The sequence below is a fragment of the Paenibacillus pinistramenti genome (genome assembly GCF_005869875.1).
GTDB lineage: Bacteria > Bacillota > Bacilli > Paenibacillales > Paenibacillaceae > Fontibacillus > Fontibacillus pinistramenti.
In genome coordinates this window covers 57,672-110,011 of the sequence record NZ_VAWG01000012.1, presented here as the reverse complement: position 1 = coordinate 110,011, position 52,340 = coordinate 57,672, and the positions used below count along the sequence as shown (strand labels likewise).

General features: G+C 53.7%; 45 protein-coding genes and 1 pseudogene (1 of these 46 only partly in view). 26 read left to right on the top strand and 20 right to left on the bottom strand.

Annotation, left to right across the window (positions count from 1 at the left end; translation table 11 throughout):
* Together FCN15_RS14270 and FCN15_RS14265 are read right to left on the bottom strand one after the other, a co-directional pair.
* Window positions 1-316 (bottom strand): annotated as a pseudogene (locus FCN15_RS14270) (hypothetical protein); the annotation flags it as partial.
* A 294-nt stretch (window positions 317-610) separates the two neighbouring features.
* Window positions 611-1,627 (bottom strand): SDR family oxidoreductase, encoded by a 1,017-nt coding sequence (locus FCN15_RS14265; protein WP_138495665.1) that lies wholly within the window; start codon window positions 1,625-1,627, stop codon window positions 611-613.
* 224 nt (window positions 1,628-1,851) lie between these two features.
* Between FCN15_RS14265 and FCN15_RS14260 the strand changes: the two genes are divergently transcribed.
* The 3 genes from FCN15_RS14260 to FCN15_RS14250 are packed head-to-tail and all read left to right on the top strand — an operon-like array spanning window position 1,852 to window position 4,921.
* Entirely contained in the window at window positions 1,852-2,484 is a 633-nt protein-coding gene (locus FCN15_RS14260; RefSeq protein WP_138495664.1) for a type IV pilus modification PilV family protein, read from the top strand.
* On the top strand, window positions 2,468-3,043 hold the full coding sequence (locus FCN15_RS14255; protein ID WP_138495663.1) for a PulJ/GspJ family protein: 576 nt from the start codon (window positions 2,468-2,470) through the stop codon (window positions 3,041-3,043). The genes FCN15_RS14260 and FCN15_RS14255 overlap by 17 nt, the downstream gene beginning before the upstream one ends.
* Before the next feature lie 60 nt (window positions 3,044-3,103).
* Window positions 3,104-4,921 carry a hypothetical protein gene (locus FCN15_RS14250; protein WP_162515367.1) on the top strand — a complete coding sequence of 606 codons (1,818 nt, stop codon included), beginning with the start codon at window positions 3,104-3,106 and terminating at the stop codon, window positions 4,919-4,921.
* 121 nt (window positions 4,922-5,042) lie between these two features.
* Here FCN15_RS14250 and FCN15_RS14245 read toward each other — a convergent pair whose 3' ends face one another.
* Window positions 5,043-7,394 carry a collagen-binding domain-containing protein gene (locus FCN15_RS14245; protein ID WP_138495661.1) on the bottom strand — a complete coding sequence of 784 codons (2,352 nt, stop codon included), beginning with the start codon at window positions 7,392-7,394 and terminating at the stop codon, window positions 5,043-5,045.
* A gap of 222 nt (window positions 7,395-7,616) precedes the next feature.
* Here FCN15_RS14245 and gspE point away from each other — a divergent pair, with 222 nt between their 5' ends.
* The 11 genes from gspE to lepB all read left to right on the top strand — a co-directional run bounded on the left by gspE (window position 7,617) and on the right by lepB (window position 18,636).
* Complete coding sequence (gspE, locus tag FCN15_RS14240; RefSeq protein ID WP_138495660.1) at window positions 7,617-9,281, top strand: type II secretion system ATPase GspE; 1,665 nt, start codon at window positions 7,617-7,619, stop codon at window positions 9,279-9,281.
* A 23-nt stretch (window positions 9,282-9,304) separates the two neighbouring features.
* Window positions 9,305-10,354 carry a type IV pilus twitching motility protein PilT gene (locus FCN15_RS14235; protein ID WP_138495659.1) on the top strand — a complete coding sequence of 350 codons (1,050 nt, stop codon included), beginning with the start codon at window positions 9,305-9,307 and terminating at the stop codon, window positions 10,352-10,354.
* Complete coding sequence (locus FCN15_RS14230; RefSeq protein WP_138495658.1) at window positions 10,354-11,559, top strand: type II secretion system F family protein; 1,206 nt, start codon at window positions 10,354-10,356, stop codon at window positions 11,557-11,559. The genes FCN15_RS14235 and FCN15_RS14230 overlap by 1 nt, the downstream gene beginning before the upstream one ends.
* Before the next feature lie 189 nt (window positions 11,560-11,748).
* A complete protein-coding gene (locus tag FCN15_RS14225) occupies window positions 11,749-12,240 on the top strand; it encodes a type II secretion system protein (protein WP_138495657.1) in 492 nt (163 codons plus the stop codon).
* A 72-nt stretch (window positions 12,241-12,312) separates the two neighbouring features.
* Complete coding sequence (locus FCN15_RS14220; RefSeq protein WP_138495656.1) at window positions 12,313-13,062, top strand: prepilin peptidase; 750 nt, start codon at window positions 12,313-12,315, stop codon at window positions 13,060-13,062.
* 15 nt (window positions 13,063-13,077) lie between these two features.
* Window positions 13,078-14,697, top strand: a complete 1,620-nt coding sequence (pilM, locus tag FCN15_RS14215) for a pilus assembly protein PilM (RefSeq protein WP_138495655.1) — start codon at window positions 13,078-13,080, stop codon at window positions 14,695-14,697.
* Window positions 14,681-15,292: a type II secretion system protein GspM gene (gene gspM / locus FCN15_RS14210; protein WP_162515366.1), complete on the top strand. Its 612-nt coding sequence runs from the start codon at window positions 14,681-14,683 to the stop codon at window positions 15,290-15,292. The genes pilM and gspM overlap by 17 nt, the downstream gene beginning before the upstream one ends.
* Before the next feature lie 434 nt (window positions 15,293-15,726).
* Window positions 15,727-16,236 carry a hypothetical protein gene (locus FCN15_RS14205; protein WP_138495653.1) on the top strand — a complete coding sequence of 170 codons (510 nt, stop codon included), beginning with the start codon at window positions 15,727-15,729 and terminating at the stop codon, window positions 16,234-16,236.
* Between the two features lie 17 nt (window positions 16,237-16,253).
* Window positions 16,254-17,024, top strand: coding sequence for a hypothetical protein (locus FCN15_RS14200; protein ID WP_138495652.1), 771 nt, complete (start codon window positions 16,254-16,256; stop codon window positions 17,022-17,024).
* Window positions 17,025-17,135: 111 nt separating this feature from the next.
* Window positions 17,136-18,008 (top strand): hypothetical protein, encoded by an 873-nt coding sequence (locus FCN15_RS19620; RefSeq protein WP_138495651.1) that lies wholly within the window; start codon window positions 17,136-17,138, stop codon window positions 18,006-18,008.
* 49 nt (window positions 18,009-18,057) lie between these two features.
* Complete coding sequence (gene lepB, locus FCN15_RS14190) at window positions 18,058-18,636, top strand: signal peptidase I (protein ID WP_138495650.1); 579 nt, start codon at window positions 18,058-18,060, stop codon at window positions 18,634-18,636.
* A gap of 114 nt (window positions 18,637-18,750) precedes the next feature.
* Here lepB and FCN15_RS14185 read toward each other — a convergent pair whose 3' ends face one another.
* A complete protein-coding gene (locus FCN15_RS14185; RefSeq protein ID WP_138495649.1) occupies window positions 18,751-19,386 on the bottom strand; it encodes a response regulator transcription factor in 636 nt (211 codons plus the stop codon).
* Window positions 19,387-19,612: 226 nt separating this feature from the next.
* Entirely contained in the window at window positions 19,613-20,053 is a 441-nt protein-coding gene (locus FCN15_RS14180) for an Rrf2 family transcriptional regulator (protein WP_138495648.1), read from the bottom strand.
* Between the two features lie 189 nt (window positions 20,054-20,242).
* On the opposite strand from FCN15_RS14180, the gene FCN15_RS14175 reads away from it, so the two are divergent.
* Window positions 20,243-20,761: an NAD(P)H-dependent oxidoreductase gene (locus FCN15_RS14175; RefSeq protein WP_138495647.1), complete on the top strand. Its 519-nt coding sequence runs from the start codon at window positions 20,243-20,245 to the stop codon at window positions 20,759-20,761.
* Between the two features lie 81 nt (window positions 20,762-20,842).
* Here FCN15_RS14175 and FCN15_RS14170 read toward each other — a convergent pair whose 3' ends face one another.
* Both FCN15_RS14170 and FCN15_RS14165 read right to left on the bottom strand, forming a co-directional pair.
* Window positions 20,843-22,783, bottom strand: a complete 1,941-nt coding sequence (locus tag FCN15_RS14170) for an ATP-binding cassette domain-containing protein (RefSeq protein WP_238996694.1) — start codon at window positions 22,781-22,783, stop codon at window positions 20,843-20,845.
* On the bottom strand, window positions 22,780-24,564 hold the full coding sequence (locus tag FCN15_RS14165) for an ABC transporter ATP-binding protein (RefSeq protein WP_138495646.1): 1,785 nt from the start codon (window positions 24,562-24,564) through the stop codon (window positions 22,780-22,782). The genes FCN15_RS14170 and FCN15_RS14165 overlap by 4 nt, the downstream gene beginning before the upstream one ends.
* 236 nt (window positions 24,565-24,800) lie before the next feature.
* Between FCN15_RS14165 and FCN15_RS14160 the strand changes: the two genes are divergently transcribed.
* The gene (locus tag FCN15_RS14160; RefSeq protein WP_162515365.1) at window positions 24,801-25,991 is read left to right on the top strand and encodes a GGDEF domain-containing protein; all 1,191 of its coding nucleotides are present in this window, start codon (window positions 24,801-24,803) and stop codon (window positions 25,989-25,991) included.
* A 205-nt stretch (window positions 25,992-26,196) separates the two neighbouring features.
* On the opposite strand, the gene FCN15_RS14155 is transcribed toward FCN15_RS14160, so the two are convergent.
* The 7 genes from FCN15_RS14155 to pepT all read right to left on the bottom strand — a co-directional run bounded on the left by FCN15_RS14155 (window position 26,197) and on the right by pepT (window position 35,056).
* Complete coding sequence (locus tag FCN15_RS14155) at window positions 26,197-26,484, bottom strand: CopG family antitoxin (protein ID WP_162515364.1); 288 nt, start codon at window positions 26,482-26,484, stop codon at window positions 26,197-26,199.
* A gap of 520 nt (window positions 26,485-27,004) precedes the next feature.
* Entirely contained in the window at window positions 27,005-28,363 is a 1,359-nt protein-coding gene (locus FCN15_RS14145; protein WP_138495671.1) for an MATE family efflux transporter, read from the bottom strand.
* A 341-nt stretch (window positions 28,364-28,704) separates the two neighbouring features.
* Window positions 28,705-29,751, bottom strand: a complete 1,047-nt coding sequence (locus FCN15_RS14140) for an ABC transporter substrate-binding protein (protein ID WP_138495643.1) — start codon at window positions 29,749-29,751, stop codon at window positions 28,705-28,707.
* Window positions 29,752-29,794: 43 nt separating this feature from the next.
* Window positions 29,795-30,775 carry a FecCD family ABC transporter permease gene (locus FCN15_RS14135; RefSeq protein WP_238996695.1) on the bottom strand — a complete coding sequence of 327 codons (981 nt, stop codon included), beginning with the start codon at window positions 30,773-30,775 and terminating at the stop codon, window positions 29,795-29,797.
* Window positions 30,776-30,816: 41 nt separating this feature from the next.
* A complete protein-coding gene (locus FCN15_RS14130; RefSeq protein ID WP_138495669.1) occupies window positions 30,817-31,779 on the bottom strand; it encodes a FecCD family ABC transporter permease in 963 nt (320 codons plus the stop codon).
* Window positions 31,780-31,979: 200 nt separating this feature from the next.
* Window positions 31,980-33,617, bottom strand: coding sequence for a helix-turn-helix domain-containing protein (locus FCN15_RS14125; protein WP_138495642.1), 1,638 nt, complete (start codon window positions 33,615-33,617; stop codon window positions 31,980-31,982).
* Between the two features lie 212 nt (window positions 33,618-33,829).
* The gene (pepT, locus tag FCN15_RS14120; protein WP_420819579.1) at window positions 33,830-35,056 is read right to left on the bottom strand and encodes a peptidase T; all 1,227 of its coding nucleotides are present in this window, start codon (window positions 35,054-35,056) and stop codon (window positions 33,830-33,832) included.
* Window positions 35,057-35,244: 188 nt separating this feature from the next.
* On the opposite strand from pepT, the gene FCN15_RS14115 reads away from it, so the two are divergent.
* From FCN15_RS14115 to hmpA, 8 genes are all read left to right on the top strand, one after another.
* A complete protein-coding gene (locus FCN15_RS14115) occupies window positions 35,245-36,351 on the top strand; it encodes an ABC transporter ATP-binding protein (protein ID WP_138495640.1) in 1,107 nt (368 codons plus the stop codon).
* On the top strand, window positions 36,341-37,144 hold the full coding sequence (locus tag FCN15_RS14110) for an ABC transporter permease (protein ID WP_138495639.1): 804 nt from the start codon (window positions 36,341-36,343) through the stop codon (window positions 37,142-37,144). The genes FCN15_RS14115 and FCN15_RS14110 overlap by 11 nt, the downstream gene beginning before the upstream one ends.
* Window positions 37,141-37,962 carry an ABC transporter permease gene (locus FCN15_RS14105; protein WP_138495638.1) on the top strand — a complete coding sequence of 274 codons (822 nt, stop codon included), beginning with the start codon at window positions 37,141-37,143 and terminating at the stop codon, window positions 37,960-37,962. Before FCN15_RS14110 ends, FCN15_RS14105 begins: the two co-directional genes overlap by 4 nt.
* Window positions 37,959-39,032, top strand: a complete 1,074-nt coding sequence (locus FCN15_RS14100; protein ID WP_138495637.1) for an ABC transporter substrate-binding protein — start codon at window positions 37,959-37,961, stop codon at window positions 39,030-39,032. The genes FCN15_RS14105 and FCN15_RS14100 overlap by 4 nt, the downstream gene beginning before the upstream one ends.
* 17 nt (window positions 39,033-39,049) lie before the next feature.
* Window positions 39,050-41,695 (top strand): bifunctional lysylphosphatidylglycerol flippase/synthetase MprF, encoded by a 2,646-nt coding sequence (mprF, locus tag FCN15_RS14095; RefSeq protein WP_138495636.1) that lies wholly within the window; start codon window positions 39,050-39,052, stop codon window positions 41,693-41,695.
* A 127-nt stretch (window positions 41,696-41,822) separates the two neighbouring features.
* Window positions 41,823-42,536 (top strand): 2,3,4,5-tetrahydropyridine-2,6-dicarboxylate N-acetyltransferase, encoded by a 714-nt coding sequence (dapD, locus tag FCN15_RS14090; RefSeq protein ID WP_138495635.1) that lies wholly within the window; start codon window positions 41,823-41,825, stop codon window positions 42,534-42,536.
* Window positions 42,537-42,679: 143 nt separating this feature from the next.
* On the top strand, window positions 42,680-43,843 hold the full coding sequence (locus FCN15_RS14085; protein ID WP_138495634.1) for an N-acetyldiaminopimelate deacetylase: 1,164 nt from the start codon (window positions 42,680-42,682) through the stop codon (window positions 43,841-43,843).
* Between the two features lie 117 nt (window positions 43,844-43,960).
* Window positions 43,961-45,169 carry an NO-inducible flavohemoprotein gene (gene hmpA / locus FCN15_RS14080; protein WP_138495633.1) on the top strand — a complete coding sequence of 403 codons (1,209 nt, stop codon included), beginning with the start codon at window positions 43,961-43,963 and terminating at the stop codon, window positions 45,167-45,169.
* Between the two features lie 281 nt (window positions 45,170-45,450).
* Here hmpA and FCN15_RS14075 read toward each other — a convergent pair whose 3' ends face one another.
* Both FCN15_RS14075 and FCN15_RS14070 read right to left on the bottom strand, forming a co-directional pair.
* Window positions 45,451-46,623: an aminotransferase A gene (locus tag FCN15_RS14075; protein WP_138495632.1), complete on the bottom strand. Its 1,173-nt coding sequence runs from the start codon at window positions 46,621-46,623 to the stop codon at window positions 45,451-45,453.
* A gap of 219 nt (window positions 46,624-46,842) precedes the next feature.
* The gene (locus FCN15_RS14070; protein ID WP_138495631.1) at window positions 46,843-48,363 is read right to left on the bottom strand and encodes an alpha-amylase; all 1,521 of its coding nucleotides are present in this window, start codon (window positions 48,361-48,363) and stop codon (window positions 46,843-46,845) included.
* A gap of 230 nt (window positions 48,364-48,593) precedes the next feature.
* Here FCN15_RS14070 and FCN15_RS14065 point away from each other — a divergent pair, with 230 nt between their 5' ends.
* Window positions 48,594-49,361, top strand: a complete 768-nt coding sequence (locus FCN15_RS14065; RefSeq protein ID WP_138495630.1) for an HNH endonuclease — start codon at window positions 48,594-48,596, stop codon at window positions 49,359-49,361.
* A 139-nt stretch (window positions 49,362-49,500) separates the two neighbouring features.
* Here the strand turns inward: FCN15_RS14065 and FCN15_RS14060 are convergent, their stop codons facing one another.
* A complete protein-coding gene (locus FCN15_RS14060) occupies window positions 49,501-50,019 on the bottom strand; it encodes a cupin domain-containing protein (RefSeq protein ID WP_138495629.1) in 519 nt (172 codons plus the stop codon).
* Window positions 50,020-50,246: 227 nt separating this feature from the next.
* Between FCN15_RS14060 and FCN15_RS14055 the strand changes: the two genes are divergently transcribed.
* Window positions 50,247-50,792 (top strand): hypothetical protein, encoded by a 546-nt coding sequence (locus tag FCN15_RS14055; protein WP_138495628.1) that lies wholly within the window; start codon window positions 50,247-50,249, stop codon window positions 50,790-50,792.
* Window positions 50,793-50,932: 140 nt separating this feature from the next.
* Here FCN15_RS14055 and FCN15_RS19350 read toward each other — a convergent pair whose 3' ends face one another.
* The 3 genes from FCN15_RS19350 to FCN15_RS14045 all read right to left on the bottom strand — a co-directional run.
* A complete protein-coding gene (locus tag FCN15_RS19350) occupies window positions 50,933-51,100 on the bottom strand; it encodes a hypothetical protein (protein ID WP_203232151.1) in 168 nt (55 codons plus the stop codon).
* A gap of 176 nt (window positions 51,101-51,276) precedes the next feature.
* Window positions 51,277-52,263: a glycoside hydrolase family 43 protein gene (locus tag FCN15_RS14050; RefSeq protein ID WP_138495627.1), complete on the bottom strand. Its 987-nt coding sequence runs from the start codon at window positions 52,261-52,263 to the stop codon at window positions 51,277-51,279.
* A gap of 26 nt (window positions 52,264-52,289) precedes the next feature.
* Window positions 52,290-52,340, bottom strand: the 3' portion of a protein-coding gene (locus tag FCN15_RS14045) for a DUF6171 family protein (RefSeq protein ID WP_238996693.1). Its footprint extends 201 nt past the window's final position; only the last 51 of its 252 coding nucleotides appear in the window; its start codon lies beyond the right edge, outside the window — the gene reads right to left on this strand; its stop codon occupies window positions 52,290-52,292.

Below are 52,340 nucleotides of genomic sequence, written 5' to 3'. Positions count from 1 at the left end.
CGCCTGCGCCCGGCTGGAAGGCCCCGCCGGCCTGGCCGTCTGTGCCGCCGCCCGCGCCGCCGCGGTTCCAGCCGCCCGCCGAGCCCGGCGGCAGGCCGCCAATGCCCTGCCCCTGGCGGCCCGGCGCCGCGTTCATGAAGCCGCTCCCGCTCTGCGGAGCGCGCATGGCGCTCTGCGGCCAGCCGGAGCTGCTGCCGGCCGCCGAATCATGGGTGCTGTGGTATCTCCACAGCGAAACAATGCACAGCACTAACGATGCTGCAAATATAACGATCAGCGTTGTTTGAAATTTTGATGTTGGTCGTACATCTGTCACATGCTGCGCCTCTTTTCCATAAATGATCACTGACTCTCTGCATTATAGCCGTATATCCTTAAAGAGACCTGAAAATGCGGCCTGAAACCGGCTTAAATCCGCCTGATACCGGCCAGGCATAAAGAGGATGGCCGCCGCCTCTCTCATTTCCGTCTTTGTACTTCCCCTTATCTAAACAAAGGAGCTCCCCGCACAACTCCGCGGAAAGCTCCTTTACGATTTGCACAGAATATACCTCTTGTATAACCTCGGTTTATCTCAGTCTAACCTGGGCTGTCTCGGCCTTGCCGGGTTTTAATTGTTTATCTTCGCCAGCGCTTCGTCCAGCGCGCCGATTACCTTGTCACACCAGCTGTCGAACGCTTCGTCTTCCACCTGGAACTCCGGATGGGCGAGAATATAGTCGACCGTTTGCTTGATGCCCTGGTCCACCCTCGTTGTCGCCACGAACTCGGGTACCAGCCGTTTGAGTTTCGAATTATCAAATACAACGGTATTCGCTTTGTCGCCGATCAACCCGCCGAGGTAATCTTCCGTACTGCACGCGGCAAGAAATTCGGAAGATACATGGACGGCCTTCAGCTCGACGCCCAAAGCATCCGCGATCGTTTGATAGATTTGATTCCAGGTCACGGATTCATCCGAAGTAATATGTACGGATTCGCCGATGGCATGGAGGTTGCCCATCAGCCCGATAAACCCTTTGGCAAAATCCCGGTTATGCGTCAACGTCCAGAGCGAGGTCCCGTCCCCGTGAATGATGACCGGTTTATGCTCCAGCATCCGTTTCGCAACCTGCCAGGAGCCTTTGCTGCCGTGAACGCCAAGCGGAATGGAGCGTTCATCATACGTGTGGCTCGGCCGGACAATAGTAACCGGGAACCCTTCTTCCCGGTACAGCTTCATCAGGTAATCCTCGCAGGCAATTTTATTGCGGGAATACTGCCAGTAAGGATTGGAGAGCGGTGTTCCCTCCGTAATCCGGTAGTCGCTGAGCGGTTTTTGATAGGCGGATGCCGAGCTGATGAAGATAAACTGCTTTGTTTTTCCCTTAAACAAACGGTAATCCCGCTCCAAATGCGGGGTTTCAAAAGCAATAAAGTCCGCAACGACATCAAACTGCAAGTCCTGAACCAGCTCGGCGACATGCTGCTCATCATTAATGTCTGCCTGCAGGATATGGGCCCCCTCCGGTAATTCCCCGTTCCGGCTGCCTCTATTGAGCAAATATAGCTCACAGCCCTGCTCCAGCAGCTGTCTCGTGATTGCCGAACTGATAATCCCTGTTCCCCCGATAAAAAGCGCTTTCAAATCGACCACCTCCGGCTGATATAAAAAGAAACCCTTTCCACGTTTACGATAGCATGCGGGGCGGACAAAGACAATTTCTGCGGAGAGGATTGCTGGAAAAGGAGCTGACAGAATATAATGATTTTAGGCATAAAGGTTTAAATACTGACTTTCTATGACGGGACGATATACCCAAGTACAGAGAGCGGCTGCAAAGATTACGGCGCGTTAGGGGAGCGAAGCAGATGCCTTGGAAGAAACACACGGACAAGCCGGCTTTCCGGCGCAGCGGACAACCTTTGGAGCAGGGATTTACTTTGATAGAGGTGCTGGCCTCCATCGTGATTTTAGCTATCGTGTCACTGGTGCTCACTTCTTTCTTCACCCATGCCCTCTCTTATTCAAAGGCCAACCAGAACAAGACGATTATGGTGAACCTGGCCCGAAACGCGTTATTTTACGCCGAGAAGCAGGATTTTGATAAATGGGAGACCTACTTTAAAGCAGCTGAAGCTGAGGACAAGTCAAATGATCACAGCGAAATTGCCTGCAAGCCTTCTGCTGACGGGAATGAAGCCGCCCTTTGCTCCGAATATGCAAATTTGGTGGACGACACGAGTGTACTCAAAGCCGTGCTTTTTCCAACCATTAACCAGATTCACTATGAGATCAGCATTCAGTTCCAGAGAGATACCTATAATAGAATGTTAAATGGCACAGCCAATTCTGAACAGGATCAAGCCGGTCAGTCGGCCATTGATAAAGATATTGCTCCTTATTTATTGCCGGTCCAGGTCGTTGTCCGCGATACAAGCGATACGTCCGGAGCCAAACAGACGGTTGTGGAGGGATATATAACCGATGAGAAAATTCGCTGACCTCCTGCGCCGGGAACAGGGGCTGACTTTAGTGGAAATGATTGCGGCAATCACACTTCTGGCGCTTGTCTCCGGGCTCGTCTATGCGGTGATGATGTTTGGCCTCCGCAGCTACCATGCGGTCTCTACGGAGAACACACTGCGCGATGAAGGCGACCTGCTGATGTCAGCAGTCATTACGGAGCTGTATACCTTTGCACCTGAAACGGTTACCCAGACGGCGGACGGCATTTTACTCCAGCGCAGCGGCAGTACATCCGGCGTCAATGAGGAAGAAATCCGCATCACAAATGGAAAAATGTCGATCGGCGCGCCTTCCGGCTCGTCCGGCTCATCAGGATCTTCAGATTCATCCGGCTCGTCCGGAAATTCATCTGCTGCGGCCGCCGACTTAAGAACGGATATCACGGCAAGCCTTACCGCAGATTCCGGCATCACCTTGCAATGCAGCAACACCGGAGCCTGTGACAGCGGGCTGATTCATATTAAGTTAAACCTGCTGAAAGAGACCGGCGGCAAGGATTTCACCTTATCTTTAGAAAGCAGATTCGGTTTCTAGGAGGGCTGTCTTGTGAACAAAAGGCGGGCAAGCGTTCATCGGCACAAGCAACAAGTCAACTTGAACAAGGCATTACGCAGCGAACAGGGCTCAGCGCTTGTCCTCGTAATGTTTGTGGCGCTGCTGCTCACCATTTTGGGCCTCGCCATCTTGGGCGCAACCCTCAGCGGGGCGCAGCGTACGGAAACCCGTGAAAGTGATGTCCAAAGCCTTCATCTGGCGCAAAAAGGGCTGGATGAAGCTACGGCTTACATTGAATCCAAGCTGGCCGGAATGACGGATATCAATCCCGACAGGCTGGAGGAGCTCCTTAGCACAATCAACCTGAACAATCTGAACGTAACGACTGAACTCGGGACAATCGGCAACAACGCCAACGGAGAAATTCAGGAGATCAAATACTCCGGCAAAGAAGCGGTTACGAGCGTCAGCCAGCCGTCCCGCAAATATTATATTGACGTGACTACATCCGCCGTCGTAAACGGCGTGAGCCGCAAGCTGAAGCAGCGGATTACGCTGGACACCTATCCGGACTTTTTGAAATATGCGTTTGGCTCGGAACAGCAGCTCCGGTTAAACGGAGCGCCCCTGCTTAAGGGAAATATTTATGCGGGAGACCGGCTTGTCGTGACCAATCAGGCGGAATACAGCTATAAAGGTACTTCTTTTCATACCGGAACCTTATTTCCGACTGTACAGCCGTTTGGCATTTCGGCCGGCGAGGTGCATGTGCAGTCCTGGGGCGGCATTCAATACGCAAACGGGCTTGCCGCTCCGTCCGGCTCGTCGCCTTTAATTCCTTTGCAGCAGGGTGACGCCAAGACCGATGAAATCCTGGGCGTTACGCCCGATAAGGTTAAAATCAAGGAAGAGAAGAAATTTGTGCAGATTAACGTGGAAGAATCGTTTTGGGACAAGCTCGTAGAAGCGGTGAATCCTTCAACCACCATTCAGGCAGAGAATATCCGGGAGGAGCTGCGGGACCAATATGCGGCCAATTCCCTGAACGATTGGCTCGTCAAGAACTCCTCCATCCGCCATCTGAAAAAGCCGGCCCTGCCGGTTAAAGAATCCATCAGCGCAGATGATGACGCGATTACGATCGCCGCTAAAGAACAACGTTATCAGGACGCGGTGAAAGTTTACAAGGACACGTTGGACACCCAGCTGGGCAGTTCAGCGGTTCCTTTTTCAAACTCGGCAGTATTTGATGAGGATCTGACGATCGACAACATGGACTATCAAAGGATTATGTTCTCGGATCAAGCCAAGACGGGAACCGCCTCTGCTGGCGGCTCTTCGGGCTCCTCTCCAGCGTGGCTGGTGGTGGCCGGTAATTTGACCATTGATAACTACAACACTGATGATTTCTTGTCTATCAAAGGGAATCTGCTCGTTACCGGCAATTTGACGATCAGAGGCAGCGTCGCTTTTGATTCCACCGTGTTTGTATTGGGCAAAACAACGGCAGAAGATGCAGCCATTCAGGGGTTAAACGGCAAGGAACTGATTGTCATTTCCAAACAAGAGATTCTGCTGACCCGCATTGAGTCCTTTTCCAACACGGCGCAGGAGATGAAGGCCTTTTTCTATACGGATTCCAGCGGGGAGCTGTATGGGGTAGGTTCCATATTCAAGCTGAACGGCGGTTTCTTTGCCAAAGGGGATTTGACCGTCAATGCGGTAGTCGGTAATGTACAGCCGCCTGCAGCTGCAGGGAGCGGTTTCGTTTTTCAGCAGCCGCAGGCGACGGGGATGGATCCGAGGTTCATCGTGGAATATAATAACGCCATCTATACCGACCAGCAGGCCAGTCTGCCAAGAGTCAAAACCGTCAGCATGAGCGTAAGCCCGGTGGAGCTGGTGGGTAATCAATAACCTCGGCGCGGTTCAAGCGCGCGATTCAGACCAAAGGGTTCATCCAAAATAGAAAGGGCTGCCTCTCATCTTATGGATGAAAGGGCAGCCCTGTTTGCTGTGCCGGTCTGAATCTCAGATTCTAGTAAAGGTCGCCGTTCTTCGGGGCCAGCACCTTCACTTTAATTTGTGCCGTAATCGAAGTTGTTTTGCCGGAAGGGGTGTAGGTCACGGTTACGATCGTCTCCCCTTTTTGCAGACCCGTAATGACCCCTCTTCTTGCCGGGTCCGTCAGAGGTTTGTCGAAATCGGCTATCCCCGGTGTACCGCTGACCCAGGAAAGATCGTTGATGAAGTCCTTACGGTCCATCTCGTTCGGAATCGGGTACAACAGATCATTCAGGTTGTAGGCTTGTCCTACGTTAATCTCAATTTCGCTGACAGCCTGCAGCCCGGTCAGACTGTATGGAACGATGCTTATCATCTTGGTTGCGGTAATGCCCCCGGCCGTTACCGATATGACAACACTATGAGGCTGGCTGCCCGCTGTTAAAGTGTAATGCGTATAGTTCGTATCACCGCTCGCGCGGATTAGCGTGTCCGTTTGTCCGCTGTTACCAGTCAGAGACCAGGTTACCGCTGAACCGGAAGGAATATTGCCCATCGTCAGCTGGTAGTCCTTTGTTTTTCCAATAAAAATCGTATCCGGGCCGCTGATCTCCAGCTTCCGGACTGAAATTATTTTGGTGGCTGTAGTGACCAGGTTGTTTGCATTCTTAGCTGCCGCTTTAACCGTAAAATCTCCCGCGTAGGAAGCCGAGAACGTATTGGTAGATGTGCCGGAGGAAGCAGCCAGTACGCTGGAAGTAACATCCTTGCTTGTCCCGTTATCCGTAACCGTCCACGTGTAGATAATTCCCGTGTCTGTCTTCGGGCTATAATCAGTCGTCAGCGCCACTTTCTCGCTGACAGCAGCCACGTCGTTACCGCCAATCGACAGGGTGCGCGGGGTGGTGTCGACATCCGTTAAAGTGATGCTGACAGCACCAAAATTTTTAGTTCCCGGAATAGTCCCGGTAAAAGGTTTGGAAGTGAGCGACATGGAATAACTCCCCGAAAGCCATGAGTTTACGAGAAGCGAACCGACATAGTCTCCATTTGTAATACTTACATTTGCTTTAGGAGCAATAATGGTGCCGATCATCCCTTGAGTAAACTTAATATTCTGGGCTTGCGGAAAATTATAAATAATTTTGGTTGCTTGGGCAGATTGAACGCTGCTATTGTTTAATACCACCCATTTGTTCATAGTTAATGGAGAGCTGGCGCTACTAAATTCCCCCAGGATATTCATGATGATCGTGGCATTCACTGGTGCCGTAATTAAAATACCATTGGTTGCTTTGATCTGTGCTTCCGTGATGGTAAAGATATAAGTTGAGAGGTTTGAACTTGAAGCCGTTAAAGCCAGTTGATCCGCGTTGTACTGCATGGGTATAGAAGTACCATTTGGTGTCAATGCAGCCAGCGCCGCGGACTTATTTGTCCAGTAATTGCTGACCGCAGAGAAATCGACAGGTTTAGCTTGAGTTACTGTTCCGCTTATTGCAGAACGGCTTTGCTGATCATAAACAAAGCTGTCTCCATAAATGACATTCCCTCCGATTTGGATACTTCCCTGACTCAAATAGGTGAAATTTTTACCTATCAATATATTTCCCGGAATATACAAACCGCCTGATTTATTTGTTAATGACAGATTGCCCCCAAAAGCCATATTTCCATAAATAGAGGAACCGCCCGTGATACTCCCGTCATTTAAAATAACCAGCGAGTAATCACCAATAAGTCCATTCGGGGAACCGGTTCCATTTAAAGGCTGCACATCACTGTAATTAAGTGTTGCTTTATCAAAGGTATAAGTAGCTTTAGTCTGCGATGTAACCAGAATCGAAAAAGTATACTTGCCACTTGCAAATTTACTGTTGGAGGCCAAATCAGCCGTATACTTACTTTTTGAGGAATCGAGTTTAAATCGGATCGTTCCCAAATTTGCAGTAATGAAGTTGTTACCCTGATTAGTGAATCCGCTAGGCAGCGTTACGACCGACACACCGGAAGGAATCTGTTCATTGAAGACGATATCAGAAATGCTCACCTGCTGCGTATCTGCAATTAAACTAAAATCTTGCGGGGTAATGGAATAATTCAAATAAAATTGTTGTCCCTTGCTTATGGATTTGCCTGAAATGTCGGTCCCGGAAAGATCCGCAATGCTCCGTGTTAATACCAGAGCATCAGGTGGGTTTGTGCTTTGGTCGGCTAATGCATTCGTTATCATTTTTAAGAGAGGAATAACCAGCAGCAACACAAGAGCAAAGCCTGAAATGAACAAAACCCGTTTATTACGTCCCAAGGCGATCTCCCTCTTTTCAGTCGGATGGCAGTCAGCCATCTTTGTCAAATCTGGCAACTTATTGTAAAAAAACCGCATAATACGCGAGTTTTCGTTGTGTAAACTTTCCTCATATGCTATATATCATTCTAGGACATATATACTAGATAGGCAATGAAAAGATACGCGGAATTTCTCGATTCAAAGGACTACTAACCTACCAATAATTCTATTTTTTTACACTCATTATTTGTAGAATCCCCCGTCGGTTTGATTGCTGTTAAGGACCCACAAAATAATGACGCCGGAGTGAATCGCAACATGGCTATCGTGAAGAAAAGACTCGGAGATCTGCTCGTTGAAAATGGAATTATATCGCAGGACCAGCTGGAAGAAGCGCTCACCGAACAGCGCAAAACCAAACGCAAGCTGGGCGACCTGCTTATTTCGCAAGGTTACGTCACCGAGCAGCAGCTTATTGAAGTGCTCGAATTCCAGCTCGGAATTCCCCATGTCAGCCTTTTTAAATACCAGATTGATCCGGCAATCACCCAAATTATTCCTGAAAGTATGGCGAAACGTTACCAGGTGCTTCCGTTTATGAAGGAAGGCGGCAAGCTGATGGTCGCAATGGCCGACCCGCTTGATTATTTCGCCATTGAAGATTTGCGTATGACCACCGGCTTCCGCATTGAACCCGCTATTTCCAGCCGTGATGAACTGACCCGGGCGATCGCCCGCCATTACGGGATGCGTGACTCCGTGAGTCAGATGCTTGTGGAGCTGCCTTCCGTCGAAGAAATCGAAGAAACGGAAATTACGGACGAAGACTCGCCGATCGTACGGCTGGTTAATCAAATGATCCAGCAGGCGGTTTCGCTGCGGGCCTCCGATATTCACGTTGACCCGGGTGAGAATCAGTTATCCATCCGCTACCGGATCGATGGTACACTCCGGACGGAGCGTATTATACCGAAACAAATGCAGGGCTTCATAACGGCACGGCTAAAAATCATGGCCAAGCTCAACATCGCCGAACGCCGGCTCCCCCAGGATGGACGGATCAAGATGCAGTTCGACTACAAAATGGTCGATATCCGCGTCTCTTCCTTGCCTACCATGCACGGGGAAAAAATCGTACTCCGGCTGCTTGACCTCAGCACCGGCGTGAAATCGGTTGATTCGCTTGGCTTCAGCGACAATAACGCGGAGGCTTTCCGCGAAATGATCAATAAACCGTACGGCATCATTCTGATTACCGGACCGACAGGCAGCGGGAAGACTACCACGCTGTATGCCGCTTTAAGCCAGCTGAATACAGAAAGCGCCAATATCATCACTATTGAAGACCCGGTGGAATATCAGCTGGAGGGTATCAACCAGGTGCATGTTAATGCGGCGGTAGGTCTGACGTTTGCAGCAGGGCTCCGCTCCATTCTCCGTCAGGACCCTAACATCGTCATGGTCGGGGAGATCCGCGATACAGAAACCGCAGAAATTGCGGTCCGGGCTTCGCTGACCGGCCATTTGGTGCTTTCCACCCTGCATACCAACGATGCGGTCAGCTCTCTTTCCCGTCTGCGGGATATGGGCGTCGAACCTTACCTGATCGCTTCCTCCCTGCTTGGTGTAGTGGCCCAGCGGCTGGTACGCAAAATCTGCCCGGACTGCCGGGAAGAACACAAACCCACCGAACAGGAAGCGATTATGCTGCGCAGGCATGGCCTGCCAAGCAATGTCGTGTACCGCGGACGGGGCTGCGGCAGCTGCAGCAATACCGGCTACCGGGGGCGGATCGCCATTCACGAGGTGCTCACCATTGATGACTCGATGCGCAGGCTGATTACGGAAACCGCCTCGATCGACGAGCTGCGCGAAGCAGCAAAAGCGCAGGGCATGCTGCAGCTGATGGAAGACGGATTTATTAAGGTATCCAAGGGGATTACCACCCTGCAGGAAGTCATGCGGGAAACCGTGCTGCATTAAGAATTTGAGAGGAGCTTAACAAGATGCCAGAAATTCATCGTGACATCGTACAACTGCTGCAAACAGCCATCTCTTCCGGCGCCTCCGATCTGCACATCTCGACAGGTTCTCCGCCGGTGCTGCGGGTTGACGGCAAACTCCTTGCCCTCGATGGTGCTCCTGTCAATTCCGAAGAAGCCGCAGCGATGGCGGACAAGCTGCTCAGCCAGGAAGGAAAAGCGAAATTCAGCAGTGCCGGTGAATACGACTTCTCCTACCCTATGAGCGGCGGCGGACGCTTCCGCGTCAACGTTTACCGGCAGCGCGGAGAAATCAGCATCGCAGCGCGGTCCATACCGCTGCAGGTGCCGACGCTGGAGCAGCTGTCCCTGCCGCCTGTGCTTAGCAGCCTGTCGATGAAGCCGCAGGGGCTTATCCTCGTTACCGGCCCGACGGGCAGCGGCAAGTCTTCCACCTTGGCCGCGATGCTGCAATATATTAACCGGACGGAAAGCAAGCATATCGTCACCCTGGAGGACCCGATCGAATTTCTGCATCCGCACGGCACCTGCCTGATCGACCAGCGGGAGGTCGGCAGCGATACCGGCAGCTTTGCCAGCGGCCTGCGCGCCGCCTTGCGCCAGGACCCGGACGTCATTCTGGTCGGCGAAATGCGCGACCTGGAGACCATTTCCGCCGCAGTTACGGCAGCGGAAACCGGCCACCTTGTGATGGCGACGCTGCATACCACCGATGCGCCGCAGACGATTGACCGGATTATCGATACGTTTCCGGGCCATCAGCAGGGCCAAATCCGCTCGCAGCTTGCCTCCGTGCTGCTGGCCGTCCTGTCGCAGCGCCTGATGCCGCGCGCCGGCGGAAAAGGCCGCGTCTGCATCACCGAGCTGCTGATCAATACGCCGGCAGTTGCCAATCTGATCCGCACCGAGAAGACGCATCAGATCAAGAATGTCATGCAGACCGGACGCGCCCTGGGCATGCACACGCTGGAAATGAACCTCCGCGAACAAATGCAGCGCGGCCAGATTCATCCCGAAGCGGCTAAAGCTTATCTGACGGAGGTGGGCGGCTGATGCCACTGTACGAATACCAGGTGCGCACCGCCGCCGGCAAACCGCTGAAAGGCAAGCTGACCGCAACCGATAAATCAACGGCGATGGAGGAGCTCCGCAAAAGAGGGCTGACCGTCTTCTCGCTCTCGGAACGAAAAACTTCCTTTCTGGCGACGGAAATTTATATCGGCAACCCGGTCAAGACCCTGCATTTCATCATTTATTGCCGCCAGTTCGCCACGCTGATGCGTGCCGGGGTGTCCATCGTGGACGCGACCCGGATTCTGGCCGAACAAACGGAGAGCAAGCCGCTGAGCAAAGCGCTCCAGGAGGTAAATGCAAGCCTGCTGCGCGGGATTTCGTTGTCGCAGGCGATTCAGGATCACCGCAAAATTTTTCCGCCGCTGTTTATCAGCATGGTCCGGGCGGGTGAGGAATCCGGCGACCTGGAAGGGACGCTGGAGCGGCTGGCTGTCTTTTTCGAGAAACGGCATACGACGACTGAGAAGATTAAGTCCGCTTTAACTTATCCGATTACCGTGGCCCTTCTGGCCATCGTGTCGGTTGTGTACCTGCTATACGCGATTGTGCCGCAGTTTATCAGCATGTTTGCCTCCATGAACGCCCAGCTGCCGGCCATTACCCGGATGGTGCTGGGACTCAGCAACAGTATTAAACATCAATGGTACATCTGGCTTCTTGTGCTGGTTGTGCTCATAGCCGCTTACCAGATTACGAAACGGACCGAACGCGGCGCTTACGCACTGGATTACGCCAAGCTCAAAGTGCCGATCTTCGGCAAACTGAATCAGAAGGGCTCGATCGCGCAGTTTACGCGTACATTCTCGTCTCTTTATGCCAGCTCCGTGCCGATTCTGCAAGCGTTGACGATTGTAGAGGAGGTAGCGGGCAACCGGGTAATCGGACAGGCCATCAGGAGCGCGGGCGATTCGCTGAGACAGGGCAAACCCCTTTCCGAGCCGCTGAAGAAGGCCTGGGTATTCCCGCCTCTTGTCACGCAGATGATCTCCATCGGCGAGGAGACGGGCGCACTGGACCAGATGCTCTCCAAAGTCGCCGATTTCTACGAAATGGACGTGGAGAACACCGTCGACCGGTTGAAATCGCTGCTGGAGCCATTGCTGATCGCTTTTTTGGCCGGTATTGTCGGAGTGATTGTAGCCGCGATTATGCTGCCGATGTTCAGCCTTTATAACCAGATGTAAATACAGCAATTGTTAATCTTTGAAAGGGGTGACGCCAGGCAGGCTGGCCGTGGGAAATTTACGGGCCGGTTGACCGGAGAACGGAACGATAAATGAATACGTCTTACATGCCGGAAAGTTTTATGCAGTGCAACTCGTAACCAAAGATGGTTTCGTTCTGTTCCATATCATTCCTAAGGGGGAAACAAGATGTTTGAGAAGTTAGCACAGAAGTTGAGAGAAGTAATGGGCAAGAAAGAGAATAATGAAAAAGGCTTTACGCTGATCGAGTTATTGGCGGTTATCGTCATTATCGGGATCATCGCGGTTATTGCGATTCCGATGATTTCGAATATTCTTGATAAGTCTAAAAAGGATGCTGACGTTTCGACTGCTAAACAAATTTATGATGCTGCGCGGATCTATATCGTTAATGAAGCAAATGGAACGACACCTACCGAAAACATTAAGCTTTCCGTTTTGCAAGATGGCGGATATTTGGATAATGACCTGTATCTTCCTAGCAACAAACATGAGTTGAGTCCCGATAATACAGTAGTTAAGTTTGATGCCGATGGATTCGATGGTGTAACGTTGGTTACAACTACTACGGGTGATGCAGAAAAAGACTATACCAGCAAACAAGTCCTGGGAGCTACGGCACCAACTGCATCTGCTTCTGTTGCTCCCTCTGGTTCATAAGTTTTATTTATCCCAAAAGGAATCGGATTTCCGATTCCTTTTTTAAAATTTAACGACTGGAACCGATGACCTATGACGATTGTGATTGCCGTTTATATCACGCTGATCGGCCTGGTGCTCGGCTCGTTCTACAATGTGGTGGGCTTGCGGGTGCCGGTGAAGGAGTCGCTGGTGTCGCCTCCCTCGCATTGCCCTTCCTGCGGAACAAGGCTGGCCGGGCGCGATCTGATTCCGGTGCTCAGCCTGCTGCTGGCCCGGGGCAAATGCCGGCACTGCGGGAGCAAGGTCTCCCTGCTGTACCCGCTTGGCGAGCTGGCGACGGGCCTGTTGTTTCTGTGGATCTACCTCGAGTTTGGCATTAGCTTTAAAGGACTGACCGGCCTGCTGCTGGTCAGCTTGTCGGTTATCATCACGGTGTCCGATCTCAAATACATGCGCATTCCCAACCAGGTGCTGCTGTTCTTTCTGCCGCCGCTTGTGCTGCTGGTGCTGCTTGCACCGAACGGGCCGCTGTGGAGCCACCTGCTGGGCGCCATCTGCGGAGGCGTTGTCATCTTCGTGCTGGCTTTGTTTGGCGGCATGGGAATGGGCGACGCCAAGCTGTTTGCTCTTCTCGGCTGGGTGATCGGGTTTAAGGACACCGTGCTTGCTTTTCTGCTGGCCTGCGCTTTGGGCAGCTGTGTTTACGGCCTTCTGCTGCTGCTGGGCAAGGTCAAACGCGGGCAGCCGGTACCGTTCGGGCCATGGCTTGCGGCCGGGGCTTTGCTTGCTTTTTCATACGGCTCCCATCTTATCGGCGGTTATCTCGCGCTCATCCGTTAGGAGGAACATCAATTTATGTTAGGATTTGGGCATAAACATGCGGGCGTCTCCATTGAACAGACGGGCGTCCACTACATTTACTTCAAGAATAAGAACCCGAAACAGGTCCCTGGGAAGAAATTCCTGCCCCTCCCGGCCGGTTTGATTGTGGAGAATCAGGTTGCAGATAAGGAAGCCCTGACTGCCGAACTCAAGAGTTGGGTGAAAAGAGAAGGCTTACGCGGAGGTACCGTGGATTTGTCGATCCCGCCTTCGCAAATGATTATCCGCAAAATGACCATCCCTGCCATAGTGGATAAACAAATCGACCAGCTTGTGAAGCTCGAGGTGGAGACCAGCCTTCATCTGCCGTTTGAGAACCCGGTTTATGACTATGTCATCACAGGGCAAACCGAAGAAGAAAGCCAGATCATTCTGCTTGCCGCACCGCGCAAGGTGGTACAGGATTACGTCGACGTTCTGGAGGAGGCCGGATTTAAGATCCGCAGCGTCGAGGTAACCGCAACTGCACTGGCACGCAGTATTATGACCAGTTATAACCATTCCTTCGATGAAACGATGCTGATCCATCTGGAGCAGTCTTTGGTTGATATTGATATGTTCCGCAGCGGGCACCTCGTGTTTATGCGGACGCTTGACTTGATTGAACTCGATCACGGGAAACCGCAGCTTGCGGAAGCCTCCCTGCCTTTGCTGTCCGAATCCCAGGCGGCGGCTACTTCTGAAGATCATCTGACTCCGGAACAAATCGTCGAAATCACGGCGGAAATTTCACGGATGCTCAGCTTCTACCAGTACAGCTTGCACGACGGCTCTACACGGATCACCGAGGTGCTCATTACCGGTACACCGGAGCTGCGGCACCAGCTGCAGGAGGAACTGCTTACGGCTTTGCCGGAGCTGGCAATTACCTCGCTTAACATCGACCAGCTTGCCGGAGGCGTAAAGGTCAGTTATAACCTGAACGATTACCGGGTTGCGGCGGGGGCAGCGCTCAAAGGCAAAGGGCGGGGCCCGGATACGATGGATCTGCTGCCGCGTGAGGACCGGGAGACGGTTATTTTTCCTTATATTGCAGGAGCATTGGCTGTCGTTTGGGTACTCGGCTTCATTGGATCCGGTTTCTTGAATTCGTCTCTGCACGGAGAGATTCGCGACCAGGCGGACAAAATCGGTACGCTGCAGGACCACAATACCGAATTGCAGCTGCAGCTGGCCGAGCTGAATAAACAGCAGTCCGGTATGGCAAATCTGGACCGGCAGGGAATTATCACGATCTTGTCCGGGCAGCGTGCTGATGCAGCCGCAGTGCTGGATGAGCTGAAGTCCAGGCTTCCCGCCGGCGCGGTTATCCGGGACATCAACTATACTTTTCATGGCGACCTGATGTTGACCGTCGATTTTACGGCTATGGAAGACAGTGCAAGTTACCTGACAGCACTCCGGGGGATGTCCTTTGCGGTGTCAGCTGCAATTACCAAATTAACAGAAGGGTCCGCGCAGACCTCTGCTGCTCTGATCACCAATGTCAGCAGTTATTCCGCTGTTTATCAGGTTTCTATGAATGCACCTGCTGTGGCCCAGAATCAGCAAACCGCAGACGGGGAGGGGGAAAGTAATGGAACAGGTCAATAAATACCGCTCAAGCATCGTTCTCGGCCTGCTCGTGATGTTCCTGGTTCTGTTTGGCTTCTACCTGTTTGCCATCCGGCCGGCGAGTCACAAGGTGACGGATCAGGACAACCAGATCGCTCAGCTGCAGGAGGAGCGTACCCTGTATGAGAATAAAATAGCCGAACTGCAGCAAGCGGCAGCTTCGCCAGACCCGGCGGAAGAAGCGGCTCTTCAGGCCATTCCCAAAGGCGATGACAGCGAAAGTCTGATTAACGAGCTCCAAAGAATCGGCGATGATTCCCACGCCAGGCTGAAGGATATCAGCTTCACGCTTGCGGATCCGGCGGATACCGCCACCTGGACCGGACTGTCCGGGACATCCATCACCGGCCTTAAGGAGATCAAAATGTCGGGCATCATTGAAGGCGGCTATACGGAAATCCATGACTGGCTGAAACAGCTGAACACGCTGCCCCGGCTGGTTAGCGTAGATTCGTTTGCTTTTCAGCAGCCGTATGAAATCGTGACCGCCCAGCAGCCGGGCAGTATCCTGACGGCGAATGTTTCTTTTACGGCTTATTACGAAGCAGAAACGGCGAATACGCCGGCACCATAAGCAGCTCGAATATAATGTGTAATCCCTAATAAAAAAGAATACCGCCGCCTTCCCAGCCTCAGGCTTCGGGTGAATCATCTTCACCCTGCCTTCATGGAGCTGCAGCGAAGGTAGTAGAACTTCAATCAAGCGCCGACATGCCCGTCGGCGCTTGTTTTTTTGGCGAATAGGCTGAAATTTACCTGATTTGGGAGGTGGTACTTTGGGATTAGGGGAGGTGGTTCCTTGAAGAAACAGGCCTACCCCCGGCGGTAGAACAGCAGCGTCCAGGCGGGTTCCCTGCTGCCACCCTGGCGGCATCCAAGTTGGTTCTAGGAAGAACCATGCAAATTAAACCAAATGGTGAAGTATCACCCAGTCCTTTCCAGCTATACTTGGTTTACAAGCAAGGGCTGCCCACGATAAACCGGGCAAGAGAGGAGGCTGGCGGACTGATGTTGACCAAGCTGCAGTGTGCAGGCGCGGCGCTGATGCTGACAGCTGCACTGACGACCGGAATCGCATATGCGTCCCCAAAGGCAGGCGATTCGCTGCAAACCTGGTACCAGAAGAGCTATAACCAGGCAGTTAAGGTCATCGCACAGAAGCAGCTGAAGCAGGGCGAAACCAAGCTTGATCAGACGGCACAGCAAGTCAGCGCAGCCGGGCAGAGGGACGGACGTTCCGAACTGCTTGACTATCAGCGCCAGCGGCTGGATCAAATTCGCGGCAAGCTCAATCAGCAGAAGGAAGCCTACAGCAGGCAGGTCGATGCTGCCCGGGCTGAGCTGCTTGGAAGAAACGGAGCTGTCAGCAGGCAGTTTGCCAATTACACCGGCCAGGTGACCGGACAATTGGACGAGCAGCTGGAGCTTGAAGCCGGCAGTGTGCTCGACAGCCTTCTGGAACAGCCGGAAACAGCCGGACCTCCCGCAGTCTACCCTAAACAAACTATAAAACATTGAAGAGGAGAAGATGACAAATGGTATTGAAATCTTTGAAGAGCAAAATTGCAGCAGGTGTAGTTGGCGTTAGTTTGGTAGCAGGTATGAGCACTGTATTTGCAGGTGTCGATGCAGGCGAGCAGTTCACAAACTGGTACAGCAGCCTGTTCTCCAAGACCTCTTCCCAAGTTGGTACTAAAGTTGCCACCGACTATGCCAAACAGCTGAACGCATATAACACCGAATATAACACGCTGAAGAACGGCTCCACACAAGCTGTTAAAGATGAAGCCACAGCACAAGGCAAAGCTGCTGTAGATGCTGTAAACAGCCAAAAGGATACTTATGTATCTCAAATTGAAGGCGCTGCAAACAAAATCGACGTTGCAGGTGACTTCACTAAATTCGTAGGAACAACGAATAACACTGTTGACGCAGGTGCGAAACAGGCTGCTGACTATGCCAAGAGGGATCTGGACAAAGCCCTGAACACTCAAGGCACTCAAAGCGTAGCGGCCGTGAACACACAAGTCGGTCAAGCCCAAACATCTGCAACTGATGAGTTGACCAAGAAGATCACTGACACTAAAGCTGCCATTCAAACCCTTGTGAACGAACAAGCCGCAACGGCTGATCAAGCTATCCGTGAACACATTAACGGGCAAATCGAAGCTTTGAGAACACAGCTTACCCAATATGCTGATGATCTTGTAAAAGCTAAGAAAGCTGATGTAGACACAGCAGCTGCTACTGCACAGAAAACTGCAACTGATGCTCTGGACGTTATTGCAGCTTCCATCAACAAATAATACATCCTTTAACAGATGCAGCACCGGGGCCTTCTTCTGGGAAGGAGGCTCCGGTATTTCTTGGAATCCGGAGGCGGGCACACATGAATTTAAATGAGGGAGGCCTTGAAGTTGAGAAAAGCGCGGACAGCCACTTTGTCGAATCGTAAAAGAAATAAACAGCGGGTTTTGATCGGAATTGTTTCTCTAAGCGCTTTGATCGCCGTCACGACCAGCTTATCCTTTGCCGACACCGATCTTAAGGGCAAAATGAAGGCTTGGGCGAATCAGACGGCCCGCAGCGCGATTTCGGACCTGGATTTGGCGATTCATTCCGAAACGGAGCAGCAGAAGGAGCGTTTGCAGAAAGAATTACGTTTAAAACTGGATCAGCAGGCGGCAGAGCTTCAAAGCTATGCCGAAGAGCAGAAGAACGAGCGTATCGCGGCGATTAAGGCTTATGTCGACAAGCTGATCAACAGCAGAGACTATTCCAGCAGTGAGGAGAAGGCCCAAATGGAAGCCAAGCTAAAAATCATCATGGACAGCGCCATCGCTGCCATGGAGGATTTGGATGACAGCTACGTGCCGCCGCATCTGAGCTATGAACCGCCGGCCGTACCGGAGCCTTCGGCGGCTCCTGAACCTGCGGCACCGGCTGCGTCCGGTGAGCCGCAGGACGAAGCAGCTCAGCCGGCACCGGCAGAGCAGGCGGACCCATCTGCATCGCCAGACCCGAATGCATCACCGGCGCCAACACCGGCTCCTGCACCAGCGGAGCAGGCTGATCCGTCTGCTTCTCCTGAACCGCAGCCAACGCCGGAGCCGGCACCAACACCGGCACCAACAGAAGCATCAGACTCGGCATCGGGTTCTGATTCAGCACCGGGTTCTAATTCAGCACCGGCGCCAGCGCCTTCAGACCAGGCGAGTCCGTCCAAGACGCCTCTCCCTGATCCTAATCCAATGCCGGCGCCCATCAGCCCGCTGCCTGAGCTGCCTTAAATAGCAGTTCAATGAACAAGTCCAATAAACAACAAGAAGGGTGATCAACATGGAAAAGGCAACAGCCGGCGCAGCCGGAACCATCACGGGACCGGAACAGACCCGGGCGAGCAAGAAATCAGAGGTATGGGGCTGGGTCAGATTCGTCATCTACCTGGGCATCATCTATTTCCTCATCACGCACGTGGTGGGTTTGAGCCGGGTATCCGGCCATTCCATGCAGCCTACTCTAAACAGCAGCGATATTCTGCTCATCAATAAATTATCTGTCTATACGGGCAAGCCCGAATATGGGGATGTCGTGATCGTCAAGAGCCACAAGCTCTCTTATGAGTTAATCAAAAGAGTGATCGGGGTGGAAGGTGACCGCATTGTCATTCAGGGCGGGGTAGTGTACAAGAACGGCGAAGCGCTGCCTGAGCTCTATACCTCGGGCATGCCTGACGATATGCCGGAGGTGCTTGTCGGCAAACACGAAGTGTTCGTCATGGGCGACAACCGTACGCCGGGCGAAAGCCTTGACAGCAGAAGCAGCGAGCTCGGGCTTGTCCAGACAAGCGAAATCAAAGGCTACACAATTATGAAGCTGATCCCTTGGTCCGCTATTGCCAAACCTTTAAAGCAGTAACCCAATCTACTGCAGCATCAGGAAAGAGGGCCAGACCGGATAGCCGGCTGGCCCGTTTTTTTAAACTTTTTAAAATAATGAAGCGCAGGTTTGGCCTGCTGGTTAGTCTGCTATCTACACAGTGACGTTCTCCCGCAGACCCTGATTGTGATAATACAAGGCGGCTTTGGTCCGGTCAGGCAGATCAAGCTTGGACAAAATTTGGCTGACATGCTTCTTGACCGTGTAGTCAGTAATATACAGGCGGGAGGCGATTTCCTTGTTGGACAAACCCTCGCTCAGCATCTGCAGCACTTCCTGCTCTTTAGGCGTCAAATGGCAGTCGTTCTTCTGGAAGCCTTCCAGAAGCTTGGATTCCATGAAGTCATAGTCAAAATATTTGCGGCCCCGTCCGATCATACCGACCGCAAACAGCAGCTCTTCCGGCAGGGCTTCCTTCGGAATAATCCCTTCAATTCCCAGCATAAGCGCCTGCTGGAGCTCGGAAGGCTTCATGTTTGATGTCAAATAAATGAACCGGCAACCCGCCCCGTCCTTCTTCAGCTTCTCAATCACATCGAGACCATTCTGCTGATTAATCCGGTTATTCATAATGCAAATATGGGGCTTGTGGATCTGGATGAGGTTCAAGGCCTCTCTCCGGTCGGCCGCTTCTCCGCATACGTTAACGTTTGGTTCCCCTTCCAAAATCGAGGTGATTCCCCTTCTGACCAGCTGATAAGGATCGACGACTATAACCTGAATGGGCATAATAAGGGTGAAACTCCTTTCCTCAATTAAAGACTGTGTGACATCCGATGTTATCTGGACGATTGTCCTATGTAAAAAGTACTATAAAAAGTATACCTTTCTTGCCAAATTCATTCAATAATAGAAGTTGTCGTCTTATGTAGAATGGCTATTTTATTTCGGATTTCTTTTCCTGAACCGATCCACAAACAATAAAACGGAACCTAACCTCGAGTTAGATTCCGTTTTATTGTTTATTAGCGTTCTTTTGTTTCCCGTGCAGGATCGCGCTTTCTGCAACCTGATCAATTGTTATATCCTCCAGCTGCTGCAGGACCAAACGGTCAACGTTACTAATAACCTCTTGAAAGGCAGGCCGAATTCCGGAACCTACCGGACAATTTTCATTCGGTTCAGCGGGGCTCAAGGAAATAAAGGAGTCGCCTTCAAGCGAACGGTACACCTCTGCAAGCGTAATTTCATGTGCGGGCTTCACCAAACGATATCCGCCGCCGCTGCCTTCTTTGGTTTCGAGCAGCCCGCTTTTGACGAGCTTCGCCAGGACCCTTCGCAGAAAGACAGAGTGAGTATTCACGCTTGACGCAATGTAGGCGCTTGAATATCCTTCTTCAGAGGTTGATAGTAAAGCCAATGCATGCACGGCTATAGGAAACCAGCCCACAGACATAGTAATTACCTCACTTTGATAAATACTCTTTGATCCAGTATATCATGCGCCGCTGCAAAAGGAGAATTCACCTGTCGTCAAACTCTTTTTTTAAAAAATAACTTGACGTTTCGTCTTACTAAAACTAAACTGATTACAGTAACCAATTCGGTTTCAGTTTAAATTACTTCAAAGAAAGAAGGCTGAACGATGAAAACTTTAGTTATGGTTGTACATCCGAATTTTGAGCAGTCCCGTGCAAATAAGCGTTTGGTTCAAGAATTGGAAGGCAAATCGGACGTTACCATTCATAATCTGTACGAAGCGTATCCGACTGAGCAGATCGATGTTGAGCGGGAGCAGCAGCTGCTCCTGGAGCATGACCGCATTGTCTTTCAATTTCCGTTCTACTGGTACAGCACACCACCGCTTCTTAAGAAATGGGAGGATCTTGTTCTTACCTACGGCTGGGCATATGGAAGCGGCGGTGTAAAGCTGCACGGCAAAGAGCTGCTCCTTGCCCTCACCACAGGCAGTCCTAAAGAAAGCTATCAGCACGGGGGCATGAATAAATTCACCATGGAGGAATTGTTAAGACCACTAGAAGCGACAAGCAACCTGATTGGTACGAAGCTGCTTCCCTATTTTATTGTGAATGGTGCGATGGCGATTTCCGATGAAGCTTTGGAAGCTGCCGCGAAGGAATATGCTAAGACTGTATTATCGTAAAAATAATTCAGGGCTGCCTTGTGGCAGCCCTTTCTTGTGGAGCGCGTTTATCGCTGGTTCTCAGCTCTAACGGCCGGCGCATCAGCCGGCAGAATCATCGCCGGCTTCTTCCCCGTACCACAGCTGGCGGAAGCTCTCGCTTAACGCCAGCAGCTCCTCGGCTGTGCCGGAGGCCTCGATCGTGCCGTTCTTCAGCACGATGATGCGGTCGGCGTGGGCCAGCGCGGTTTTGCGGTGCGAAACCACGAGGCAGGTCGCCTCGCCGCGCTGGCGGAACAGGCGCTCCCACAGCCGGCGCTCCGTCTCGACGTCCAGCGCGCTGGACAGGTCGTCGAAGACATAGAGCTCGGCGTCGCGGACCAGCATCCGCGCGGCCGCGGTGCGCTGCGCCTGGCCGCCGGACAGCTTGACGCCGCGCGGCCCGACGACGGTGTCGAGCCCGTGCTCCAGCCGGGCGACGTCCTCCTCCATGACGGCGGCGTGCAGCGCGCCGGTCAGGTCGCTCTGCTCAGGCGGCAGGCCGAGCAGGATGTTGTCGCGCAGCTTATCGCTGTACAGCCGCGGAATCTGCGCCGTATAAGCGCTGTGCGGCGGCACGAAGAAATCGGCCGGTGAGGCCACCCGCTGGCCGTTCCAGCGGATCTCGCCGGCATCGGCCGGCAGCAGGCCGAGCAGGGCGCGCAGCAGCGTCGTCTTGCCGGAGCCGATCATGCCGGTTACGACGGTAAAGGACCCGCGCTGCAGCTCAAGGTCAATCCCCTGAATGCCGCGTCCTGTTTCGGGGTACAGGTAGGACAGGCCCCGGACTTCAAGCCGGTGAAGGGGCTCGGTCTTGGCGGCGGCGCCAGGCGTTGAACCTGCCGACGCTTGAGTGGTTTGAACGGCAACGGCTCCATGCCGCGCTTCAGCACCTGCCGAGTTACGCACCCCGATGCGGGGGCTATCACTTGCCCCGCCGGCGGTGCCAGCACCTGCCGCAGCTTGCTCCCGCTTGCGGCGCTGCTCCTGCCGGTCCCAATCCCGGCCCGGCTTGCCGACGCCGGTGTAAGCGGCAGCTGTCAGCAGGGAGGCGGAGGCGCCCTGCAGCATATTTTTCAGCCGCCCGAAGCTGACGGTCATTTGCTTGTAGTAGGTCATGAAGTTGCCCAGATTGGAGATCAGCTGGGTCACGAACGTTAAATAATAGACGAACAGCGACAAATCGCCGACGGTGAAACTGCCGCTGCGCATTTTGTAGCCGGCCAGCAGCAGGATGGCTCCGGTCCCTAAATTGACCGAATTGGTGAACACCGAGGACAGAGTCTCCGTAAGGAGCTTATCCTTCACCATTGTCTGACGGCGCTCGTCGCTAAGCTCCACAAAGCGGCGCACAACGCGGGATTCGGCCCCGGCCACCTGAATGGCCTGCACATTAGCGAACATTTCGCTGATCGAGCTGGTCACCCTGGCGGTCGCTTCGCGGCTGGCCGCGCGGTACTTCTGAATCCGGGCCGTAGCGATTTGCGCGGCGGCCACGACGAGCACGAGCGGCACAAACACAAACAGGGTCATCTGGGCGTCGATCGAGGTCAAAATATAGCCCGCAACGATGGCGAACCCGACCAGCCCGAGTGAATCGACCGACCAGCTGACGGCTTCTTCCGTCTGATCAATATCGTCGCGGAAGTTGCTGATCGCTTCGCCCGGCGAGCAGGGAATCGCTCTCGCGCCGGGCTCATTCAGCACATGCGCGAGCATGTTGCGGCGCAGCAGCATGCTGATGCGGAAGCGGTAATGCACGTCCGTCAGGAAGCCGATGGCGATCACGCCCATCCGGCCGAGGGCGGCGCCGATCAGCAGGGCGGCAAGGCCCCAGACGGCGTAGCCGTAGTGGCCGTGATTTTCCAGCTGGTCGAAGTACCGTTTCGTAATAAGGCCCGGAATCAGCAGGGACATATGCACCAGTGTCCAGGCCACAAGGTTAGCCAGGTATAGAACCGGATGAAGCGTCAGCAGCCTTGTGAAAAATTGTCTCGCCTTCACGCCAGCACCTCCTCAAGTCCGACGGCCAGCATCCGGCTGAAGCGGGAATCGGGATTGTCCGCCAGCTCTCGGCGCGGACCTTCTTCCAGTATGCGGCCGTCCTCCAGAATAAGAATCCGGTCCGCACGCTGCACCGTGGACAGCCTGTGGGCAATAATGATGCAGGTACGCTCCTGCAGCAGTTTAGTAATGGCCGCTTCGATCCGGCTTTCAGTCAGGGGATCAAGCCGCGATGACGCCTCATCCAAAATAACCAGTCCCGGGTCAGTCAGGAACACCCGGGCAAAGGCCAGCAGCTGGGCTTCGCCGGCGGACAAGCTGCCGCCGCCCGAGGCGAGCTGCGTATCCAGTCCGTCCGCCATGCCTCTGAACCATTCGCCCAGACCGACCTCCACCAGAACGGCCATGATCCGTTCATCCGGAATCCGGTCGTCAAACAGGGTCAGGTTGTCGCGGACGGTCCCCTCCATAATCTCGATGTTCTGGGTCACCATCGCTACCGAGCTCCGCAGCTCGTGCAGCCTGCACTGGCGGATGTCCGTGCCGCCGAGTCTGACCGCGCCGTGCTGCGGATCGTAGAAGCGGAGCAGCAGCCGGGCAAGCGTCGACTTTCCGCTGCCTGTACGTCCCAGAAGCCCCAGCGTCTGCCCGGGCTCCAGCCTGAAATCCAGCTGCTGCAGGGTCGGAGCCTCCTCCGGCTCATAGGCGAAGCTGAGATTCTGGATATGTACGCCAAGCGGGCCTTTTGGCAGCGGCGCGCCGGGGCCGTCCTTGATCAGGGGCTCTGTTTCGAGCAGATTTTGGACGCGGACAAGGCTGGCATCGGCTTTTTGCAGATCTTCCAGCTGGGTCCGGATTTGTTCAATAGGCTTGGCAAGCAGCTCCGTATAATAGAACACCATATAAATGCCGCCGATGGACAGCGCTCCGTGCCGCCACAGCACCGCGCAGACGATAAAGGCTGCGGCGTTGCCGACTGCGAACACGAAGATCGTCGTGCCCCACATAAGGAAGAAGCCGAAGAAGGCTCTGATCCGTACCGGCAGCATCCGCCGGGTTAAACCGTAATAGCGGTTCATTACATACCCCGCTGCGCCATTGGCGCGTGTGTCTTCGGTGCCTTCCAGATGCTCGCCGATAAATCCGTAAAATTCCGCGCTCAGCGCCCGCCACTTGGTCCATACCGGAACGGTGAATTTCCGGATCCACTGGATCAGGAGTATGGCTCCGATTACAAAGGCGGTCATGACCAGGCCGACCCAGAGATTTTCCCGGAACAGCAGGATCAGAATGCCGAGCATCAGCATCGCGTTGCCGGCCATGTGAATGATAAAGCTGGAGAAGAAGTTGGCCAGCGCGTTGACATCCCCGTCGACTCGCTCGATCAGGGAGCCCGAGGTCTGGGTTTTGTGGAAGGACATGTCCAGAGACAAGCAGTGCTCCGCCAAATCGGCGCGCAGCTTGTTGGTGGTCTTCCAGCCAAGATTTTCACTCAAATAAGCGGCGCTCACAGATACGATCTGCTGAACGACCGAGAAGCCGATAAATAAAATAGCTGCCGTATACAGCGGCCGCAGACTGCCTGAGCCCTGGGCATTATCAATGAAATAGCGGATAATCTGCGGGTTGACCAGCTGCAGGCCGATTGACATGAATAATAGCAGGGTGAGTCCAAGCATTAATTTCCGCTGAGGCAGCACGTACCTGCCCAGAATCGTCCGGTACTTGCCAAGCGCCCCAGCCCTTCGTGCGGTTTCTCCTGCTGTCCTTTCTCCTGACATTTAGGAACACTCCTTTCGCTTTGGTTAATGCAGCCTGTCTGAAAAACAATCCTTCCTAATCGTATATAGAAACATACGTTCTTTCAAGGGGGCGGCATTTCTTTTTTAGGCTACCCTGCCGGTGGGGATACATGTATAATATGGTAAGATATTCGGCCTCTTTAGTCAGTCATCCGTTGCCGCTCTTCATACATAGAGAACTCAATTATTCACAATAGGATAGGATGCTGTCTGTTATGGTTGTTGCTTTGGATATGAAAACCGTCTTTATTCTGGTTGCTTTAGGACATTTATGCACCATGATTCTAATTACCGCATACCGCATCAAATTTATGCAGGACGCGGTTATCCGCTTGTTCAGCATCTCCAAATGGCTGCAGGTGCTGATCTGGGCCTTGTCCGCTTTCCGGCTGGGACTGCCGGATGTCATCGGGGTGGTGCTGCCCAACTTGATCCTGTTCGCGGCCAGCTGCCTGGAGATTAGCGCTCTGCTGCTCGCCATAGACGGAATGAACCGGAGGGTAGCCCGGTTTATGGCCCTGCTTACGGCTGCAGGTATAGGCGGCTATTTGATCATTTACGCCGCTTACAATGCCGAGTGGCTGCGGATCAGCTTCGCTTCCCTGGTGACCGCGATGTACATCGCTTATCCGGCCGTCAAGCTGGCAAAGGATAAAGGAGCCTCTGCGCTGAAGAAGACGCTGAGTGTCATGTACGGCCTGGTAGGAATTCTCCTGCTGGCCAGGTCTGTTCTCGCAGTCTGGATGACAAGCGAAATGAGTATGGTGTCCGGGCCGAGTCCGTATCAGCTTGTCACTTATTTTTCCATCTTCTTCATGATGCTGGTCGGCAATATCGGGTTTATTCTGCTCTCGAAGGAGCAGGCGGATGACAAGCTGGTGAGACTTGCCAGCTACGATGATTTGACCGGTGCGCTCAACCGCCGGACTTTTATTGAAAGAACGCAGAAGAGCATTGAAAGCTTGACCAAGAGCCAGGAGCCGGTTTCCTTTATCCTGTTTGATATAGACCATTATAAGCGGATTAATGATACCTACGGGCATGAAACGGGAGACCGCGTGCTGCAGGAAATGACGGCCGCCGTCCAGCGGCTGGTGCAGGGCAGGGGCATCTTTGGAAGGTACGGCGGCGATGAGTTCGCCGTTCTGCTGCCGGGGCTCAGCGCCGTGGAATCGGACAGCCTGGCTGAGCAGCTGCGAACACACATAGCGCTCCAGAGCGCGTTGGAAAGCCGGATTCCTTATACGATCAGCCTGGGAATCGTCACGATACCGGCCAGCAGGCACCTTAACGCTTCAATGCTTTATCAGCTTAGCGACAGAGCGCTGTACAACGCTAAGAGGCTCGGCCGCAACCGTGCGGAACGGCACCGCGAGCCTGCCGGGGCCGGAGCGGGCGTCCGGTAGACCGATAGCCAGGTTGCATAAATAAGCATGAACAGACGGGTAGAAGAGGGTGTCCCCAGTGTCATACAAATGACGGGGACACCCTCTTCTTTATCCTAAACAAAAAGAAACCCCTCTTGGGTAAAATTGAAGTACCACCGGCTATTACCGTGAAGAAGAGGGATCTTTTGTTCATTTCTTGTTTGGGGGATTTTGAAAATTTTGTTTAACGGGCCGATTTCTCTTCTTCATATACACGTTCGATTAAAAACTGCTTCATGAGCGTCTGATATCCCATTTGTTTTTCCGATGCGAGTTCCTGGATGCGTTTGAGTAAGTCATGCTCCAGGCGGATGGAGATGGTTTTAGTGCGGTTATTCCGGCGCGGTAAATCATCCTCACTTAAAGAGGCTTCAAGCAGTTCGCTGCTCATCGTATGAGTATCCCAGAACTCGGCGGCTTCCTGTTCGGTCATATTCGCTGGTATTTCATCTCTGGATGTAATTTGCTTCATCATAATGACCTCCTTTTGTTATAGAGTCGTTTTTCAGCGGGTTCGGCATTGCGAGCCGTAATCCACCCGGATGCGGGATCCTTCCTTTTTGACAAAAATGACAACTAAGCGCCGTCCTTCATCGGTGGCTCCGATAATACCCCGGTGGCCGCTATGGGCATGAAACGGAATTCGTTCTTCATCCCAGAATGCTTCCTCGGCTTCCTCGGGGAGAACATCGTGCCGGGCTATATGATCGATATTGTGATCATCCTAAATGAAAAGATCCTCTTCATCAGTAAACACCTGTGGACCTCCAAATGTATATGCTATAGTATATACATTATACAGTGGAAAAAGCTTGTTCCATAGCCCTTTTTTTGATAATCAGAAGCCCATATCAGTTATCACTATAATCGAGCCATAAGTACAGGGTAGAGCGAAGAGGGTGTCCCCATTGTCATATAATGACGGGGACACCCTCTTCTTTGCCGGAGCGCGGCAGACGGTTTGAGCAGCCTGCTTGACCCGCGTAATTCCATTAACCGGTAGCCGGAGCGGCATGCTGGGTTTGGTCCGCAGGAGAGTCGTGGTCGACGAGCGAATAATTTTCCCATGCCCGGCTGCGCCAGCGGAAGTACATAATGACGGCCCGCGTCCATTCGTCGGCTGCGATTGCCAGCCAAATGCCGGCTAATCCGAGATGGAGCTGGAACACCAGCAGGTAGCCGAGCGGCAGCGACATGCACACCATGGAGATCAGTCCCATGTACACCGGAAACTTTGCGTCACCCGAGGCCCGCAGGGAGTTGATAATGACGATATTCACCGTTCGGCCGGTCTCCAGCACGATGCTGAGCAGCAGCACCTGGGCGCCCAGCTTAATAATCGCCTGGTCATCCGTGAACAGGTGGAACAGAGGGATACGGAAAGCGATGATGATCAAATCAACGATAATGGTGGCGGCCAGCGCCCATTTGACGCTCTGGAACACTTTTGTATAGGCGTCCTGCTGGCGTCTGGATCCGACATAGTGGCCGACGATGATGGCGGTGCCCATTCCGATCGCCATGCTGAACAAATAGATATAGGAAGAAATATTTACGGCGTATTGGCGCGTAGCCATTGCTTCCGCTCCGAGATAGGTGACGTACATCGTAAAAGTCAGCTGGCACATCTGATACACGATGCTTTCAAAGGCGGAAGGGATGCCGATTTTTAAAATTTTGGCGATATACAGCTTAGACAGATTCAAGTAATAATGAAACCGCACCCGGACCTCCATGACCCGGTAGAGCAGCCAGAAGAAGATGATCAGGCAGACAAAGCGGCTGAATACGGTGGAGATCGCCGCCCCCTGAACTCCCATGGCCGGGAAGCCGAAATGGCCGTAAATCAGGACATAGTTGCCCGCCACGTGAAAGACGTTCATGAGCAGCGAGACAATCATCGTCTGCTTCGTAAATCCGTGTGTCCGGATGGTGGCAGACAGCGCGTTGATCAGGGCCTGCAGAAAAATCCCCCCGCCAACGATCTGAATATAATCGGACGCGTAATCCAGAATGGCGCCATTTACATGCATCAGCTTCAGCATGTGGCCGCCAGACAGCAGGAAGACGGCGCTGAGGACCAGGCCGACGGCCAGATTGATCGTGATGGCATTGGCCGTGACCTGGGCGGCCTCGACGGTCTTTTTCGAACCTAGGTACTGGGCCACTACGATAGCGGCTCCATTCCCGATTACCTCCAGAACGAGAATGGCGATCCAAATAATTTGATTGGCAGCGCCGACGCCGGCAACGGCATCGTCGGATACCGAGCTGATCATAAACGTATCCACGCTGCCCATCAGGGTAAACAGCAGAAGCTCTAGAAATATAGGCCAGGTCAAACGGAACATATTAAATTTCTTCTTCTCGGCGGCTGACTGACTATCCACGACCGTGCTTTCCAAATGGACACCTTCTCAATTAAAATTTTGCCTGAAACATGCTGTCAGAAAATCCTCTATTCCAACGGACGACCCTATCAAATGCTTAATAAACAAACGTATATTAGCATAGTTTTTATGTAAATACAGCAACTTGAATGTAAAATGATGAAATTCCCTAAAATTTTCATGAGGTTGTCCAAAGGGCGGGGCACTCTTCTAGAAAAATGAAAAAACCTGAGCGGATAGCTTCAGGTTTTTTCATGCTAAATTAGCTCCTTCTTATAGGGAACACATTCGCGGACTACTTTTTATTTGGCGCTGCTAAACAGCTTTTCAGCATCATCAAGTGCCATATCCTGCCCTAAAGCCGAATAGTCCAGCCATTTTTGACCGTCCAGGATGTAGACGTGATTATTTTTGACGGCTTTAAGGTTCTCCCAAAGCGGATTGGATTCAAGGGCTTCAAAGTTGGCTTTGGCTGTGCTTCCGGTGCTGATAATAACAAATATGGCATCGGCGTCATAATCGGGAAGGACCTCTTGGGAGACCGTTTCGTAAGCTTTGTTGATCTTCTCGACTCCATTTGCCGGAACCAGCTTTAATTCATCAAACATAATCGGACCTAGCGGATGGCCCATGCCCATCACACGAAGCTCTTTGGCGGTAGAACGGATCGCCATGACTTTGGCGTTGTCGCCGAGCTCGGCGTGAATAAGCTGGCTTACCTTTTCTGCCTTGCTAGTATAATTTTGAATAAACTCCTCTGCCTGCTGCGCACGGCCGGCATGTTTGGCGATTTCGGTCAGCTGCTCCTGCCATGTGCCTTCGGCTGTATTTATGGTAAGAGTAGGGGCGATCTGCTCGAATTTGGCGATATCTTTGCCAGAATAATTTTCATCCAGAAAAATAACGTCAGGCTTGGAGGCTAGAATGGCCTCCATGTCCGGATCAGTGACTGTGCCGTATTTGTCGGCATCCTGCAGCAAATCCTTCACATGGGGAAGGAAATCCTTAACGTCCCCCCCGATTACTGAACCTACAGGCGTAATACCGATCGCCAGAAGATCGTTTGTAATATGAATGGAAATGGACGCTATTCTGGCATTCGGGTTGCTGGCCAGAATTTGATCGGCTTTGTCAGAAGTTGAGGATAGGCTGGCATCCGTATTCGAAGAATTTGACGTTGAGGAGCCGGATGAATCAGCCGAGCTTGAATTGCTGCTTGAATTGCTGCTGAGGTCCGTTCCGGTTGAGGCAGCGGGATTTCCTTCGTTTGAAGCGGAATTTCCGCAAGCGGACAGAATTAGTACAAGTGCAAGAACCAATAACGGGATTAGCCGTTTAAATTTAAGCATGAATTTTCCCTCCAGGAACCATCTATAGTTTGTTCTTTATTTGTTAGTTCTTGCTCTTCATCAGCAAATAGAAGAACAGCGGGGCGCCAATGACGGCGACCACCACTCCCGCTGGAACCGCGTTTGGTGCAAAAACGGAGCGGCCCACCGTGTCGGCAGCGGTTAATATAAACATGCCTGCCAAAGCTGACAGCGGCAGCGAATGCCGGTGCATCGGCCCGCCCAGTCTTCTTGCGATATGGGGGGCCAGAAGACCAATAAAGCCGATGCCGCCCGCCATTGATACGCTGGCACAGGACAAAGCCACAGCCGCGCACAGCAGGATTAAGCGGTTGGGGGTCACCCTGTTGCCGATACTTACAGCGGTTTCGTCTCCCAGTGCAAATACATCAAGCAGTTTGGATCTTGTCCATACATAAGGAATCAGCAGGACAATCCATGGAAGCAGGGAGAGTACGCTGATCCAGTCTCTCCCCCAAACACTTCCGGCCAGCCAGGAAGCGGCAAAAGCATAGGTATCGGGATCAAGCCGCAGAGCCAGAAACAGGGTAACCGCGCTGAACCCCGCCTCAATGGCTATCCCCACTAAAATAAGCCGCATGGGGATGAGTCCTTTATGACGGTCATAAGCGAGAATAAAAATAACGGCAGCGATCAAGATTCCTCCTGCAAAGGTAAAGAGCGGAATCAGCAAAGCGACAGGTCCTTCAAGCGAACGGAAGAAAGAGACAAAGATCATCAGTCCGAAGGCTGCTCCGGCGTGAAGACCCAAAATGCCCGGGTCGGCCAGCGCATTCCGGGATACCCCCTGAAGCACGGCTCCAGCTACACCAAGTCCTGCCCCGGCCAACAGCGTCACTATAATGCGGGGAAGCCGGTAGGTAAACAGCACAAGATGGTCCTGCTGTGAGCCGAATCCAAACAAGGTAAGCCCGAGCTGGCGGGGAGAGAGACGCAGCGTCCCGGTATTCATACTGATTATGAATACAAGGATTACGGCCAGAAGCAGAAGCAGGCCATACAGCCGGGCTCTTGCTCCTCGGTTTACATTTGGAAGCTGCTTCACTAGAGCGACCTCCCCTCTTTACGGGCCAGATACAAGAAGAAAGGAACCCCGACCAGCGCCACCATTGATCCAATTGCAAATTCTCTTGGCGGGCTGACCATCCGTGAAGCAATGTCCGCAAACTCCAGCAGGACGCCTCCGAGCAGGGCAGACATCGGGATGATCAGCCGGTAATCGACGCCGACCACTCTTCTGGCTACATGTGGTACTACTAAACCGATAAATCCTACTGCGCCCACTACAGATACGGAAGTCCCGGCAAGCAGGACAGCGGCTATCATGGCCAGCACACGAACCCGGACGGCACGAACACCAAGATTAACCGCGGATTCATCGCCCAGTGAAAGGAAGGTGACCGATCGCCCCATTGAGGCTGCCCAAACTATAGTCACTACAACAATGGGAACAAGCAGCTTCAGGTGAGCCCATCTTACTCCTGCTACTCCACCGGCATACCAATAGGCGAGGTCCTGACTTAACCCGTAATAGATGGCGACCCCTGTGCTGAGAGAATGGAGCAAAGCTGCAGCTACGGCTCCGGCAACCGTCAGTTTTAGAGATGACATTCCTCCGGGTGTAGCCGAGCCTAGCAGTACGATAAATAAGGCGGCTAGTCCAGCTCCGGCAAAAGAGAGCAGAATCAGATTCAAGTAGGACAAGCCGGGCAGAAAGGCAAAAGCCAGCGCTACGACGAAAGCGGCTCCTGCATTAATACCTAAAACGCCGGTATCGGCGAGCGGATTGCGGGTCACCCCCTGCATGAGCGCACCGGCAGCACCAAAAGCCATACCTGTGAAAGCGGCGCCCAGCGCTCTCGGCAGGCGGAGATTGCGGACAATCTGGTGCGCTTCTTCGGCGGAATTGAACTGGAATATGGCCGACCAGACTTCCGGAAGGAATAAACTTTTAGCGCCATAAGAAACAGCAAGGAAAAGGGATAACAGCAATAGAAGTGCTGCCATTGGAATTCCTGACATGCGGACATATTCTTTTGCTGAACGATGGTGTGAATAGCGCATAAACGTTCTCCAATTAAGATTGATAATCATTATCATTTAATAATTATAGCGCCCCCTTGAATACCGTACATGACATTATTCAAGATCAAAGACATGGACAAATCCAAGATGGGCGAGCTGCGAAAGACTAGGACTACAGAAGACTAAGACTGCAACAATAACTGAACCGCCTGTTCCAGCTGCCGGTCCACTGCGTACGGGGCATAGACCTTCCATTCCGGCCAGGAGATAAATTTAACGCGGCCGGATTTAACGGCCGGATGACTGGCCCAAGCAGCGTTCTCGCGGAATAACTGCTGCATTTGCAGCTTTTCCTGCGGGGCAGAGACGGCAATCAGCAAATAATCCGCTTCATAAGAAAGAATGTCATCCTTCGGGAGCGCAGTCCAATTGAAATGAGTACCCGCTGGATAAGGCTCTGACAGCCGGACAATCCGCTCGGGGGGTGTGAGCTTAAGCGAACGGTAGAACACATGCCCGATGTTGCGCAGCCCGTACATGCGCAGTCCGGTTGACCGGACGACACAGATCGCTACTGAAGCCCTGCCTATGCGCGGTTCCAACTGCTTGCGGAGCTCTTCAGCCCGCTGTTCATGGCGATCACGCCACCGCAGGGCTTCCGTCTCTCTTCCGGTCAGTTCCGCAATCTCCGAAAGGTGAGTGTAAAGATCTTTGGATGCCCAAGGAATTGAGATAATCGGTGCAAGATCGTTGACGTGCTCCATGGCTTTGGTCTTCACATTATCCTTGCACAGGATCAGCTCCGGCTGCAGCTCCGTAAAGATTTTACGCCGTATTTCCCAAGGGTCGGAGGCATGCTCCGGCAAGTCCAAATCCACCGTATCCAAAGGGAGACCGGGATGCGACTGTGCCGCGGCGGCATGAATGCCGAGGGTAAAGAGGTGGTCGGTATAAGGCGCAGAGAGGGAAACGATCCGGAAATCTCTCTTTTTAACATACACGGTAGGAGCGAGGCCCGTCGTTCTTTTAAACCTCCTGCTAAAGTAAAACTCGTCATTATACCCGGCTTCATAAGCAATCTCCCGGACTGACTTATCGGTTTGCAGCAGCAATTCCTTAGCTTTGTTAATGCGCAGACGTGTCAGGTATTCGACGGGTGTTTGATCCAGAGTCTGTTTGAACAGCTGGGCATAGTAACTTGGATGGAGCTGGACCAGCTCGGCCAGCTTGTCTATGCGAATGTCTTGCTGATAGTGCTGCTGCATAAAGAGAACGGACGATTTTAGTTTGGCTAAAGTATCCTCGAGGTCGGCTTCAGCTTCATTTTCCACCGTAAGCAGGAAATCGAGCAGATTATACAGCTGCTGCTGGGCTTGAAACTGGCTGCGGCCTTCTGCCGGCGCCCCCTTACTCAGCTTCAAAGAATGAAAGAGCCGTTTAAAATGTTTTTTGCTCATCCTGTGCTGCCTGGCCCCGGGAAAATCCAGAACACGTTCGTAAGAACGGAAAGAAAGGGAGCTTCCTGAAAGCCGGAACAGATCAAAAACAATCCAATGATATTCAAACGCTTTATTTGGAAAAGAGGGCAGTTTTACCGTTGATCCTGGCACAAATAAGTACAAAGTTCCATCGTTATAAGAAAGAAGTCTGCTGTCAGGGAGCAGCTCGGTCCGGCCAGCAGCGGAGACGTAAAGGAGCGTGTGATGCTTAAGCGGAGCGGACGCAGCGGCCCAAGAAGGACACGAAGTGCTGGAGCGGACTTCCGCGATGTCAAACAGCGTTTGTTGCAGAAAGTCATGTTCATACTTTAAGGTATTCATTTCCTACGCTCCTTTCTTACAGGTGGACATTATGAATCATTATAAACACTGTGAAGTTGCCTGCGCCAGTGAAATCACCGCCAAGCATCAGGCATCAGCCTGTTTGTTACGGCCAGAACACCCGATACAAAAAAGCCTGTCAACCGCTAAATGCAGCGGAGACAGGCTGTAAGGAGCCCCGAAGAAATTTGTGATGATCCCGGAATGTTGTCTTAAATATTTGGGTTCTGCTCAAAGCGCTGAATAACTTCCAGCATGACTTTGACGGCTTGTTCCATATTATCTACGGAAATGTATTCAAACTTCCCGTGGTAGTTCTCGCCGCCGGTGAAAATATTCGGGGTAGGCAGCCCCATATAAGAAAGCTGGGAGCCGTCGGTGCCGCCGCGGATCGGCTTGACAATCGGCTTGATGCCGAGAGATTCCATCGCTTCATAAGCTGCGTCAACGATGCCTTTAACCGGCTCGATTTTGTCCCGCATGTTGTAGTACTGGTCGTTCATCTCCAGATGGATGCGTTCGGAGCCGTATTTGGCCTGCAGTTCCTCTACGATCCGGGTCAGATTGGCCTTCTTGTTCTCGAACTCTGTCCGGTCGAAGTCGCGGATGATGTACTGCAGCCTGGTCTGCTCCACATCGCCGGATATGCCGAGCAGATGATAGAAGCCTTCATAACCCTCTGTAAGCTCGGGAGCTTGTTCAGCCGGCAGCTGCTGCTGGAGCTCCATCGCAATTTTGATCGAGTTGACCATTTTGTTCTTCGCGGTGCCCGGATGTACGTTGGTGCCTTTGATCGTAACCTTGGCGCCGGCGGCGTTGAAGCTTTCGTATTCCAGCTCGCCGAGCGGACCGCCGTCCATCGTGTAGGCGTATTTCGCGCCGAAGGCCGCTACGTCAAATTTGTGCGGGCCGCGCCCGATTTCCTCGTCCGGGGTAAACGCCACGCGGATTTTGCCGTGCTTGATCTCCGGATGCTTGATCAGATAGTCCATGGCCGTCATAATCTCAGCCACACCGGCTTTGTTGTCCGCGCCAAGCAGGGTCGTGCCGTCCGTTGTAATCAGCGTGTGGCCTTTGTAGCCGGGAAGCTCCGGGAAGTCCTTGGCGGACAGCACAACACCGAGCTCTTTATTTAGGACGATGTCATTGCCGTCGAAATTTTCAAGTATTTGCGGATTTACGCCCTTGCCGGTAAAATCCGTCGCCGTATCGACATGCGCCAGAAACCCGATAACCGGCACTTCTTTATCCGTGTTGGACGGCAGCGTCGCCATGACGTAGCCGTTCTCATCCATGGTCACTTCAGACATGCCGATGCTCTTCAGCTCTTCGACCAGCTGGCGGGCCAGCGTCAGCTGCCCCGGCGTGGAGGGACAAGTTTCACTTTCATCATTGGATTGGGTATCCACCTTAACATAGGAAATAAAACGTTCTACCATTTCTGTTCTCAAGCGAGACAGCTCCCTTCGAAACCTGAATATCTTCTATTATTGCGCTTATAATTGCATTTAGCAAAGAAGCAGGTTCTGCACTGCTGCAGCCGGGTCGAAGCCTGTATAATGCTGTATCTTTCCTGGCGAATGTTGGGTAAAATATAGAAATGATCAAGTTGACAAAGGAGGCTGTTATGGGAGAGAACGCCATTATCCGCTTCGAACGGGTGAGCAAGCAATACGATGATGATGAACCCGTGCTGAAGGAAGTAAGCTTTGAAATCGAACGGGGCAAATTTTATACGCTGCTGGGGCCTTCGGGCTGCGGCAAAACGACGATTCTCCGTCTGATCGCGGGGTTCATTGAGCCTTCGCAGGGCTCGATTTTTATGAATGGGGCTTTAATCAACCGAATTCCGCCGAATGAGCGGCAGGTGAACACGGTTTTTCAGGACTATGCCTTGTTCCCGCATTTGAACGTATACGAGAACGTGGCTTTCGGGCTGCGCATCAAGAAGATGAAGAACGACGTTATTGCCAAGAAGGTCAGCGAAGCGCTGCGCCTCGTCAACCTGGAGGGCTACGAGAAACGGCAGATTACGGAGATGTCCGGCGGTCAGCGGCAGCGTGTCGCGATTGCGCGCGCCATCGTAAATGAACCGCAGGTGCTGCTCCTGGACGAGCCTTTATCCGCACTCGATTTGAAGCTCAGAACGGAAATGCAGTACGTCCTGCGCGAGCTGCAGCAGCGGCTGGGCATCACATTTATCTTCGTTACGCATGACCAGGAGGAAGCGCTGGCGATGTCGGACGAAATTTTTGTCATGAACGAAGGCATTATCCAGCAGAGCGGCACGCCGAACGATATTTATGACGAGCCGATCAACCGGTTTGTAGCCGATTTTGTCGGGGAATCGAACATTGTGCCTGCAGTTATGATTGAGGATTATCTTGTTGAATTTAACGGCCGGCGCTTTGAGTGCGTGGACCAGGGCTTGCGCCCCAACGAAAATGTGGAGATCGTCATCCGTCCGGAGGACCTGGAGATCACGTCACTGGAGCAGGGCAAACTGCGGGTGAAGGTGGATACACAGCTGTTCCGCGGCGTGCACTACGAAATCAGCTGCTACGACGAATCCGGTCAGGAGTGGCTCGTGCATTCCACCAAACGGGCGGAGCCGGGCAGCATGATCGGCCTGCAGTTTGAACCGGAAGCAATTCATGTTATGAGATTTGGCGAAACGGAAGAGGAATTCGACAAACGTCTGGAATCGTATGAGGTATCCGGCCATGTCACGTAGCTCGCGCGGATTGTATCTCATCCCTTATTATCTGTGGATGGTGCTGTTTGTCGCCCTGCCGGTGGTTCTGGTCGCGTATTACTCGCTGTTTGATATCGAGGGTCATTTTACCTTTTCCAATTATGCGAATTTCTTCACGCCTGTTTATTTGCGGATGACATTGAGCTCGTTCTGGTATGCGCTGCTGATCACGCTCTTCTCACTATTGGTAGCTTATCCGGCGGCCTATGCGCTGACCCGGACCAAGCATAAGCAGCTGTGGCTGCTGCTCATTATTTTGCCGACATGGATCAACCTGCTGCTGAAGGCTTATGCGTTTATCGGCATTTTTGGTACATACGGGCCGGTGAACTCGCTGTTTAAGGCGATGGGGCTTGGCGGACATCAGATTCTGTTCAATGACTTCAGCTTTGTGTTCGTATCGGTCTACATCTTTATACCGTTTATGATCATGCCGATCTACAATGCGCTGGAGGACATCAATCCGACGCTGATTGCGGCTTCCCGTGATCTGGGCGCGTCGAGCTTTGTTACGCTGCGGCGGGTTATTTTTCCGCTGACGCTTTCGGGTGTCCGTTCCGGCTGCATGGCCGTGTTTATCCCGGCTTTGTCCCTCTTTATGCTGACCCGCCTGATCGCCGGCAATAAAGTCATTACGCTCGGCACGGCGATTGAGCAGCATTTTCTTGTCACGCAGGACTGGGGCATGGGCTCGACGGTAGCCGTCTTCCTGATCCTGATTATGGCGGTGCTGATGCCGATATTCGGCAGCGGAAGAGAGGTGCGCAAATGAGCGAAAAGAACAGGCTCGGCAAGGTTTATCTGTTTATCGTGTTTGTGGTGCTGTATGCGCCAATCTTCTATTTGATGTACTACTCCTTCAACAGCGGGGGCAATATGCACGGCTTTGAAGGGTTTACGCTGGAATGGTATTCCGAGGTGTTCCACGACACCCGTCTGATTATTATTGTGATTAACACGCTGGTGATTGCGCTGTTGTCGTCCGCGATCGCTACGATTATCGGCATCATCGGGGCGCTGGCAATTGACCGGATCCGGCGGAAACGGGTGAAAAATACGATCCTGTCTCTCAACAACGTGCTGATCGTCAGTCCGGACGTCATCATCGGCGCTTCGTTCCTGATTCTGTTCACGATTGCGGGCATCAAGCTGGGCTTTACGTCCGTGCTGCTGTCGCACATCGCGTTCAGCGTGCCGATTGCCGTGCTGATGATTCTGCCGCGCCTGCAGGAGATGAGCCCGACGCTGGTCGATGCCGCGCGCGACCTAGGCGCAAGCCGCCGCGACGTGCTGATGAAGGTCATTCTGCCGTTTATCAGTCCGGCGATCCTGTCCGGCTTCTTTATGGCGCTGACGTACTCCTTGGACGATTTCGCAGTGACCTTCTTTGTTACAGGCAGCGGGTACTCTACGCTCTCCGTTGAAATTTATTCGCGGGCGCGGGCGGGCGTATCTCTTTCGATCAATGCGCTGTCCACGCTGATCTTCCTGCTGACCGTGATTCTTGTGGTGGGCTATTACTTTGTGTCCAGAGGAAGCGCCCGTAAGCGCGGCAAGGAGCCTGCGGCAGGACTGGGGGTGCCTAGATGAAGCAGCTGGTGCGCATATTTGCAGTCGTGCTGGTCGTTGCGTTTGGTCTGATGGCTCTTGCGGCGAAGCTGAATTCCAGCCAGGGCTATTCAGGTTCCAACACGCTCACGATCTATAACTGGGGCGATTATATCGACCCGGACCTGATTACAAGGTTTGAGCAAGAAACCGGAATCACCGTCATCTATCAAACATTCGATTCCAACGAAGCCATGCTCACCAAGATCGAGCAGGGCGGGACCACATTTGATATTGCGGTGCCTTCCGACTATGCCATTGACAAGATGAAGGAGGAGAACCTCCTTCTGCCGATCGACCACAGCAAAATCCCGAATTTGTCCAAAATCGACCCGCGGTTTCTGAACCTTGACTTCGATCCGGACAATAAATATTCGGTCCCTTATTTCTGGGGGACGGTCGGCATTATTTACAACCCTGAGCTGGCGCAGGGCATCGAATTCAAGAGCTGGAACGATCTCTGGAACGCGAAGCTGAAAAATAACGTGCTGCTGACCGACGGCGCGCGTGAAATTATGGGGATGTCGCTGAACAGCCTCGGCTATTCCCTGAATGAGACGAATGAAGACCATCTGCAGGAAGCGCTGCGCAAGCTGGAGAAGCTGTCTCCGAACGTGAAGGCGGTCGTGGGCGACGAGATCAAGATGCTGCTCGCGAACGGCGAAGCCGCCGCGGGCGTGGTCTTCTCCGGCGATGCTGCGGAGATTATGGACGAGAACGATACGCTGGACTATGTCGTTCCGCAGGAAGGCTCGAACCTGTGGTTTGACAACATGGTCATTCCAAAGACGGCGAAGAACCTGGACGGCGCGCATAAGTTCATCAACTTCATGCTGGAGCCGGACGTAGCCGCCCAGAACGCGGAATATGTCGGCTATGCGACGCCGAACCAGGAGGCGCTGAAGCTGCTGCCGGAGGACATTTCGGGAGATACCCGCTTCTATCCTTCAGCGGAAGTAACCAGCCACCTCGAGGTATACAAGAACCTCGGCAAACGGATGCTCGGCCATTACAACGAGCTGTTCCTGGAGTTCAAGATGCATAAAGGGTAACAGAAAGGAAGAATAGGGTGAAAGAGAAACTGGCCCGTCTCCGCCTTGTCCGGCTGCTCATTGCCGCCTTGAAGACCAAGGCCGTCCGGATTCTGATTCCGGTCGTAATCTTTGGCCTGGTCATTTGGGCCGGACAGCATGAGCTGAAGAAGGTCCGCCTTGGCGTGATGCTGGCAGAGCTGCGGAGAATTCCGGCAGGCGCGATTGCCGAAATTTTTGTTCTGGCGCTCGCCGCCGTAGCGGTGATGTCCTGTTATGATTTTGTGATCAGACGGCAGTTCCGCTTCCGGGTTAGCCCCGGCAGGACGTTCCGCTATTCCTGGATCGCCAACACCTTTAACAATCTGCTCGGCTTTGCCGGGTTGACCGGGGCTGGGGTAAGAGCACTGCTGTATAAGAAAAGCGGTGTACCGGCCTCCTCCATCACCGCGGCGGCGGTCTTCCTGTCGCCGGTGGTGCTGAACGGCCTGTCCGTTATGGCCTGGCTCGAAATCTTCGGCGTGTTTCAGGCCAAAACGCTGCTGCACGAGCACCGCTGGATGAACCTGGCCGTCTGGGCCATTGCGCTTTATCTGCCGCTCTTTATAGCGCTGCAGCGGACAAGGCTGTTCGCCAAATGGTTCCATAAGCAGGGGAAGGAGCTGTTTCCCTGGCGGACGATCTTGGAAGCCGTCGGAGCTTCTTTTGTTGAATGGCTGTTTGCGGGCCTGACCTTCTCCCTGATTGCTAATCATGTGCTGGACGGCGGCGTGGGCTGGCGGGAGCTGCTCGGCATGTACACGGTTGCAGCGGTAGGCGGCATTCTCAGCATGGCTCCGGGCGGGGTCGGCGCCTTTGACCTTACGGTTCTGCTCGGCCTGAAGCATATGGGCTTTCCGGCGGAGCGGGCCCTCGCTGTCATCGTCCTGTTCCGGTTCTTCTATTACATCATTCCTTGGTGCATCGGCTTGATCCTGGCGATTCTGGAGCTTGGCTTCGGCGGGCGGAAGCCGGGCGAAGAGGAAGAACGGCAGCTGCTCGAGGTTCCGCTGACTTACTGGCAGAAGCTGTGGGGGTGGCCGGGGCAGTTCCGGTTCCTCAGTGACCTCGGCGTGTGGGCGCTTGGCAAGCTGGTCCTGCTCAGCGGGCTGGTTCTGCTGCTGTCTGCAGCTACGCCGGGCCTGCTGTACCGCATCCGGCTGACCGAGGACCTTCTCACAATGCCGGTCATGCATCTGTCCCACCAGCTGTCCGTTATCATCGGCTTTGCGCTGGTGATACTTTCACGCGGAATCACTCTGAGAGTCCGGCAGGCTTATGTCTGGACGAGGATCATGCTCTTAGCCGGTGCGGTATTTACGTTCACGAAGGCTTTTGATTATGAAGAAGCGGTCTTTCTGCTGCTGGTCGCGCTGATGCTCTGGATATCGCGGGACCGGTTCTACCGGGCTGGCACGCCGGTCATCCGCCGGTCGGTCGTGCTGTGGCTGGCGATCACTCTGGTGCTGGCGTTTATTTATTACTGGCTGGGCAGCCACATCCACAATGGCTTCTTCCGCCATTTGCATCTGAAGGAGCCGCTGATCGGCCGGATGACCGCACGGGCCTATGCGGTTAATACCGTTGTAGGCTTGGCCGGGGCCTGGCTTCTGCTCATCCTGATCTTCTCGCTTCGCCCGGGGCGGCTGCCGGCCAACAGGGCCACGCCCGAAGAGCTGGCCCGCGTTCAGGCTTTCCTGCAGGAGAACAGCGGGAACCTGCTGACCCATATGCTGTTTGCGGGCGACAAGAGCTTCTACTGGGCGCAGGAGGGCAGGGTGCTGTTCCCTTACGCCAAAGTGCGGGATAAGCTGGTGGTGCTTGGAGACCCTCTTGGACAAATGGAGCTGGTATCGGCCGGCATCGCCGAATTCCAGCGCTTCGCCGACCTGTACGGCATGCTGGTCGTGTTCTATCAGGTTACGCCGGAGTATCTGCCGATCTACCATGAGAACGGCTGCCGGTTCTTCAAGCTGGGAGAAGAGGCGCTGATTCCTTTGAACGCATTCACTCTTGCCGGCAAGAAGCACGCCGATCTGCGCAGCATCAAGAACCGCTTTGACCGGGAAGGCTATACCTTCGAAGTCGTCTCCCCGCCGCACAGCGGGCCGCTGCTGGAGGAGCTGCGGGCGGTTTCCATGGCGTGGCTGAAGGGCCGTCAGGAGAAAGGTTTTTCGCTGGGCTGGTTCGATCCTGCGTATATGCAGCAGTCCCCGATCGGCCTGCTCAAGGACGGCGGCGGGCGCGTGACTGCCTTCGCCTCACTTGCCCCTGCATACGACGGCGGGAAGACGGTATCCATTGATCTGATGCGTCATACGCCTCATGCGCCGAACGGTACGATGGATTACCTGTTCACCCGGCTGCTGGAATGGGCGAAGGACAGCGGTTACGAGAGATTTAGTCTTGGAAATGCGCCGCTCTCCCGTGTTGGGCAGAAGGAGCGGGCACTGCGCGAGGAGCGGCTGGCCGGTCTGGTGTTCCAGCACGGCGGCCATTGGTACGGCTTTAAGGGGCTCCGCAAGTACAAGGAGAAATTCGCTCCGCACTGGGAGTCCCGCTATCTGGCCTATCCGGCGAATATTTATCTGCCCGTCCTGACGCTGGATCTGGTCCGGCTGGTATCGAGAAAAGTGAAGCCGTGATTGCGAGGATAACGGCCAGGTTCAATTGCGGACAGCCCCCTTTTATGCTATAAATGAAATAGTTTTTGCCTGGTCGGACAGACCGCCTGGCGCCCTAAATTGGCCGTAAAGGAGCTGCAGTTATTTCATGTCTACTGAAATGAACACACAGGAAGTCATTAATCTGATCAAAACCAGCAAGAAGAAAACGCCGGTTAAAGTATATGTCAAAGGAAATCTTGATGCCGTATCGTTCGGGGAGAACGTCAAGACGTTTGTTACCGGCGGGAGCGGTGTTATTTTTGGCGATTGGGCGGATATTCAAGGCGTACTTGAAGCCAGCAAGGCAGATATTGAAGACTATGTGGTGGAAAATGACCGCCGCAACTCCGCAATTCCGCTGCTGGACTTGAAGAACATCAACGCGCGCATTGAACCGGGCGCATTCATCCGTGAGATGGTGAGCATCGGCGATAACGCCGTAATTATGATGGGCGCCGTAATTAACATCGGCGTATCCATCGGCGAAGGCACGATGATCGACATGGGCGCTGTTCTGGGCGGACGCGTGCAGGTCGGCAAAATGTGCCACATCGGTGCAGGCACCGTGCTTGCAGGCGTTATCGAGCCGCCGTCCGCACAGCCTGTTGTCGTGGAAGACGACGTACTGATCGGCGCTAACGCGGTTGTGCTTGAAGGCGTCCGGATCGGAGAAGGAGCGGTTGTTGCTGCAGGCGCAGTCGTAACTGAGGATGTTCCTCCATTTACGGTAGTTGCCGGAACGCCGGCGCGTGTCATTAAACAAGTGGACGACAAGACGAAGTCCAAGACGGAAATTCTGGCAGAGCTCCGCACGCTGTAAGCGGCCGAAAGCTGCTGCTGAAGCCGGAGTCCAGCTGCTGGAACCGGTGTTCTGTTTCTGTTTCATATCAGCCCAAAAGCTGCCTGAGAGCTCGGCGTATCCCGCCGGGCTCTCCGTTTATCCAAGTCAGGAGGAAGCTGCAAATGAATCAATGGGTCAAAGACAAAGAAGAAGCGCTGATCGGCATCCGCCGCGATCTGCATCAGATTCCGGAGCCGGGCTTTGAGGAGTTCAAGACACAGAAGTATCTGCTTGATGTTCTAGCGGGACTGCCGCAGGAGCGCATGGAGCTCCGGACCTGGAGAACCGGCATTCTTGTAAAAATCACCGGCACCGGCGCCGCGCCCCGCCGCAAACTCGGCTACCGCGCAGATATGGACGGCCTGCCGATTGAAGAAGAGACCGGGTACGCGTTCCGCTCCGCGCACAAGGGCTACATGCATGCCTGCGGCCATGATCTGCACATGACGATCGGGCTGGGGATCGTCGCTTATTTTGCCGAGGCGGAGCATGCGATCAGCGATGATCTGATCGTGATCTTCCAGCCGGCCGAGGAAGGGCCGGGCGGGGCGCAGCCGATGCTGGAGAGCGCAGAGCTGGCGGACTGGAGACCGGATCAGATCGTGGCGCTGCATGTAGCGCCGGAGTATCCGGTCGGCACGATTGCGACGCGTCCGGGCATTTTGTTCGCGAACACGTCGGAGCTGTTCATCGACCTGACCGGCACCGGCGGTCATGCCGCTTATCCGCACAAAGCGAACGACATGGTGGTTGCGGCCTGCCAGCTGGTCGGCCAGCTGCAGACGATCATCTCCCGCAACATTGACCCGCTCGATTCAGCCGTTATTACGATCGGCAAGATCGACGGCGGCACGAAGCAGAACATCATTGCGGAGCGCGCCCGCCTGGAAGGGACGATCCGCACCCTGTCGGCGGAGTCCATGACGAAGATCAAATCCCGGATCGAAAGTCTGATCGCCGGCATCGAAACCGGCTTTGAGTGCCGGGCGGAGATCGACTACGGCGCCAACTACCGCCAGGTGTTCAATGAAGCGCAGCTGACCCAGGAGTTCATGGGCTGGCTGAACGGGCGCGAAGGCGTGACGCTGTACGAGTGCACCGAGGCGATGACCGGCGAGGACTTCGGCTATTTTCTGGCGGAGATCCCGGGCTTTATGTTCTGGCTCGGCGTTGATACGCCGTACGGCCTGCATCATGCGAAGCTGGAGCCTAAGGAAGAGGCGATTGCGCTGGCGGTTTCAACGATTGCCGATTATTTCACCTGGAAGTCGGAACAGGTCGAATAATAAGATTTTTCAGTGATTAAAATCACAAATTGCCGGGAATACTTCTTTTAGAATGGATTTTGTTGTTACAAAAAGCGAAATCATACGAATCTATTGGTGAAAGAAGGATACCGAATCATGCTGAATCAAGAAACAATCGACATTATAAAATCAACAGTTCCTGTATTAGAAGTACATGGCAAGACCATCACATCTGTTTTCTATAAAAGAATGTTCGAAGCCCATCCGGAGCTGCTGAACATCTTCAACCAGGCCAATCAGCGTCAGGGCAAACAATCCACCGCACTCGCGGGTGCCGTTTATGCTGCTGCGGCCAATATTGATCGTCTGGAAAATATTTTGCCGGCTGTCAAACAGATCGCCGAGAAGCACCGTGCCCTGCAGATCAAGCCTGAGCACTATCCGATCGTTGGAGAGAACCTGCTGGCTGCCATTAAAGAAGTGCTGGGTGATGCGGCAACCCCTGAAATTATGGAAGCCTGGCGCCAGGCCTACGGTGAGATCGCGAACGCATTTATCGGGATTGAAGCCGGCATGTACAAGGAAGCAGAGGAAGCTACCGGCGGCTGGGACGGCTATCGTCCTTTTGTCGTAGAGAAGAAGGTGAAGGAGAGCGAGGTTATTACTTCGTTCTATTTGAGACCTCAGGACGGCGGCAAGATCGCTTCGTTTATCCCGGGCCAATACCTCACGATCCGCGTGCAGCCTGAAGGCTCTCCTTATACGCATATCCGTCACTACAGCTTGTCTGCCGCTCCAGGCGGAGATGTTTACCGCATTTCGGTCAAGCGGGAGGATGCAGCAGAAGGCAAACCGGCCGGCGTTGTCTCCAGTTACCTTCATAACGAGGTGCAGGAGGGCAGTGTGCTTGAAGTGACTGCGCCTGCAGGAACGTTCGTCCTGGACATGAATCTGGATATCCCTGTCGTGCTCCTCAGCGGAGGTGTTGGCCTGACACCTATGGTCAGCATGCTGGAGACGCTGCTTAAAGAGCAGCCAAATCGCAAGGTCACTTATATTCACGCATCCGAGTGCGGCAGCTTCCATGCCATGAAGGATCACATTGAGAGCCTTGACGCCGCTAACGAGCAAATGACTTCTTATGTGGTCTACAAAACTCCGGGTGCCGGAGAGAGCTGCCACAAAGAAGGGTATGTGGATGAGGCCTGGCTTCGCGAGGTTGTCGATCCGAAGGCGGATTTCTACTTCTGTGGGCCTGTGCCGTTTATGCGCACCGTATTTGCAGCCCTGAAGAAGATCGGGGTGCCTGAAGAACGCATCCATTATGAATTCTTTGGCCCGATGGATCAGCTGGAGCAGGCTTAAGCAAGCTGAGCAAGTTTAGAAAGGCTTCCTTCAAAACGAATGATCCATACCGTACGCAGCACCCGGTTGAACTAACAACTAACCGCATCTAACCCTTGTGACTATGTCCATAGAAGGAGCCCTGTAAAGGGCCCTCTTCTATGGATTTTTTTGAATCGTTTAGGATAACTCTGTGCTGAAAGTGTTTTTGGGCAGTTCTATCAGACTGGTAATTCACATGAAAAAAAGCCCATCCCGCAAGGAATGAGCTTTGATGGTTATGCGCCTGAGAGCAGCCCGGATCAGCCTTCCTGCCCGGCCTCCAGCTTCCTGACAAACCCCTCCAGGCGGTCAAGCGCCTGCTCCAGCGCTTCTCTGGAGTAAGCGTAGGAAATCCGGATGTACCCCTCACCATATTCGGAAAAAGCGCTCCCCGGCACCACAGCCACACCGGCCTCGTCCAGCAGCCTGAGGGCGAAGTCCATGGATGGCAGGCCGTATTTTTCTATGGAGACAAAGAGATAGAACGCTCCTTCGGGCTTCTCCAGCGGAAGGCCCATCGCCGTCAGGCGGTCATAAACGTAGTCGCGGCGCTCGCGGTACGCTTCCTTCATCGGCAGCGCATCATCGAAGCCGTTCGTCAACGCCTCGAGAGCTGCATACTGGCTGACGGAGCTTGCGCAGGTCACGTTGTACTGATGTACCTTCACCATATGCTTAGTAATGGCGGCCGGGGCAAGGGTGAAGCCGATCCGCCATCCTGTCATGGAATGGGACTTGGACAAGCCGTTGATGACGACCGTCTTGTCCCGCATGCCCGCCATAGAAGCGATGGAGTGGTGTTCCCCCTCATAAATGAGCTCACTGTAAATCTCGTCGGAAATAACAAAAATGTCCTTGTCCGCAAGCACCGCGGCAATCTCCTGCAGTTCATCGCGGGTCAGGACCCGGCCTGTCGGGTTGGAAGGGTAGCCGAGCACGACGATCTTTGTCCGCGGTGTCAGATGAGCCGAGATCAGCCCGGCGGTCATTTTGAAGCCGGTGTCCCGGGTGTCGACGTGCACGGGGACGCCGCCCGATAAGCGGATAAGCGGTTCGTAGCCCGGGTAGATCGGCCCCTGAAGGATGACCTCGTCGCCTTCGGTCAGCAGCGTCCGCAGTGCAATATCGAGCGCCTCGCTGGCTCCGTTTGTGATGATCACTTCATCCTTGCCGCTGTAGGACAACCCGTATTTGCGGTCGATAAAATCCGCCGCCGCATCGCGCAGCTCCGGCAAACCGGCATTCGGCGTGTAGACCGTCCGCCCTGCGTCCAGAGCGCGTTGCGCCGCCTTAACAATATGCGCCGGCGTCGGGAAATCCGGCTGCCCGATCGTCAGCGACAGGGCGCCCGGGTACTCCGCCACTTTATTCGCAATCTGGCGGATTCCGCTGATCTGAATGTCTCGTACATTAGCGTTAATTAAATGTTCCATCTCTCTCCAGGCACCTGCCTTTGTCCGTAGTCGTTCACACTATGACTCTTAGTGTACAACAGGAAGAGGGAGAAGGGTATAGGGAGGCGGCAGGACGCCGTTCCTGCTGCAGGAACGGCGCCATAGTCCGGGCTTATGATTGAGTTCATCTTTGGTTCATCCGGATTTCGTTTAGCCGCTTTGTTTAGCCTCTTCGTTCATCCGGCCTGCCGCAAGCTGTTACTTTGCTGCCGTACCTTCGTCATGACCTTCATCATGCCGTCCGCCTGTCTGAGAATCAGGCGGCGCGTCCGGCAGCGCCCATACAGACACGCTGCCTCCGTTCACCTTAAACTCCGCGCAGCCGTCTTCGCCGATCTCGATTTCGTCTGTACGGTTGCCGGTCAGGTCAACCCAGACCTCTCCGGCGCGGCTGCTCCCGACTGACATGACCTTGCTCCCTTCGTCACCGTTCGCAATGAGAACGGCACAGCCGGAGCCGGGCACCTCCTGATCGCCCATGCGGACCCAGCCGATGGTATTCGGGTGATCGAAATAGTCCTGCTGCTCTCCGTAAGCCTTACGGGCGCGGGCGTACAGCAGCGCATCAATAGCATCCTTCTTGCCCGGAACCGGGTTCTCTCCGCCAATGCCGTAATAGTCCCCGTAGAAGACGACAGGGTAGCCGTCTTTGCGCAGCAGGATCAGAGCGTAGGCGCTCGGCTTGAACCAGTCCTGCACCCAGGACTCAAGCGATTCGTTCGGCTGGGAGTCGTGATTGTCCACGAACGTAACGGCATTTAGAGGGTGAGAAGCAACCAGCGTATTGTCAAAGATCGTGCGCAGATCAAAGCTGCCGCCCGCAGAGGCTGCAGCCTGAAGCTTGTAATGCAGCGACACGTCGAACAGATCAATCTGATAATCAACCTGATCCAGAAATCTCCGGCATTCCTCAAGATCCGGATTCCAGAATTCGCCGACCAGGTAAAAGTCCTCTCCGCGCTTCTCCTTCATCGCTGCAGCAAAATCGCGGATAAAGCTGTGGTTGATATGCTTGATCGCGTCAAGCCGCATGCCTTCGCATCCGGTTGTATCCAGCAGCCACTCGCCCCATTTGATCATCTCTTCACGCACGGCGGGATGATTATAATCCAGGTTGGCGAACATCAGATAATCGTAGTTGCCGAACTCGTGGTCGACATTCTGATTCCAGTCCTTATTCTCGCCGAGAATGCGGTAGATTCCCTTGCGCTGCCTGCTCTGGTCATAATCCGTGCCGTTGAAGTGCTCGAAATTCCAGGCAAAAGGGGAATACTTGCCCTTTCTTCCCGGGAAGGTGAATTTGGTCCAGCCTTCAATCTCAAAAGGCTCGGAGATCACCTCTGTCCGGTCGTCGGGGTTGACCTCAACGACCCTGAATTTTTCCGTTTCATCGGCTCCGGCTTTATGATTCATCACCACATCAATATAAACGGCAATTTCATGGTCGCGGCAGGCCTGGATCGCCGCCTCAAGCTGCTCCCGGGTCCCGTACTTGGTTCTGACTCCGCCCTTCTGGTTAAATTCTCCGAGGTCATACAAATCGTATACGGCATAACCGGTATCCTCCGGATTCTGCGCTTTGGTTACGGGCGGAAGCCATACCGCGTCTATTCCTGCCTCTTTCAGCCGGGGGGCAAGCTCGGCGAGTTTGTTCCAGTGGGTACCATCAGCCTGGATGTGCCATTCAAAAAATTGCATAATCGTATGATTGCGTTTCATGCCGGACGTCCTCCTCAAGGATATGTATAATAAAAGTTACCCTGCAGGCAGGATTCTCTAACGGCGTACCCAAAGATTGGCAGATTTAAGGGCTATTAAATCTTTTCGCCCTGCGGTTATAGTAATAATATGGACACAGAGACTGTTATTTAACAGACGCTTTTATTTAACAAAGACTTTTATTTAAAAAGACATGAGGTGAACAGGAACGGAATTCCGTCCTTTAATAGATGATGCAGACAGAAATACCCCAAACGAAAAAATGTTCGGTTTGCCTGCAGGTTAAACCGCTCACCGATTTCCGCAGGCGGACAGGCAGAAGGGCGGGGGCGGGCTCACGCCGCGGCCCCTGCCGCGACTGCCGCAGCCGGCAGCGGTCCTCCGGTGAGGAGAGGACCGAAGCAGGCCTAAGCCGGCCGCAGCAGCAGGCGCCTGCACATGCGCCGCGGAAGCCGGCAGCGGAGCCGCCGCAGCAGCGGCCGGAGGAGCAGCGGCAGGTGCAGCCGCCGCAAGCCCCGCACCAGCAGCGGCGAGGGCAGCCGCAGGCGCCGGGACACCAGCAGCCGCAGCCGCCGGGGCAACCGCAGCTGCCGGACCAGCCGCCCCAGCCGCACCGGCTCAAGCCGATGCGCTCCGGCAAGGTGCGGATGCGCGGCAGAAGCGACAGCGGCCGCCGCTGGCAGCAGGAGGTTGAGCTGGAGCTGGCGCGTGTGCTGGTTGAGGAGCAGGCGGCGGTGATCGTGAATCCGCATACGATCCGCCGGTTATTTTCAAACAGGGAATTCAAGAAATTTATTATGGAGAGGGACCGGTACACCTGCTATTTCTGCGGTGAAGAGGGCACGACGATCGACCATTTGCTGCCCCGGGCCAAAGGCGGCCATACGACGCCGGCCAACTGTGTTTGTGCCTGCAGCGCCTGCAATCAAAGCAAGGCGGACCGCGACGTGGCCGATTTTATGTCCACGCTTCAAAGGCCCCTGGAGGAGAGGGAGTAACCAGCCAGCCAACCAACTACCAACTACCGACTCCTGCTACTGCGTTCAAATCAAAAGCCAAGCCTGGAAGAGGGGCGCTGCCCCGGTTCCGGCTTGGCTTTTTTTTAGGCTAAAACCGCTTCGATTTAACAGCTTCGGCTCAGCAGCTTCTAGGCTGCAGCGCCCAAATCCGTGTCAGCGGGCCGTGCTTCCCGTAAACGGGGTCCATATCCGGCAACGGCACGCTTTCAATCTCCTCCAGTGCCTCGGGGCGGTCTCCCGGTTTGCCGGTGCGCAGATTATATTCCATACCGTCCGGGTAAGCGCCTGTAATCCGGAAGCCCTCGCTTGCGCTGATCTTCTTGTGCCCGGTTCCCGCCGGAAGCACAATGACATCCCCGGCACGAACCGCAAGCTGTTCGCCCTGCTCACCGCCGAGCTGCAGCAGCGCTTCGCCGCTGATAACCCCGAGCACCTCGTGGGTGTTGCTGTGGTAATGGTGATAATCATAGACCCCGTTTGTCCAGCTGTTCCGCCAGTTATGCTTGTTGAACAGGGCTTCTGCGCCCAGCGGATTGCTTTCCAGGGCACCGGTATACAGCAGAACCGGCAGCCGGGGATTGTTGGGAATGACGCCGTCATCTTTGAAGAGCAGCTTTCTCAGTTCAGCATCAGGCATATCTGCCGCCTCCCTATCATAATAAATGAAGCTGGGATGGTGCGCTTATAACAACAAATAAACAGATTGTAATCATTTTTAACGGTTTTGAGACCCGTTTTTCACAAAAAGAGCATATGATCAAGAAAAAAAGAGCGCTAAAGCCGTTTGAAATTTTGCCAGGCGGTTATTAGATGATAAATTATCGTGCCTGAAGATGGGAAGGGTGCGCCGGAGGGGTGTTTACCATGTGGAAAAGATGGGGTTCTTCGCTGCTGCTGCTTGTGCTGATTGCTGCCGGGTTGTCGTTGTTCATGCCTAAAGATGCCGTTGGGGAAGGGATACACGCAGACAGTGCCAAAGCTGCAAAGGCGGAGACGGCTGCCACTTTTACCGCTTATATTCACTCGATCAAACAGGTGAACGGAGAGGTCCGGATGACCGTGGATCCGATCGGCTGGTATCAGGGAGAAGCCGCGAACGTCATTTTTAAACAGGAAGACCCTGAAGGATACGCCGAGCTTGGAGGAACACCGGACGATTATTACATTGTCAATAAGTCGGAAGAGAACATCATTTACGTCGTCAAATCGGATGCCGCGGTGCTGATGCAGCTCTATGAACGGGATGGAGACGGAGAGAACGCCGATATTCAGCCGGACGAAGCCCTTAGCCTCAGCCAATTCACCAACGTCTTCAATAAAGGCGGTTTGATTGATCCAGCCGATTTCCCTTATCATATTACCGTTCAGGACGGCAAAGTGGTCAAAATCGTTCAACAGTACATTCCTTGAATAACAGCAAATAGAGGGAAAAATGCAGCAGGCCTCAGCCAGGCCTCGGCCGTCTTCGTTTGGGAAGGCGGCTTTATTTTTTGAAAATAGATACCGCGCTAAAAAGGCCGCCCCTTGACGGGACGGCCGCTTTTGAGCTCTTATTTGTTGGAAGTGGTATCGGATTCGATACTGCCTACCGGTTTCGCTACCCATTCATCTGCCTCAGGCTCGATATCAACGCCATTGTCAATCTTCTTCTGCTCGGCGAGGGAATCGCCATCCTCATTCTTCTTGTTGCGGATTTCTTCCTCATTCGGTTGACCCATGGTTAACGCCTCCTTAGAACTTGATGTTTTCTACTTTGTTTATAGTTACCCGTTCGAGGGAATTACAAACATGATTTTTTGGGAAAAGAGGAGAATAACCCGGGTCAGCCGTCCGGGCTGCCAAGCAGCCAGGCAGAGGCGGTTTGAGCGGACTGGCGCCGTTTGAGTAAGGATCGTCAGCGGCTCGCTGTCTGGGATTTGCTGTCCTTGCCGTCAGGCACCGGGACGCCGAAATCCGGCAGACCGTTCGGCTGCCAGCCAAACAGCTGGGCCCGCGTATGGCGGTTTGGATCGTAGAGCGGATCGCCTGTAATTTCCTTGTAGTTCCGGGCATGGTATATGAGCACGTCCCGGCCGTCTTCGGACACGGTAAAGCTGTTATGCCCCGGTCCGTACTGCCCGTTCTCTTCGCTGGTGGCGAACACCGGCAGCGGTGATTTTGTCCAGGAGGCGGGGTCCAGCAGATCGGCGTCGTCATCCGCATACAGCAGGCCCATGCAGTAATGATGATCCGTGGCGCTGGCCGAATAGCTGATCAGGATGCGGCCGCCGCGGTGCAGCACCGCCGGTCCTTCGTTGACCTTGAACCCAATAATCTCCCAGTCATATTCCGGTGTAGAGATCATGGACTGCGGACCGGTCAGCGTCCAGGGATTGCTCATTTCGGAGATGTACAAATTGGAGTTGCCAGGGATAGCGGGGTCCTTCTGGGCCCATACATAATACAGCTTGCCGTTATGTTCAAAGGTTGTCGCGTCCAGCGCGAAGCTCTCCCAGGCTGTGACCACCTGGCCCTTCTCCACCCATTCGCCTTCAAAAGGGTCGGCAGAGGCGTTCTCCAGCACATACATCCGGTGATCAAATAACCCTTCCTGCGTCTCCGCCGTCCGGGCTGCCGCGAAATAGATGTACCATTTTCCCTGTGTAAAATGGATCTCAGGCGCCCAAATATTGGCGCTCAGCGGGCCGCGCTCATGCTTGTGCCAAACGGTCAGCGGCTCCGCTTCAGCCAAGCCCTGCAGCGTGGCCGATCTGCGGATTTCAATCCGGTCATATTCGGGAACAGATGCGGAGAAATAATAAAGTCCGTCTGAATGCTTATAAATCCAGGGATCTGCCCGCTGCTCCACCAGCGGGTTCACATAGGGCTGATTATCATTCATGTCATTGTCTCCTTGTCTCTTGAGGTTTAGGAAGTAACAGCATCCTGGGGTCCCGCGGATTCCCAGCGGGACTGCAG

Bases quoted from the DNA above. Each gene is read 5' to 3' on its own strand.
- FCN15_RS14260 (WP_138495664.1), top strand. From the start codon at position 1,852: ATGCCTTGGAAGAAACACACGGACAAGCCGGCTTTCCGGCGCAGCGGA.
- FCN15_RS14255 (WP_138495663.1), top strand. From the start codon at position 2,468: ATGAGAAAATTCGCTGACCTCCTGCGCCGGGAACAGGGGCTGACTTTA.
- FCN15_RS14245 (WP_138495661.1), bottom strand. From the start codon at position 7,394: ATGCGGTTTTTTTACAATAAGTTGCCAGATTTGACAAAGATGGCTGAC.
- gspE (WP_138495660.1), top strand. From the start codon at position 7,617: ATGGCTATCGTGAAGAAAAGACTCGGAGATCTGCTCGTTGAAAATGGA.
- FCN15_RS14235 (WP_138495659.1), top strand. From the start codon at position 9,305: ATGCCAGAAATTCATCGTGACATCGTACAACTGCTGCAAACAGCCATC.
- FCN15_RS14230 (WP_138495658.1), top strand. From the start codon at position 10,354: ATGCCACTGTACGAATACCAGGTGCGCACCGCCGCCGGCAAACCGCTG.
- FCN15_RS14225 (WP_138495657.1), top strand. From the start codon at position 11,749: ATGTTTGAGAAGTTAGCACAGAAGTTGAGAGAAGTAATGGGCAAGAAA.
- FCN15_RS14220 (WP_138495656.1), top strand. From the start codon at position 12,313: ATGACGATTGTGATTGCCGTTTATATCACGCTGATCGGCCTGGTGCTC.
- pilM (WP_138495655.1), top strand. From the start codon at position 13,078: ATGTTAGGATTTGGGCATAAACATGCGGGCGTCTCCATTGAACAGACG.
- gspM (WP_162515366.1), top strand. From the start codon at position 14,681: ATGGAACAGGTCAATAAATACCGCTCAAGCATCGTTCTCGGCCTGCTC.
- FCN15_RS14205 (WP_138495653.1), top strand. From the start codon at position 15,727: ATGTTGACCAAGCTGCAGTGTGCAGGCGCGGCGCTGATGCTGACAGCT.
- FCN15_RS14200 (WP_138495652.1), top strand. From the start codon at position 16,254: ATGGTATTGAAATCTTTGAAGAGCAAAATTGCAGCAGGTGTAGTTGGC.
- lepB (WP_138495650.1), top strand. From the start codon at position 18,058: ATGGAAAAGGCAACAGCCGGCGCAGCCGGAACCATCACGGGACCGGAA.
- FCN15_RS14185 (WP_138495649.1), bottom strand. From the start codon at position 19,386: ATGCCCATTCAGGTTATAGTCGTCGATCCTTATCAGCTGGTCAGAAGG.
- FCN15_RS14180 (WP_138495648.1), bottom strand. From the start codon at position 20,053: ATGTCTGTGGGCTGGTTTCCTATAGCCGTGCATGCATTGGCTTTACTA.
- FCN15_RS14175 (WP_138495647.1), top strand. From the start codon at position 20,243: ATGAAAACTTTAGTTATGGTTGTACATCCGAATTTTGAGCAGTCCCGT.
- FCN15_RS14165 (WP_138495646.1), bottom strand. From the start codon at position 24,564: ATGTCAGGAGAAAGGACAGCAGGAGAAACCGCACGAAGGGCTGGGGCG.
- FCN15_RS14160 (WP_162515365.1), top strand. From the start codon at position 24,801: ATGGTTGTTGCTTTGGATATGAAAACCGTCTTTATTCTGGTTGCTTTA.
- FCN15_RS14155 (WP_162515364.1), bottom strand. From the start codon at position 26,484: ATGAAGCAAATTACATCCAGAGATGAAATACCAGCGAATATGACCGAA.
- FCN15_RS14145 (WP_138495671.1), bottom strand. From the start codon at position 28,363: ATGTTCCGTTTGACCTGGCCTATATTTCTAGAGCTTCTGCTGTTTACC.
- FCN15_RS14140 (WP_138495643.1), bottom strand. From the start codon at position 29,751: ATGCTTAAATTTAAACGGCTAATCCCGTTATTGGTTCTTGCACTTGTA.
- FCN15_RS14130 (WP_138495669.1), bottom strand. From the start codon at position 31,779: ATGGCAGCACTTCTATTGCTGTTATCCCTTTTCCTTGCTGTTTCTTAT.
- FCN15_RS14125 (WP_138495642.1), bottom strand. From the start codon at position 33,617: ATGAATACCTTAAAGTATGAACATGACTTTCTGCAACAAACGCTGTTT.
- pepT (WP_420819579.1), bottom strand. From the start codon at position 35,056: ATGGTAGAACGTTTTATTTCCTATGTTAAGGTGGATACCCAATCCAAT.
- FCN15_RS14115 (WP_138495640.1), top strand. From the start codon at position 35,245: ATGGGAGAGAACGCCATTATCCGCTTCGAACGGGTGAGCAAGCAATAC.
- FCN15_RS14110 (WP_138495639.1), top strand. From the start codon at position 36,341: ATGTCACGTAGCTCGCGCGGATTGTATCTCATCCCTTATTATCTGTGG.
- FCN15_RS14105 (WP_138495638.1), top strand. From the start codon at position 37,141: ATGAGCGAAAAGAACAGGCTCGGCAAGGTTTATCTGTTTATCGTGTTT.
- FCN15_RS14100 (WP_138495637.1), top strand. From the start codon at position 37,959: ATGAAGCAGCTGGTGCGCATATTTGCAGTCGTGCTGGTCGTTGCGTTT.
- dapD (WP_138495635.1), top strand. From the start codon at position 41,823: ATGTCTACTGAAATGAACACACAGGAAGTCATTAATCTGATCAAAACC.
- FCN15_RS14085 (WP_138495634.1), top strand. From the start codon at position 42,680: ATGAATCAATGGGTCAAAGACAAAGAAGAAGCGCTGATCGGCATCCGC.
- hmpA (WP_138495633.1), top strand. From the start codon at position 43,961: ATGCTGAATCAAGAAACAATCGACATTATAAAATCAACAGTTCCTGTA.
- FCN15_RS14075 (WP_138495632.1), bottom strand. From the start codon at position 46,623: ATGGAACATTTAATTAACGCTAATGTACGAGACATTCAGATCAGCGGA.
- FCN15_RS14070 (WP_138495631.1), bottom strand. From the start codon at position 48,363: ATGAAACGCAATCATACGATTATGCAATTTTTTGAATGGCACATCCAG.
- FCN15_RS14065 (WP_138495630.1), top strand. From the start codon at position 48,594: ATGATGCAGACAGAAATACCCCAAACGAAAAAATGTTCGGTTTGCCTG.
- FCN15_RS14060 (WP_138495629.1), bottom strand. From the start codon at position 50,019: ATGCCTGATGCTGAACTGAGAAAGCTGCTCTTCAAAGATGACGGCGTC.
- FCN15_RS14055 (WP_138495628.1), top strand. From the start codon at position 50,247: ATGTGGAAAAGATGGGGTTCTTCGCTGCTGCTGCTTGTGCTGATTGCT.
- FCN15_RS19350 (WP_203232151.1), bottom strand. From the start codon at position 51,100: ATGGGTCAACCGAATGAGGAAGAAATCCGCAACAAGAAGAATGAGGAT.
- FCN15_RS14050 (WP_138495627.1), bottom strand. From the start codon at position 52,263: ATGAATGATAATCAGCCCTATGTGAACCCGCTGGTGGAGCAGCGGGCA.